Origin of the sequence: Streptomyces sp. NPDC003300, from assembly GCF_040610915.1 — a bacterium.
Lineage (GTDB): Bacteria > Actinomycetota > Actinomycetes > Streptomycetales > Streptomycetaceae > Actinacidiphila.
Window position 1 is genome coordinate 1 of record NZ_JBEXNE010000010.1, and the last position, 54,669, is coordinate 54,669.

At 71.9% G+C, this 54,669-nt stretch carries 54 protein-coding genes (1 of these 54 only partly in view); 27 read left to right on the forward strand and 27 right to left on the reverse strand.

Going from position 1 to position 54,669, the window contains the following annotated elements; translation table 11 throughout:
- Positions 1-209: 209 nt before the first annotated feature.
- The gene (locus ABZX65_RS16705; RefSeq protein WP_355339548.1) at positions 210-1,148 is read right to left on the reverse strand and encodes a zinc-binding dehydrogenase; all 939 of its coding nucleotides are present in this window, start codon (positions 1,146-1,148) and stop codon (positions 210-212) included.
- 110 nt (positions 1,149-1,258) lie between these two features.
- On the opposite strand from ABZX65_RS16705, the gene ABZX65_RS16710 reads away from it, so the two are divergent.
- Complete coding sequence (locus tag ABZX65_RS16710; RefSeq protein ID WP_355339551.1) at positions 1,259-1,900, forward strand: TetR family transcriptional regulator; 642 nt, start codon at positions 1,259-1,261, stop codon at positions 1,898-1,900.
- A gap of 223 nt (positions 1,901-2,123) precedes the next feature.
- Here ABZX65_RS16710 and ABZX65_RS16715 read toward each other — a convergent pair whose 3' ends face one another.
- Positions 2,124-2,762, reverse strand: a complete 639-nt coding sequence (locus ABZX65_RS16715) for a class I SAM-dependent methyltransferase (RefSeq protein ID WP_355339554.1) — start codon at positions 2,760-2,762, stop codon at positions 2,124-2,126.
- 125 nt (positions 2,763-2,887) lie between these two features.
- Between ABZX65_RS16715 and ABZX65_RS16720 the strand changes: the two genes are divergently transcribed.
- Both ABZX65_RS16720 and ABZX65_RS16725 read left to right on the forward strand, forming a co-directional pair.
- A complete protein-coding gene (locus ABZX65_RS16720) occupies positions 2,888-3,568 on the forward strand; it encodes a GntR family transcriptional regulator (protein ID WP_355339557.1) in 681 nt (226 codons plus the stop codon).
- The gene (locus tag ABZX65_RS16725) at positions 3,565-4,899 is read left to right on the forward strand and encodes an MFS transporter (protein ID WP_355339560.1); all 1,335 of its coding nucleotides are present in this window, start codon (positions 3,565-3,567) and stop codon (positions 4,897-4,899) included. Before ABZX65_RS16720 ends, ABZX65_RS16725 begins: the two co-directional genes overlap by 4 nt.
- Before the next feature lie 152 nt (positions 4,900-5,051).
- On the opposite strand, the gene ABZX65_RS16730 is transcribed toward ABZX65_RS16725, so the two are convergent.
- Positions 5,052-5,876 (reverse strand): maleylpyruvate isomerase family mycothiol-dependent enzyme, encoded by an 825-nt coding sequence (locus tag ABZX65_RS16730; RefSeq protein WP_355339563.1) that lies wholly within the window; start codon positions 5,874-5,876, stop codon positions 5,052-5,054.
- Between the two features lie 133 nt (positions 5,877-6,009).
- Here ABZX65_RS16730 and ABZX65_RS16735 point away from each other — a divergent pair, with 133 nt between their 5' ends.
- Positions 6,010-6,813 (forward strand): carbon-nitrogen family hydrolase, encoded by an 804-nt coding sequence (locus ABZX65_RS16735; RefSeq protein ID WP_355339566.1) that lies wholly within the window; start codon positions 6,010-6,012, stop codon positions 6,811-6,813.
- A gap of 121 nt (positions 6,814-6,934) precedes the next feature.
- Here the strand turns inward: ABZX65_RS16735 and ABZX65_RS16740 are convergent, their stop codons facing one another.
- Complete coding sequence (locus tag ABZX65_RS16740; protein ID WP_355339569.1) at positions 6,935-7,429, reverse strand: LURP-one-related family protein; 495 nt, start codon at positions 7,427-7,429, stop codon at positions 6,935-6,937.
- Between the two features lie 39 nt (positions 7,430-7,468).
- On the opposite strand from ABZX65_RS16740, the gene ABZX65_RS16745 reads away from it, so the two are divergent.
- The gene (locus tag ABZX65_RS16745) at positions 7,469-9,376 is read left to right on the forward strand and encodes an NHL domain-containing thioredoxin family protein (RefSeq protein ID WP_355339572.1); all 1,908 of its coding nucleotides are present in this window, start codon (positions 7,469-7,471) and stop codon (positions 9,374-9,376) included.
- Positions 9,377-9,475: 99 nt separating this feature from the next.
- Complete coding sequence (locus ABZX65_RS16750; RefSeq protein WP_355339575.1) at positions 9,476-12,553, forward strand: VCBS repeat-containing protein; 3,078 nt, start codon at positions 9,476-9,478, stop codon at positions 12,551-12,553.
- 48 nt (positions 12,554-12,601) lie between these two features.
- Here ABZX65_RS16750 and ABZX65_RS16755 read toward each other — a convergent pair whose 3' ends face one another.
- The 3 genes from ABZX65_RS16755 to ABZX65_RS16765 all read right to left on the reverse strand — a co-directional run bounded on the left by ABZX65_RS16755 (position 12,602) and on the right by ABZX65_RS16765 (position 16,256).
- On the reverse strand, positions 12,602-12,838 hold the full coding sequence (locus tag ABZX65_RS16755) for a hypothetical protein (protein WP_188282515.1): 237 nt from the start codon (positions 12,836-12,838) through the stop codon (positions 12,602-12,604).
- A gap of 158 nt (positions 12,839-12,996) precedes the next feature.
- Entirely contained in the window at positions 12,997-14,289 is a 1,293-nt protein-coding gene (locus tag ABZX65_RS16760) for a M18 family aminopeptidase (protein WP_355339578.1), read from the reverse strand.
- A 140-nt stretch (positions 14,290-14,429) separates the two neighbouring features.
- Positions 14,430-16,256 (reverse strand): acyl-CoA dehydrogenase, encoded by a 1,827-nt coding sequence (locus ABZX65_RS16765; RefSeq protein WP_355339581.1) that lies wholly within the window; start codon positions 16,254-16,256, stop codon positions 14,430-14,432.
- Positions 16,257-16,452: 196 nt separating this feature from the next.
- Here ABZX65_RS16765 and ABZX65_RS16770 point away from each other — a divergent pair, with 196 nt between their 5' ends.
- Together ABZX65_RS16770 and ABZX65_RS16775 are read left to right on the forward strand one after the other, a co-directional pair.
- A complete protein-coding gene (locus ABZX65_RS16770) occupies positions 16,453-16,836 on the forward strand; it encodes an SseB family protein (RefSeq protein WP_355340130.1) in 384 nt (127 codons plus the stop codon).
- Between the two features lie 246 nt (positions 16,837-17,082).
- Positions 17,083-18,045 (forward strand): pirin family protein, encoded by a 963-nt coding sequence (locus ABZX65_RS16775; RefSeq protein ID WP_355339584.1) that lies wholly within the window; start codon positions 17,083-17,085, stop codon positions 18,043-18,045.
- On the opposite strand, the gene ABZX65_RS16780 is transcribed toward ABZX65_RS16775, so the two are convergent.
- The 4 genes from ABZX65_RS16780 to ABZX65_RS16795 are packed head-to-tail and all read right to left on the reverse strand — an operon-like array spanning position 18,042 to position 20,864.
- The gene (locus ABZX65_RS16780) at positions 18,042-18,362 is read right to left on the reverse strand and encodes a hypothetical protein (RefSeq protein WP_355339587.1); all 321 of its coding nucleotides are present in this window, start codon (positions 18,360-18,362) and stop codon (positions 18,042-18,044) included. The genes ABZX65_RS16775 and ABZX65_RS16780 overlap by 4 nt on opposite strands.
- A gap of 38 nt (positions 18,363-18,400) precedes the next feature.
- Positions 18,401-19,957 (reverse strand): glycosyltransferase, encoded by a 1,557-nt coding sequence (locus ABZX65_RS16785; protein WP_355339590.1) that lies wholly within the window; start codon positions 19,955-19,957, stop codon positions 18,401-18,403.
- On the reverse strand, positions 19,954-20,340 hold the full coding sequence (locus ABZX65_RS16790; RefSeq protein ID WP_355339593.1) for a tail fiber domain-containing protein: 387 nt from the start codon (positions 20,338-20,340) through the stop codon (positions 19,954-19,956). The genes ABZX65_RS16785 and ABZX65_RS16790 overlap by 4 nt, the downstream gene beginning before the upstream one ends.
- A gap of 2 nt (positions 20,341-20,342) precedes the next feature.
- A complete protein-coding gene (locus tag ABZX65_RS16795) occupies positions 20,343-20,864 on the reverse strand; it encodes a hypothetical protein (RefSeq protein ID WP_355339595.1) in 522 nt (173 codons plus the stop codon).
- A 183-nt stretch (positions 20,865-21,047) separates the two neighbouring features.
- Between ABZX65_RS16795 and ABZX65_RS16800 the strand changes: the two genes are divergently transcribed.
- Entirely contained in the window at positions 21,048-21,218 is a 171-nt protein-coding gene (locus ABZX65_RS16800; protein ID WP_355339598.1) for a hypothetical protein, read from the forward strand.
- A gap of 55 nt (positions 21,219-21,273) precedes the next feature.
- On the opposite strand, the gene ABZX65_RS16805 is transcribed toward ABZX65_RS16800, so the two are convergent.
- The 3 genes from ABZX65_RS16805 to ABZX65_RS16815 are packed head-to-tail and all read right to left on the reverse strand — an operon-like array spanning position 21,274 to position 22,581.
- Positions 21,274-21,465 (reverse strand): hypothetical protein, encoded by a 192-nt coding sequence (locus tag ABZX65_RS16805; RefSeq protein WP_355339601.1) that lies wholly within the window; start codon positions 21,463-21,465, stop codon positions 21,274-21,276.
- Between the two features lie 60 nt (positions 21,466-21,525).
- A complete protein-coding gene (locus tag ABZX65_RS16810; RefSeq protein WP_355339604.1) occupies positions 21,526-21,717 on the reverse strand; it encodes a hypothetical protein in 192 nt (63 codons plus the stop codon).
- Between the two features lie 12 nt (positions 21,718-21,729).
- Positions 21,730-22,581, reverse strand: a complete 852-nt coding sequence (locus ABZX65_RS16815; RefSeq protein WP_355339606.1) for a helix-turn-helix transcriptional regulator — start codon at positions 22,579-22,581, stop codon at positions 21,730-21,732.
- 215 nt (positions 22,582-22,796) lie between these two features.
- Here ABZX65_RS16815 and ABZX65_RS16820 point away from each other — a divergent pair, with 215 nt between their 5' ends.
- Positions 22,797-23,249 carry an ATP-binding protein gene (locus tag ABZX65_RS16820; RefSeq protein WP_355339609.1) on the forward strand — a complete coding sequence of 151 codons (453 nt, stop codon included), beginning with the start codon at positions 22,797-22,799 and terminating at the stop codon, positions 23,247-23,249.
- Here ABZX65_RS16820 and ABZX65_RS16825 read toward each other — a convergent pair.
- Together ABZX65_RS16825 and ABZX65_RS16830 are read right to left on the reverse strand one after the other, a co-directional pair.
- Entirely contained in the window at positions 23,197-24,402 is a 1,206-nt protein-coding gene (locus tag ABZX65_RS16825; protein ID WP_355339612.1) for an acyltransferase, read from the reverse strand. The genes ABZX65_RS16820 and ABZX65_RS16825 overlap by 53 nt on opposite strands.
- 220 nt (positions 24,403-24,622) lie before the next feature.
- Positions 24,623-26,740 (reverse strand): SpoIIE family protein phosphatase, encoded by a 2,118-nt coding sequence (locus ABZX65_RS16830; RefSeq protein WP_355339615.1) that lies wholly within the window; start codon positions 26,738-26,740, stop codon positions 24,623-24,625.
- 161 nt (positions 26,741-26,901) lie between these two features.
- Here ABZX65_RS16830 and aspS point away from each other — a divergent pair, with 161 nt between their 5' ends.
- From aspS to ABZX65_RS16850, 4 genes are all read left to right on the forward strand, one after another.
- Positions 26,902-28,680, forward strand: a complete 1,779-nt coding sequence (gene aspS, locus ABZX65_RS16835; protein WP_355339618.1) for an aspartate--tRNA ligase — start codon at positions 26,902-26,904, stop codon at positions 28,678-28,680.
- Between the two features lie 81 nt (positions 28,681-28,761).
- A complete protein-coding gene (locus ABZX65_RS16840; RefSeq protein ID WP_355339621.1) occupies positions 28,762-29,277 on the forward strand; it encodes a SigE family RNA polymerase sigma factor in 516 nt (171 codons plus the stop codon).
- Positions 29,267-30,091 (forward strand): hypothetical protein, encoded by an 825-nt coding sequence (locus ABZX65_RS16845; protein WP_355339624.1) that lies wholly within the window; start codon positions 29,267-29,269, stop codon positions 30,089-30,091. Before ABZX65_RS16840 ends, ABZX65_RS16845 begins: the two co-directional genes overlap by 11 nt.
- A 29-nt stretch (positions 30,092-30,120) precedes the next feature.
- Entirely contained in the window at positions 30,121-30,930 is an 810-nt protein-coding gene (locus ABZX65_RS16850; RefSeq protein WP_355339627.1) for a L,D-transpeptidase family protein, read from the forward strand.
- A gap of 31 nt (positions 30,931-30,961) precedes the next feature.
- Here the strand turns inward: ABZX65_RS16850 and metG are convergent, their stop codons facing one another.
- On the reverse strand, positions 30,962-32,695 hold the full coding sequence (gene metG, locus ABZX65_RS16855) for a methionine--tRNA ligase (RefSeq protein ID WP_355339630.1): 1,734 nt from the start codon (positions 32,693-32,695) through the stop codon (positions 30,962-30,964).
- 256 nt (positions 32,696-32,951) lie between these two features.
- On the opposite strand from metG, the gene ABZX65_RS16860 reads away from it, so the two are divergent.
- Entirely contained in the window at positions 32,952-33,188 is a 237-nt protein-coding gene (locus ABZX65_RS16860) for a DUF397 domain-containing protein (RefSeq protein ID WP_355339633.1), read from the forward strand.
- A 39-nt stretch (positions 33,189-33,227) separates the two neighbouring features.
- On the opposite strand, the gene ABZX65_RS16865 is transcribed toward ABZX65_RS16860, so the two are convergent.
- Positions 33,228-33,704 (reverse strand): ATP-binding protein, encoded by a 477-nt coding sequence (locus ABZX65_RS16865; protein ID WP_355339636.1) that lies wholly within the window; start codon positions 33,702-33,704, stop codon positions 33,228-33,230.
- A gap of 181 nt (positions 33,705-33,885) precedes the next feature.
- On the opposite strand from ABZX65_RS16865, the gene ABZX65_RS16870 reads away from it, so the two are divergent.
- Entirely contained in the window at positions 33,886-34,752 is an 867-nt protein-coding gene (locus ABZX65_RS16870) for a helix-turn-helix transcriptional regulator (protein ID WP_355339639.1), read from the forward strand.
- A 336-nt stretch (positions 34,753-35,088) separates the two neighbouring features.
- Positions 35,089-36,552, forward strand: a complete 1,464-nt coding sequence (locus ABZX65_RS16875; protein WP_355339642.1) for an LCP family protein — start codon at positions 35,089-35,091, stop codon at positions 36,550-36,552.
- A 634-nt stretch (positions 36,553-37,186) separates the two neighbouring features.
- Here ABZX65_RS16875 and ABZX65_RS16880 read toward each other — a convergent pair.
- Together ABZX65_RS16880 and ABZX65_RS16885 are read right to left on the reverse strand one after the other, a co-directional pair.
- Positions 37,187-37,627 carry a PPOX class F420-dependent oxidoreductase gene (locus tag ABZX65_RS16880; RefSeq protein WP_355339645.1) on the reverse strand — a complete coding sequence of 147 codons (441 nt, stop codon included), beginning with the start codon at positions 37,625-37,627 and terminating at the stop codon, positions 37,187-37,189.
- A 32-nt stretch (positions 37,628-37,659) separates the two neighbouring features.
- Positions 37,660-37,896, reverse strand: a complete 237-nt coding sequence (locus ABZX65_RS16885; RefSeq protein ID WP_355339648.1) for a DUF2277 domain-containing protein — start codon at positions 37,894-37,896, stop codon at positions 37,660-37,662.
- A gap of 231 nt (positions 37,897-38,127) precedes the next feature.
- Between ABZX65_RS16885 and ABZX65_RS16890 the strand changes: the two genes are divergently transcribed.
- The 3 genes from ABZX65_RS16890 (at position 38,128) to ABZX65_RS16900 (ending at position 40,008) form a co-directional block, all read left to right on the forward strand.
- Positions 38,128-38,964, forward strand: a complete 837-nt coding sequence (locus tag ABZX65_RS16890) for a chitosanase (protein WP_355340133.1) — start codon at positions 38,128-38,130, stop codon at positions 38,962-38,964.
- A 105-nt stretch (positions 38,965-39,069) separates the two neighbouring features.
- Positions 39,070-39,549, forward strand: a complete 480-nt coding sequence (locus ABZX65_RS16895) for an RbsD/FucU domain-containing protein (RefSeq protein WP_355339651.1) — start codon at positions 39,070-39,072, stop codon at positions 39,547-39,549.
- Between the two features lie 96 nt (positions 39,550-39,645).
- Complete coding sequence (locus ABZX65_RS16900) at positions 39,646-40,008, forward strand: hypothetical protein (RefSeq protein WP_355339653.1); 363 nt, start codon at positions 39,646-39,648, stop codon at positions 40,006-40,008.
- 7 nt (positions 40,009-40,015) lie between these two features.
- On the opposite strand, the gene ABZX65_RS16905 is transcribed toward ABZX65_RS16900, so the two are convergent.
- The 3 genes from ABZX65_RS16905 to ABZX65_RS16915 all read right to left on the reverse strand — a co-directional run bounded on the left by ABZX65_RS16905 (position 40,016) and on the right by ABZX65_RS16915 (position 42,179).
- Entirely contained in the window at positions 40,016-40,651 is a 636-nt protein-coding gene (locus ABZX65_RS16905; RefSeq protein ID WP_355339656.1) for a TetR/AcrR family transcriptional regulator, read from the reverse strand.
- A gap of 45 nt (positions 40,652-40,696) precedes the next feature.
- Positions 40,697-41,182: a GNAT family N-acetyltransferase gene (locus tag ABZX65_RS16910; protein ID WP_355339659.1), complete on the reverse strand. Its 486-nt coding sequence runs from the start codon at positions 41,180-41,182 to the stop codon at positions 40,697-40,699.
- A gap of 148 nt (positions 41,183-41,330) precedes the next feature.
- Entirely contained in the window at positions 41,331-42,179 is an 849-nt protein-coding gene (locus tag ABZX65_RS16915; protein ID WP_355339662.1) for a helix-turn-helix transcriptional regulator, read from the reverse strand.
- Positions 42,180-42,280: 101 nt separating this feature from the next.
- Between ABZX65_RS16915 and ABZX65_RS16920 the strand changes: the two genes are divergently transcribed.
- Positions 42,281-42,994 (forward strand): SDR family NAD(P)-dependent oxidoreductase, encoded by a 714-nt coding sequence (locus ABZX65_RS16920; protein WP_355339665.1) that lies wholly within the window; start codon positions 42,281-42,283, stop codon positions 42,992-42,994.
- A 73-nt stretch (positions 42,995-43,067) separates the two neighbouring features.
- On the opposite strand, the gene ABZX65_RS16925 is transcribed toward ABZX65_RS16920, so the two are convergent.
- The 3 genes from ABZX65_RS16925 to ABZX65_RS16935 all read right to left on the reverse strand — a co-directional run bounded on the left by ABZX65_RS16925 (position 43,068) and on the right by ABZX65_RS16935 (position 46,610).
- Positions 43,068-43,541, reverse strand: a complete 474-nt coding sequence (locus tag ABZX65_RS16925; RefSeq protein ID WP_355339668.1) for a carboxymuconolactone decarboxylase family protein — start codon at positions 43,539-43,541, stop codon at positions 43,068-43,070.
- 167 nt (positions 43,542-43,708) lie between these two features.
- Positions 43,709-45,781 (reverse strand): TerD family protein, encoded by a 2,073-nt coding sequence (locus tag ABZX65_RS16930; RefSeq protein ID WP_355340136.1) that lies wholly within the window; start codon positions 45,779-45,781, stop codon positions 43,709-43,711.
- A 166-nt stretch (positions 45,782-45,947) separates the two neighbouring features.
- Complete coding sequence (locus ABZX65_RS16935; protein WP_355339671.1) at positions 45,948-46,610, reverse strand: hypothetical protein; 663 nt, start codon at positions 46,608-46,610, stop codon at positions 45,948-45,950.
- A gap of 320 nt (positions 46,611-46,930) precedes the next feature.
- Here ABZX65_RS16935 and ABZX65_RS16940 point away from each other — a divergent pair, with 320 nt between their 5' ends.
- The 6 genes from ABZX65_RS16940 to ABZX65_RS16965 all read left to right on the forward strand — a co-directional run bounded on the left by ABZX65_RS16940 (position 46,931) and on the right by ABZX65_RS16965 (position 53,978).
- Complete coding sequence (locus ABZX65_RS16940) at positions 46,931-48,298, forward strand: biotin/lipoyl-binding protein (RefSeq protein ID WP_355339674.1); 1,368 nt, start codon at positions 46,931-46,933, stop codon at positions 48,296-48,298.
- Positions 48,295-49,425: an ABC transporter ATP-binding protein gene (locus ABZX65_RS16945; protein ID WP_355339677.1), complete on the forward strand. Its 1,131-nt coding sequence runs from the start codon at positions 48,295-48,297 to the stop codon at positions 49,423-49,425. The genes ABZX65_RS16940 and ABZX65_RS16945 overlap by 4 nt, the downstream gene beginning before the upstream one ends.
- A complete protein-coding gene (locus tag ABZX65_RS16950; RefSeq protein ID WP_355339680.1) occupies positions 49,422-50,642 on the forward strand; it encodes an ABC transporter permease in 1,221 nt (406 codons plus the stop codon). Before ABZX65_RS16945 ends, ABZX65_RS16950 begins: the two co-directional genes overlap by 4 nt.
- Before the next feature lie 51 nt (positions 50,643-50,693).
- Positions 50,694-51,539 (forward strand): hypothetical protein, encoded by an 846-nt coding sequence (locus tag ABZX65_RS16955; RefSeq protein ID WP_355339683.1) that lies wholly within the window; start codon positions 50,694-50,696, stop codon positions 51,537-51,539.
- Positions 51,540-51,607: 68 nt separating this feature from the next.
- Positions 51,608-52,345, forward strand: coding sequence for a response regulator transcription factor (locus ABZX65_RS16960; RefSeq protein WP_355339686.1), 738 nt, complete (start codon positions 51,608-51,610; stop codon positions 52,343-52,345).
- 4 nt (positions 52,346-52,349) lie between these two features.
- The gene (locus ABZX65_RS16965; protein ID WP_355339689.1) at positions 52,350-53,978 is read left to right on the forward strand and encodes a HAMP domain-containing sensor histidine kinase; all 1,629 of its coding nucleotides are present in this window, start codon (positions 52,350-52,352) and stop codon (positions 53,976-53,978) included.
- A 135-nt stretch (positions 53,979-54,113) separates the two neighbouring features.
- On the opposite strand, the gene ABZX65_RS16970 is transcribed toward ABZX65_RS16965, so the two are convergent.
- Positions 54,114-54,669 carry the 3' portion of an aldo/keto reductase gene (locus ABZX65_RS16970; RefSeq protein ID WP_355339692.1) on the reverse strand. It continues 452 nt past the right edge of the window, so 556 of the gene's 1,008 nt are visible here — the last part of the coding sequence; its start codon lies off the right edge, out of view — the gene reads right to left on this strand; its stop codon occupies positions 54,114-54,116.

The window sequence follows — 54,669 nt, forward strand, 5'->3', positions numbered from 1 at the left end:
GGCCACGAACCGCAGACGCCGCGCGTGCACGCCACCCCGATGACCCCCCTCTGACGCACGGGGCGCCCGCCCCCACAGTACGGCGGGCGGCGGCCGTTGAGCCGCCCGCCGCCCGCCGCCCGCCGCCTCGCGTCCGTCCGTCCGCCGCCCGCCGCCTCGCGCCCGTCTGCCCCTCCGTCCGTCGCGCCCTCTGTCCGTCCGGGACGACATCACCCGAAGACGGCGACCAGCCGTCCGATCACCTCGCCGCGCTCCAGCCGCCCGACACCCTCGCCGATCTCCTCGAATCCGATCTCGGTGACCCGCGACGACAGCTTCCCCTCGGCGACGAGGTCGAGCACCGCCGCGCAGTCCTCCTTCGATCCGGCCTGGGAGCCGACGAGTTCGACCTCGTTCAGGGTGAGCGCCTGAAGGTCGATCTCGCCGCGCGCGCGGCCGAGGCCGACCTGGACGATACGGCCGCCCCGGCGTACGGAGTGGATCGCGCCGTCGGTGGTCGTCCCGAACCCGGCGAAGTCGACGACCACGTCGAGGTTCTCGCCCGCGAAGTCGGTGATGTCGCCCGCGACCTTCTCCGCGCCGAGCGAGCGGGCGAAGTCGTGCACGCGCTCGTTCTTCTCGGCGACGAACACCGTCGCGCCGAGCGCGAGCGCGGTCTGGGCGCCGAGCGAGCCGAGCCCGCCGAGGCCGATGATCCCGACGCGGGAGCCGGCGGTGACCCTCCCCTGCACGGAGACCGCGTGGTACGAGGTGAGCCCGGCGTCGGTGGCGGCTGCCGCCTGGTCGAACGGCACCCCGTCCGGCAGCGCGACGACGAGCCGTTCGAGGACGACGACCTCGTCCGCGAATCCGCCGTTCTTCGATGTGCCGGGACCCTCGATGGCGGCCGGGATGACGACCTTCTGGCCCACGGTGAACCGCGTCACGTCCGAGCCCACGGCGGAGACGACCCCCGCGATCTCGTGGCCCAGTGTGATCGGCCGGAACGGGAGCAGCGGCGTCAGTGTGCCGTCGAGAAACCCGACGTCGCTGTGGCACAGCCCGGCCGCGCGGACGTGCACGACGAGTTCGTCCGCGCCCGGTGCCGGGGCCGGGACCTCACTGAGGGTGAGGGGCTTGCCGATGTCGGTGAACTGCCATGCGCGCATTTTCCGCTCCTTGGACGGTGGGCTCCCGGCGGGGCCGCGCTGATGTCGGCGGTCACCCGGAAGAATATTGGTACCTCATCCCAAAAATACTCCTCCACTACGCTCGGGCGATGACCACCTCCCGAAGGAGCCGCGGGCGACCGCCCGCCTCGACCCGCGAAGCCCTGGAGGAAGTCGCCTTCGACCTGCTGCTTCGCGACGGCTACGAGGCGACGACGCTCCAGGCGATCATGGCCGCGGGCGGTGTCGGGCGCTCGACGCTCTTCCGCTACTTCGGGTCGAAGGCGGGGATCGTGTGGGGCGAGTTCGACCGCGCGGTCGAGCGGCTGCGGGCCGCCCTTCGTGACGCCGACGACGTACCCGTCATGACGGCCGTACGGTCGGCGGTCGTCCGGTCCACGCGGCTTTCGCAGGCGGCGGCGCCGGACTCGTGGCTCGACCGCTTCCGCGTGCTCGACCGGGACCCCGCGCTCGTCGCGGAGGCCGCCGCGCACTGGCGCGTATGGGGCGAGACGGTGAGCGGGTACGCGGCCGGGCGCACCGGCCTCGACGCGGGCGACCCCGTCCCGGCGGCGATCGGCGGCGCCGTACAGGCGGCCTACGTCGCGGTGCTCAGGCGGTGGGCCGGGGCGGCGGAGGCGCGCGGGGACGACGCCGGGGCCGAAGCGGTCGACATCGACGAGCTCGACCGGGACCTGCGCCCGGTCACCGACGCCTTCCAGGCCGTCCTGGACGGCGTGACGCGAGGCTGAACGGAGGCTCCGCCGCCGCTTGGCGACCTCCTTCAGTCCCCTTGTCCCGCGGCGGCGGCCGTATTGCGACGGTGAGCGCGAGCCAGCCGAAGCGCGAGGGACATCAGGACCGCTTGACTACCGCTGATCTACTACTTTCTCCCGGACTGGTAGATCGGTGCTGTGACCTGCTCTTTTACCGCCGGATGCACGGGGACGCGGAGCCGGATGGCCGCCGCGGGAGTCAGGGGTGGGCGAGGAGGAGGGCGGCGGGGGTGGGGGAGTCGGGGGCGATGAGGGTTTCGGTCGCGACCGTGAAACCGGCCTCCTGGAGCCAGGCGGTCATCCGGGCGGGCGGGCGTTTGTGGACGTGGACCTTCATGGGGTGGCCGCCGTAGCCCTCCGTCTTGAGGCGGGAGACGGAGCCGGTGTGGAAGCCGGTCAGCAGCGGGGCGCCGGGGCGCAGGACGCGGTGGAAGCCGGAGAGGACGGCCGGGACCTCGTCGTCGGGGACGTGGATCAGCGACCAGAAGGCGACCAGGCCGGCGAGTGACGCGTCGGCGAGGTCGAGGGCGGTCATCGAGCCGACCTCGAACCGGAGTCCGGGGTGGTCGGAGCGGGCCACGTCGATCATGCCGGGGGAGAGGTCGATGCCGAAGGCGTCGACGCCCAGGCCGCGCAGGTGGGCGGTGACATGGCCGGGACCGCAGCCCACGTCCGCCACGGGACCGCCCCCGGCGCCGGTGACCTCGGCGGCGAACAGAGCGAGCGCCGTACGCAGGGCCGGCGCGCCGTCCAGCGCCTCCCGTACGAAGTCCGCGTAGCTCACCGCGACCGTGTCGTACGAGGTTCGGGTGTCCGCCAGCCAGTCGTCCGCAGTCATGCTCCGAGACGGTAGTCCCGCGGCCCGCCGCCGCCGAAGCGCCCCTGCGCGACGGGCTCCTGGCATGTCCATATCCCGGACGCCCGTACCGTCCCCTCAACTGTTGTATCTATGATGCGTGCATCATGGATGCCAGCACTCTCACCGTCGCCGCGCCCGGCCCCGCCGTCAAGGCGCCGCCCGCCGCCGAGCGGGTCTATCTGCACGTCAAGTCCGGTGTCCTGGACCGGAGTTACGAGGGCGGCACGCTGCTCACCGAGGGGGATCTCGCCGACGCGGTGGGGGTCTCGCGCACGCCGGTGCGCGAAGCGCTGCTGCGGCTGGAGGCGGAAGGGCTGATCAAGCTCTACCCGAAGAAGGGCGCGCTGGTGCTGCCGGTGTCGGCGCAGGAGATCGCCGACGTGGTGGAGACCCGGCTGCTGGTGGAACAGCACGCCGTGGCCAAGGTGGTCGGGGCGGTGCCGCCGCGGCTCATCGCGCGGCTGGAGGAGTCCCTGGCCGAGCAGCGCGGGCACGCGGAGACCGGCGACCTGGCGGCCTTCGCCGTCGCGGACCGCTGCTTCCACGCGGAGATCGTCCGCGCGGCGGGCAACCGTATCCTCGCGCACCTCTACGACCAGCTCAGGGACCGTCAGTTGCGGATGGGGGTGGCCACCATGCACGCCGAGCCGAGCCGGGTGGCGAAGAACATCGCGGAGCACACCGAGATCCTGGACGCGCTCAGGGACGGCGCGGCCGACACGGCCGCCGACGTCGTGGACCGGCACGTCTCGTGGGTGAAGGTGCTCGCCAGGGGCGAGTCGTGAGCCGGAGCCCGGCCGCGGAGAAGGTCCTGCCGGGCGACCCGCCCGGCGGACGCCGTGCCGCCCTCGTCTGGGGCGTCGGCACCTCCGTCTACCTCGTCGCCGTCGTCCACCGCACCAGCCTCGGCGTCGCGGGCATCGACGCCGCCGACCGCTTCCACATCGGCGCCTCCGCGCTCTCCAGCTTCTCGATCCTCCAGGTGCTGGTCTACGCGGGCATGCAGATACCGGTCGGCCTGATGGTGGACCGGCTCGGCACGAAGAAGGTCCTGCTGCTCGGCGCCGTGCTGTTCACCCTCGGCCAGGGGGCGTTCGCGCTGTCCCACTCGTACGGCATGGCCCTCGGCGCCCGCGCCGTGCTGGGCTGCGGCGACGCCATGACCTTCGTGAGCGTGCTGCGGCTCGGCTCGCGCTGGTTCCCCGCCAGACGCGGCCCGATGATCGCCCAGGGCGCCGCCCTGTTCGGCGTCGCGGGCAACCTCGTCTCGACCGTCGTCCTCTCCCGCGTCCTGCACTCGGCGGGCTGGACCCCGACCTTCCTCGGCACCGCCCTGGTCGGCGCGCTCGTCCTCGTCCTGGTCGCCCTCTTCCTCAAGGACCATCCCGAGGGATACGAACCCGCGCCCGCCGAACACGCGGGCCTGACGTACGTACGCCGCCAGATCGCCGCCTCCTGGGCCGAGCCCGGCACGCGCCTGGGCATGTGGACGCACTTCACCACCCAGTTCTCCGGCATGGTGTTCCTGCTGCTGTGGGGGCTGCCGTACCTCGTCGAGGACCAGGGGCTCTCGCGCGGCGCGGCGGGCGGGCTGCTCACGCTCGTCGTCGTCGCCAACATGTTCTTCGGCATGGTCTTCGGGCAGCTCATCTCCCGCCACCACGGCGCCCGCATGCCGCTCACCCTCGGCGTGATCGCGGCCACCGCCGCCGCCTGGGCCACGACGCTCGCCTGGGGCGGCGGCCACGGCCAGGACCCGATGTGGCTGCTGGTCGCCCTGTGCGTCGTCCTCGGCGCCTGCGGGCCCGCCTCGATGATCGGCTTCGACTTCGCCCGCCCAGCCAACCCGCCCGAGCGCTTCGGCACCGCCTCCGGGATCGTCAACATCGGCGGCTTCACTGCCTCCGTCCTCACCCTGCTCGCCGTCGGCCTGCTCCTCGACGCTACCGGCGACGACTACCGGATCGCCTGGAGCAGCGTCTTCGTGCTCCAGGCGGTCGGCACCGCCCAGATCCTCCGGCTCCGCCGCCGTGCGGAACGGCTGGAGCGGGAGCGGATCGCGGTCAGCCGCGTCGAGAGCGTGCACCGCCTGCCGGCGGCGGTCACCTCCGACTGACGCCCGGCGCGGCCGTACGACGCTGTACGGCGGCGGGGTTCATGGCGGGCGCGCCGTGATTCGGGCGCGCGGTGATCCGGGAACGGCGCGATCCGGGAACGCCATGATCCGGGAACGGTGCGATCCGGGAACGGCGCCCGAGGCGCCGGGCGCTACTTCGTGACCGCGATGTGCGACAGGATCGCGTCAGCCAGTTGCCGGTCGCCCTCGATCTTGAGCTGGTCGGCGAGCGCGGCCGGACGCGCCCGGCCGGTGAGCAGCCGCAGGAACGTCTCCCAGTCCACGACGAAGGTGACGGCCGGACCGAGCGAGACGGCCGAGTCGATGCTGCCGTGGCCCTCGGCGTTCACCCGTACGGTCCGCATGAACTCCAGCGGTCCGTGCACGTCGAAGACGACCGCGGAGCCCGGCTTGGCGCCCGCGTCCTCGGCGACCAGCTTCGGCAGCGAGCGCAGGAGGTAGTCACGGGCCAGAACGGCCGCGGGGGAGGCGAGGTTGCCCGGGGCGTCGAGGGCCCGGCGCAGATCCTGCTCGTGCACCCACACGTCGAAGACGCGGCCCCAGAGCTGTTCCTCCAGGGTGACCTCGCCGCCGCCGATCGCGCGGACCTCGGCGTCCGGCTGCCGCGACTCGTTCCTGAGCTGCCGCGAGCGGCGGATGATCGTGTACTCCAGCTCGGACGTCATCTCCGGCGCCGTGTGGTGGCGGCGGATGTCGACCGGGACCTCCGTGTAGCGGGCCGTCTCGCTGGTGATGTGCCGGAGGTCGCTGGGAAGTGTGTGGATGGGGCGCGGGTCGCCCAGCAGCTCGCACTCGAAGCCGATGATGTGGGACACGACATCGCGGACCGACCAGTACGGGCACTCGGTGTGGCGGTTCCACGCGCCGTCGGGCAGCGGCGTCACCAGTTCGTTGACGGATTCTATGGAGTGGGTCCAGGCGTCGATATACGGCTGGAGCTTGCTGTGGACGGTCACGGGACCCCTCGACGGTCGGTGCGCGGTCGTGGCGGTTGGCGCCTAAGTTACGCTGCGCGCGGGCGCCCACGCAGTGCTTTCGAGTGACGATGGTAGGCCCGGCTTGACGACCCAACGTATGGGCGGTGTCCGAGTGCGCGCAACGCTTCTTCAGATCGACGTGGACCAGAGGGAATCGGTCGCCTCGCGGCGCGACCGTGTGGCAGCGATGGTACGTGCCCACGCGGACGCGGATCTTGTCGTGCTGCCCGAACTGTGGCCGGTCGGCGCCTTCGCCGCGGAGGACTTCGCGGCCGAGGCCGAGACGGCGGACGGCGGCCCGACCGCCGAGGTGATGAGCGCGGCGGCGCGCGACGCCGGGGTGTGGTTGCACGCGGGGTCGATCGTCGAACGCGACGTCGTCGGCGGCGAATTGTTCAACACCTCGCTGCTCTTCTCCCCCGACGGCGCTCTCGCGGCCGTCTACCGCAAGATCCACCGCTTCGGCTTCGACCAGGGCGAGGCCGTCCTCATGTCCTCCGGGCACGACATCGTCACCGCCCGCGTCCCCGGCACCGTCCTCGGCCTCGCCACCTGCTACGACCTGCGCTTTCCCGAGCAGTTCCGGCTGCTGCTCGACGCCGGGGCGCAGACGCTGGTCGTTCCGGCGGGCTGGCCCGCGCGGCGGCTCGCCCACTGGCGGCTGCTGGTGCGCGCCCGCGCCGTCGAGTCCCAGGCGTACGTCCTCGCCTGCGGGACGGCCGGCACCCACGCCGGGGTGGAGCAGGCCGGGCACAGCATGATCGTCGATCCCTGGGGTGAGATCGTCGCCGAGGCCGGGCCCGCCGAGCAGGCGCTCTCCGCCGAGGTCGACGTCTTCCGCGTGGACGTCACCCGCGCCGATTTCCCCGTCCTCCGCGACCGCGTCCTCGGAGTCCCCACCCCGAAGCCCCGCTAGGGCCTGTCCGGCCGCGAGAAGGGCCCGCCGATCTTTCAGGGGCGCTGCGGGCACCCACCCGCGCGAGGTTCGGGCACAGGGGCGGCGCCCCGGAAAGACCGGGTCGCCGCCCTGCGCAGGGCTATTCGTCCTCGTGCTCCTTGTCGACCATGCGGTCGACGCACACCGCCACCGCGATCAGCATCGCGGCATCGGCGTCCTCGCGCTCGATGTCGATGGCGTAGGCGTCACGGAGGGTGAACCACTTGCGGGAGATGCGCGCGAGGCGCTCCCCCTCGTACTCGATGTCGAACTCCTTGTCGATGATGTCGCCGCGCACTTCGAGTTCCTCGCCGGAGGCGAGCTCGGCGCGGAAGACGTCGCGGAGCAGGTGGAGGCGCTTCTTGCGGACGGTGACGAGGACGTCGCCGTCGCGCTCGATGGTCATGGCGTCCCGCAGGGACACCAGCTTCTTGCGGATGACGGCGACCTCGTTGCCGTCCGGGTCCTGGAGTTCGAGGGTGTCGCGGATCCGGAGGACCTTCCCGTCGACGTAGAAGGCCCTGCGGCCGTGCTCGTCCTCGATCCAGTAGTCGTCACCGATGGCGAACATCTTCTCTCGCACCACGTATTTCATAGGGAATGCCTACCCCGGCGGATGCTGTTGGATGGGGATATGACTGCACGTGCACGTGTCCGGGCGCCCGAGCTGACCGGCGAGGGCGGCTGGCTGAACACCGGCGACAAGCATCCGACCCTCGCTGACCTGCGGGGCAGCATCGTCATTCTGGATTTCTGGACGTTCTGCTGTGTGAACTGTCTGCATGTCCTGGACGAGCTGCGGGCCCTGGAGGAGCGGCACAGGGACACGGTGGTGATCGTCGGCGTGCACTCGCCGAAATTCGTGCACGAGGCCGAGCACCAGGCGGTCGTGGACGCGGTGGAGCGGTACGAGGTGCACCACCCGGTGCTGGACGACCCGCAGCTCTCGACGTGGAAGCAGTACGCCGTACGGGCGTGGCCGACGCTGGTGGTGATCGACCCCGAGGGGTACGTGGTCGCGCAGCACGCGGGCGAGGGGCACGCGCACGCGCTGGAGCAGCTCGTGACGGCGCTGGAGAAGGAGCACGCGGCCAAGGGCACCCTGCGCAGGGGCGACGGCCCGTACGTACCGCCCGAGCCGGTCGCGACCGACCTCCGCTTCCCCGGCAAGGCGCTCGCGCTGCCCGGCTCCGGGCACTTCCTGGTGTCGGACTCGACCCGGCACGCCCTGGTGGAGCTGGCGGCGGACGCCGAGAGCGTGGTGCGGCGGATCGGCACCGGCACGCGCGGGCTGGCCGACGGCAACGCGGAGACGGCCCGCTTCAGCGAGCCGCAGGGGCTGACGCTGCTGCCCGACGGCAGCGTGATCGTCGCCGACACCGTCAATCACGCGCTGCGCCGCGTCGACCTGGGCACCGGGCACGTGACGACGGTCGCGGGCACCGGAAAGCAGTGGTGGCAGGGCTCCCCGACGTCCGGCCCGGCCCGCGAGGTGGACCTGTCCTCGCCGTGGGACGTGGCCTGGTTCGACGACCGGGTGTGGATCGCGATGGCGGGCGTGCACCAGCTCTGGACGTACGACCCGGCGACGGAGACCGTACGGGTCGCGGCGGGCACGACCAACGAAGGGCTGGTGGACGGGCACGCGGCGCAGGCGTGGTTCGCCCAGCCGTCCGGCCTCGCGGCGGCGCCGGAGCGCGGCGAGGCGGGGGCGCCCCCGGCCGACGGCTGGGGAAGGCTGTGGATCGCCGACTCCGAGACCTCGGCGCTGCGCTGGGTCGAGCGCGCCGACGACGACCCGGACCCGGACGCGGACGCGGCAGGCGGTGACGGCGGTGAGCCGCGCCGCTACATCATCCGTACGGCCGTCGGCACCGGCCTGTTCGACTTCGGCCACCGCGACGGCCCCGCCGGGCAGGCGCTGCTCCAGCACCCGCTGGGCGTCACCGCGCTGCCGGACGGCTCGGTCGCGGTCAGCGACACGTACAACAACGCGCTGCGCCGCTACGACCCGGTGACCGGCGAGGTCACCACGCTCGCGACCGGCCTGCGCGAGCCCTCGGACGCGGTGGTCGTGGACGGCGACATCGTCGTGGTGGAGTCCGCCGGGCACCGGCTGACCCGGATGCACCTGCCGGAGGAGGCCGTCCGCGTGGAGGCCGTCGCCCACCGTACGCAGCGGGACGCGACCGACGTGGCGGCCGGTGCCTTCCGGCTCGACGTGGTGTTCACCGCGCCCGACGGGCAGAAGCTCGACGAGCGGTACGGGCCCTCGACGCGGCTGCTGGTCAGCGCCACCCCGCCGGAACTCCTGGCGGAGGGCGCGGGCAAGGGCACCGACCTCTTCCGCGACCTGGTCCTCGACCCGTCCGTCACCGAGGGCGTCCTGCACGTCTCCGCGATGGCCGCGTCCTGCGACGACGATCCGGCCAACCCCTACCCCGCCTGTCACGTGCACCAGCAGGACTGGGGCGTCCCGGTCCGCGTCGGCGCCGACGGCGACTCCCGGCTGGCGCTGGTCCTGGCGGGCCTGGACGCGTAAGGCGTACAGGCGCCGTACGGGCGTGCCCGGGCGGTGAGTAAGCTCCGGCCATCACTCTTGATCCGCCGGGGGGCGGAGCGTCACCTGGGGAGGGACCGAGTGCCTCGTCGCGCTCTCACACGCGGCTCCGTCGCGGCGGCCACCGTCGTCGTCATGGCCGCCGGGCTCGCCCCGGCCGTCACCGGCGGCACGGCGTACGCGGACGGTCCGCCGTCCGGTACCGCGTCGCAGGAGACCGTCATACCCGCCGGTTCGCGGTGGCTGCCGCAGAGCGAGCCGCTGATCACCGCCGGGAACGACGGATACCTGGTCAGGGGGGCCAACGGCGCCCACTGGGTGAATCCGGCGGACGGCAGCGAGGGCCCGGTACTGCCGGATCCCACGCCGCCCTTGGTCAACACCGGCCTGTCCGCGCACCTCATCCGCAACTTCCCGTCCCAGTCGGTGACGATCACCGACTACGACACCAACACCTTCCGCACGGTCACCGCGCCGGCAGGTCAGCGCTGGGTGCCGTTCGGCTTCAGCCTCGACCGCGTCCTCACCAGCGAGACCGCCGCCGACGGCACGCTCGCCGCGCTGCACGTGATCGGCGACGGCAAGGACGGTTCCGCCGACCTGACCGTCACCGGGCTGCCCCCGGGGACCGCCGTGCCCGACTGGCCCGACCTGCTCGCGCAGAACCGCGACCACGCCGTCCTGCGGCTGACCTCGGGCGCCGCGCCCGGCACCGCGCACAATTACCTGCTGGACTACCGCACCGGCACGCTGCGCGCGATCCTCGCCGACGTGCCCGCCGCCGAGCAGACCACCGTCGTCCTCGGCAGGGACCGGGTGCTGGCGTACGGCGGCGCGGCCACGACGGCGTACACCGTACGGCTCGACGACCCGACGGCCCCCGTCGAGAAGACGCCGCTGCCCACCGACGGCCGGGACGGTACGCCGAAGCTCACCGTCACCGGGGACCGCGTCCTGGTGCTGGAGCGGTCGACGGACAGCCAGTCCGCGGGACTTCCGCTGCGGGCCGTCCCGGTCGGCGGCGGCCCCGCGCGGACCCTGCTGGCCAAGGTCGCCACGGACATGGCGACCGCGCCCGACGGCTCGGTGCTGGTCGAGGGCGGCACAGGACCCGACGACTGGGCGGTCCGCCGGATCACCGCGGCCGACGGCGCCGACGCGACCGTCACCGACCTCAAGACGCTGCCGCCGGTCGCGGCCACGGTCTACGGACTGTCCTACAGCGCCGGGCGGCTGGCGTACTCCGACACCACCCGGCCCTACCCGGCCCTGGTACGGCGCGATGTGGCCGCGGGCCCGGCGCCCGCCGTGTCGGAACCCGAACTGCTGTGGAGCTACGGTCCGAAGCCCGCCGACTGCGGCTCCGGCGTCTCCTGCGTGCACCTCCAGGGCACCGGCACCGGCACCGTGGCCTTCTCCGCCGCCAACATCATCACCGTGCCCCAGCCGCCGTCCCCGACCGATTCGCGCGCCGTCTTCCTCGGCGCGCCCGGCACGGTCACCGACGCCGCGGGACCGTACGTCGTGGTGCACACCGGCACCCCCGCGCGGCAGAAGGTCTTCGACCTCCGCTACGACGGCACCCTGTTCGACGGCCCGGTCACGGCCTCCGCGCTGTGGGGCCGCACTCTGTGGGTGCCCGGCAGCGCCACCGGCACCGTCCGCCCGTACGACCTGGAGCGGCGGACGTACGGCGCCACGGTCCAGACGGGCGCGCCATGCGTGCCCAAGGAGCTTCAGGCGGACGGGCGTTGGCTGTACTGGTCGTGCGGCACCAGCGCCGGGGTGCACGACCGTACGACCGGCAAGAACGTGCCGGTGCCGACCGGGACCGCGCTGCTGGGCGACGGTTACGTCGTCCGGCACGACACGACGGCGGGCCGTCTGATGCTCACCGACGTGCACACGGGCTCGGCCGTCGGCAGCAACCTCGCGGAACTGGCAGCGAGCGACCTGGCCGACGACCGAGGCGTGACGTGGACGGTGGACAAGTACGGCGGCGGTGTCGCGTACGTCGATGCGCAACACCGCTTCCACGTGCAGCCGTTGACCTCGATACCGCGCAGCGCGGTGTCGGTGCTGAGCAGCGACGTCGGCCCGGCCGTCGTCGACGTCCTGGACAACCCCGAGGACTGGTACGGCAGGTGGACGCTGTCCCGGCCCGTCGCGGGCTGGAGCCTGACGGTCACGGACGAGGCGGGCAGGACGGTCGCCACCCGCCGCGGCTCCAAGGGCGCGCAGGTGTCGGCGAGTTGGAATCTCAAGGGCGCCGACGGGGCGTGGGTCAAGAACGGCCGCTACACCTGGACGCTGACCGCGCCCCCGGCCGACGGCGGCCCCGGCGGGCTCTCCCTCACCGGCCTGATCGTCGTCAAGGGCGCCGCGGGCGTGCACGACTTCACCGGTGACGGGACCGGCGACTTCTTCGGCCTCACCCCGTCCGGCCGCCTGGACCTGCGCGCGGGCAACGGCAAGGGCAATGTCAACGCGGCGCGCTCCACGTCCGGTTGGCCGACGTCCTCGCTGTACGTGCCCTACGGCGACCTCGGCGGCGACCGGGTCAACGACCTGCTGGTCAGGGACGCCTCGGGCCAATTGTGGCGCTACGACGGCAAGGCGGGCACGAACTTCACCCCGTCCCAGCCGCGCACGCTCATCGGCCCCGGCTGGAACGCGTACGACGCGCTGGCCTCGGTCGGCGACCTGACCGGTGACGGCCGCGCGGACCTCGTGGCGCGTACGCCGTCCGGCAGCCTGTACCTCTACGCCGCCGACCGGAACGGCAGGTTCGGGCCGCGCACCCTCATCGGCGGCGGCTGGAACACGTACAACCTGCTGATCGGCTCGCAGCACTCCGAATCCGTCGGCTACGGCCGTCAGCTTCTGGCCCGGGACAAGTCCGGGGTGCTGTGGGCCTATGACGGCGACGGCAAGGGGCACTTCGGGCCGCGCGTGAAGATCGGGTCCGGCTGGAACATCTACAACTCGATCGTGGGCGTCGGCGAAATCCGGCCGGTCCGGGGGGCGTACCTCACCGGACTGGTCGCCCGTGACGCGGCGGGCGACCTGTGGCGCTACGACGGCCGCGACAGCGAGCCGGGCTTTGCCGCCCGCGTCAGGCTCGGCGCGGGCTGGCAGATGTACAAGTCGCTGTTCTGAGATCCGGGGCTGACCTCACGTCAGAACGCCGGTGGTACTGGCCTGGTGTCAGTACCGCCGGTCACCCGGGTAGTAGCGCTCCTCGACGGGCGGGATGTCGCCGTCGGCCGTCGGGGGAATCCGGCGGCGCTTGAAGATGCTGACGTAAGCGGCGAGTCCGATGATGCCGACGGCCATCATGATCAGGCCGAGCAGATCCATGTTGACGCCCTTGGCGTGCCAGTCGGTGGCGAACGTGATGATCGCACCGACCGCGATCAGAATGATGCAGCCTCCGATGCCCACAATTACCGCTTCCTTTGGCCTAGTTGTGCTCCGGCGTTCTGAAGCAGCGCCTACCCCGGACCTCGGGGCACAAGCAGGCGCATCGGGTCGCGGGCGGGCCGGGGCGCGGCCCCGGCCCGCAAGCAGGCCCCGGAAGGCCCCGGAAGCAGGCCCCGGAGTCAGGCCGCCAGGAAGGCCGTCAGGGCGCTGGCCAGCAGATGCGGGTCGTCGGCGCCGGACATCTCGCGGGCCGAGTGCATCGAGAGGATCGGCACCCCGACGTCGACCGTGGTGATGCCGTGCCGGGCGGAGGTGATCGGGCCGATCGTCGTCCCGCAGGGCATCGAGTTGTTCGACACGAAGTGCTGGTAGGGGACGCCCGCGGTGTCGCAGGCCGCCGCGAAGACGCCGCGGCCGGTGCCGTCGGTGGCGTACCGCTGGTTGACGTTGGTCTTCAGGATCGGGCCGCCGTTGGCGCGCGGGTGGTGCGTCGGGTCGTGCCGCTCGGCGTAGTTGGGGTGCACGGCGTGGCCGGAGTCCGACGAGACGCAGACGCTCGCGGCCAGCGCGCGCTGCCGCTCCTCGAAGCCGCCGCCGCGCGCGTGCACCGAGCGGCTGAGGACGTTGCCGAGCAGCGGACCCTGGGCGCCGGTGTCGGACTGGCTGCCGTTCTCCTCGTGGTCGAAGGCGGCGAGCACCGGGATGTACGTGAGGTCCTGGCCGCCCGCCGCGGCGGCCAGCGCGGCGGCGCCCGCGTGCACCGACAGCAGATTGTCCAGCCGGGGGCAGGCGAACAGCTCCTCGTCGCGCCCGAGGAAGGCGGGCGGCTGTGTGTCGTGCGTCATCAGGTCCCAGCCGACGACGTCCTCCGGGTCGAGGTCCGCCCGCTCGGCGAGGTAGCCGATCAGGTCGCCGTCCTGCGCGTCGCCCAGGCCCCACACCGGCTGGAGGTGGCGCTGCTTGTCCAGCGTCAGCCCGTCGTTCACGCCACGGTCCAGATGGATCGCGAGCTGCGGCACCCGCAGCAGCGGGCGGTCGGTCGCGACCAGCCGCGTACTGCCGTCGCGCAGCGTCAGCCGGCCCGCCAGGCCCAGGTCCCGGTCCAGCCAGCTGTTCAGCAGCGGGCCGCCGTAGATCTCCACCGCCACCTGGCGCCAGCCCTGCGACCCCATGTCCGGGCGCGGCTTCACCCGCAGATTCGGCGAGTCCGTGTGCGCGCCGACGATCCTGAACGGTGTCTCCGGCCGTGCGCCGTCCGGCACGAACCACGCCACCACCGCGCCCCCGCGCAGCACATACCGCCCGCCCGGCTCGGCCCCCCACTTCTCCGTCTCCGTCACCCGCCGGAACCCGGCCCCCTCCAGCCGCTCCGCCACGGTCGCCACCGCGTGGTACGGCGTCGGACTCGCCTGCACGAAGGCGGCCAGATCTTCGGTGTGCTTACGGCCAAACGCCGGACGCTGAGAGCTCATGCCCTCAGCTTAGTTTTCGGCCACATGGCTCGCCCCGTGAGGGGCGCGGGGAGCTGCGCGAGCAACCCACCACCGGCGGGCAGTCCGGCGACCACCGGACTGCCCGCCGGGGCGGGTTGGAAGGAGTCCCCGGGGGCGGGTCAGAAGGAGTCCTCCGGGAGGTCCATGAGGCCGAGGTCGACGGATTCGGCCAGGGACCGAGCCGTCCCCACGCCGGGAAGGACATTGGCGGCGAAGAACTTCGCGGCGGCGACCTTCCCCGCGTAGAAGGCGGCGTCCTTGGCGGAGGCCCCGGAGAGCTTCTCGGCGGCCACGCCGGCCCCGCGCAGGAGCAGGTACCCGATGACCACGTCACCGGAGGCGAGCAGCAGCCGCGTGGTGTTGAGCCCCACCTTGTAGATCGAACGGACGTCCTGCTCGGTGGCCGAAAGGTCCGTGAGCATGGCGCCGACGATCGCCTCCAGGTCCACCGCCGCCTTGGCGAGCTGGTCGCGGGCGGCGGCCAGGTCCTCCCCGCCCGTGGCCTCGGCGAGGAACTTCTTGATCTCCTCGCTGAGCGCCGTCATGGCCTGCCCCTGGTCGCGGACGATCTTCCGGAAGAAGTAGTCCTGGCCCTGGATGGCGGTGGTGCCCTCGTAGAGCGTGTCGATCTTGGCGTCCCGGATGTACTGCTCGATCGGGTACTCCTGGAGGTACCCGGAGCCGCCGAAGGTCTGGAGGGACTGGGCGAGCTGCTCGTACGACTTCTCGGAGCCGTAGCCCTTGACGATCGGCAGCAGCAGGTCGTTGAGCCCGTGCAGCCTCGTGGCGTCCTCACCGGCCGCCTCGGCGACCTGGATGGCGTCCTGCACGGAGGCGGTGTAGAGCACCAGCGCCCGCATGCCCTCGGCGTACGCCTTCTGCGTCATGAGCGAGCGGCGGACGTCGGGGTGGTGGGTGATGGTGACCTTGGGCGCGGTCTTGTCCATGAACTGCGCGAGGTCCGGGCCCTGCACGCGCTCCTTGGCGTACTCCAGCGCGTTCAGGTAGCCGGTGGAGAGCGTCGCGATGGCCTTCGTGCCGACCATCATGCGGGCGAATTCGATGATCCGGAACATCTGCCGGATGCCGTCGTGCTTCTCGCCGATCAGCCAGCCCTTGGCGGGGAGCCCGTCGCCGAAGGTCATCTCGCAGGTGTTGGACGCCTTCAGGCCCATCTTGTGCTCGACGTTGGTGGCGTAGACGCCGTTGCGCTCGCCCAGCTCGCCGGTCTCGAAGTCGAACTCGTACTTCGGGACCATGAACAGCGACAGGCCCTTGGTGCCGGGTCCCGCGCCCTCGGGGCGGGCCAGCACGTAGTGGATGATGTTCTCGGACATGTCGTGCTCGCCCGAGGTGATGAAGCGCTTGACGCCCTCGATGTGCCAGGTGCCGTCGTCCTGCTTGACCGCCTTCGTGCGGCCCGCGCCGACGTCGGAGCCCGCGTCGGGCTCGGTGAGGACCATGGTGGAGCCCCACTGCTTGTCGACCATGAGCGCGGCGATCTTCTTCTGCTCCTCGGTGCCCTCCTCGTAGAGGATTCCGGCGAAGGCCGGGCCCGAGGAGTACATCCACACGGCGGGGTTGGCGCCCAGCACCAGCTCCGCGTAGGACCAGATCAGGGAGCGCGGCGCGGTGGTGCCGCCGATCTCCTCGGGCAGGCCGAGCCGCCAGTACTCGGCGTCCATGAAGGCCTGGTAGCTCTTCTTGAAGGACTCGGGCACCGGGGCGGTGTTGGTCTTCGGGTCGAAGACCGGCGGGTTGCGGTCGGCGTCGGCGAAGGACTCCGCCAGCTCGTTCTCCGCCATGCGCGCCAGCTCGGCGAGGACGTCCTTCGCGGTCTCCACGTCCATCTCGGCGAACGGACCCGTGCCGTAGAGCTGGTCGCGGCCGAGCACCTCGAAGAGGTTGAACTCGATGTCGCGGAGGTTCGACTTGTAGTGGCCCATGACGTCGGCTCCGTATCGCAAGTGGGGTGGTCGTGGCACTCGTGGAAAATAATGCTACCCGTCGGTAATAAGAAGCAACCCCGGAAGGGTCGGATGTGACCGTTTCCTCGTCCCGGGGGCCGTTACTCTTGAGGCCGTGTACGGCTACGAGCAGAGCGTGAATCCCGGACCCGGCCCGGTCCAGGGCGCCGCACCCATGCCCGGTGGCTATCCGGAGCCCTCCCCGCCGTCCCTGGCCGACGCGGTCCGCGCCTTCACCACGGGTTCGATGGCCGCCGAGGACTTCCAGGCGATCTTCGCCACGTCCAAGGTGTACTGCCCGCGCGGCGACAATCCGGGCTTCCTGGCGCTGCACGACACCCAGCAGCCGGTCATCCCGATGTTCACCTCCCTGAAGGAGCTGCGGCGGTACGCGGGCAAGGAGTCCAAGTTCTTCGTGATCACCGGCGCCGAGGTGCTGGACCTGCTGCCCACCGGCTACGGCTTCGTGCTGGACATCGACGGCCAGCATCGCATGGTCTTCGACGCCAAGGCGGTCGAGCAGATGGTCGACTTCACGATGCGCCGGATGTACGGCTGAGGCTGCCCGGCGGCACGCCTGAGGCCGTACGGCGGTACGCCTGAGGCCGTACGGCGGTACGCCTGAGACCGTACGGCGGTACGCCTGAGACCGACGGCGGTACGCCTGAGACCGTACGGGCGCACGTCCCGGCTCGTACGCCCGCGCTTTCGATCTTCCCCTCCGGTGAGTGCTGGAATAGTCACGCCTTGCGAGATGTTCAGTGTTCAACTACTTTGGAACCGGAGCATCCCGAAGGAGGCAGTCATGCCCGCCGTGACCGTAGAGAACCCGCTGACCCTGCCGCGTGTGAGCGCGCCCGACGACGCCCAGCCCCGCAAGGCGCTACAGGTGTCCACCGCCCCGAGCGGTTTCGAGGGGGAGGGCTTCCCCGTGCGTCGCGCCTTCGCGGGCATCGACTACCGCAACCTCGACCCGTTCATCATGATGGACCAGATGGGTGAGGTGGAGTACGCGCCGGGAGAGCCCAAGGGCACCCCCTGGCACCCGCACCGCGGCTTCGAGACCGTCACGTACATCATGGACGGCACCTTCATCCACCAGGACTCGCACGGCGGTGGCGGCACGATCACCAACGGCGACACCCAGTGGATGACCGCCGGGTCCGGCCTGCTGCACATCGAGACCCCGCCGGAGTCGCTGGTCACCAGCGGCGGCCTCTTCCACGGCCTCCAGCTCTGGGTGAACCTGCCGAAGGCCGACAAGATGATGCCGCCCAAGTACCAGGACATCCGGGCGGGCGGCCTGAAGCTGCTCACCTCCGGTGACGGCGGCGCGCTGATCCGGCTGATCGCCGGTGACCTCGCGGGCCACGAGGGCCCCGGCGCCACCCACACCCCGATCACGATGATCCACGTCTCGGTGAACCCCGGCGCCTCGGTGACCCTGCCCTGGCGCGCCGACTTCAACGCCCTCGCCTACGGCCTCGCCGGCCGCGGCTTCGCGGGCCCCGACGCCCGCCCCTTCCGTATGGGCCAGGCCGTCGTCTTCGGCAAGGGAGACTCCCTCACCATCCGCGCGGACGAGACCCAGGAGTCCCGCTCGCCCAACTTCGAGGTCGTCCTGCTCGGCGGCCTCCCGATCCGCGAGCCGATGATGCAGTACGGCCCCTTCGTCATGAACACCCACGCCGAACTGGCCCAGGCGTTCGACGACTTCCAGGCCGGCCGCCTCGGCACCATCCCCGCCGACACGGTTCTCGGCCGCTAGCCGGGCCGCTCCGGCGGCCCGGGCGGTGCGCTGGGCCGCGCGCCGGGCGGTGTTTCGAGGGGTGTGTCGAGCAGGCCCGCGGCGGTCAGCTCGCCGAGCGCCAGCCGGACGGCCGCGGTGTCGGCCGGGGGCCGGACGCGCGCGACGGCCGCGGTGAGGTCGGTGAGCGTGCGGGTGCCGTCCGCGAGGAGGTAGACCGCGGCGGACTGCGGGCCGAGAAGGTGTCCCTGCTCGGCCCGCTCGTCGTAGACGGCCAGGCGGCCGTCCGCGAGGGACTTGACGCGCAGCCCGTCACGGCGGGCCTGGGGCGAGTTCACCGGGCGGGCGCTCCTTCGGGTGCCTTCGCGGGGACGGTTCAGAGGGCGAACTGGTCGCGCAGGTCCTCCGCCACCAGGTGGATCTGGTCGGTCTGGGCCGCGACGACGGGGACGGTCCGGTAGCAGTCGGGCCGGTCCCAGGCGGCGAGGTACTGGTCGATCGCGGTGTGGCGCCGGATCCAGGCGGTCATGCCGTCGACGGTGTCGGGGAGTTCGTCGAGCAGGTCGGTGAAGACATCGCGGTGGTACGCGATGGCGTGGGCGGTGGTGATCCCGGTGACGGGCTCGATGTGTCCGCAGTTCTCCGCGCGCGGGAAGGTCCGGCCCCAGTCGGCGCCGCCGAGGTAGAGCAACGACCAGGGCCGTGACCCGAGTTCGGCCAGGGCGCGGCGCAGGACCCACGTGGTGCCGTGCAGGAAGACCGCGTCGTCCTCCAGGACCAGCAGGGATTCCAGGCCGTCAATGTGGGCCTGCTGGATGGCCCGGCGGTGGGAGAGGGCGCAGCCGATGTGGTGGTTGACGGGGGTCGCCGTGGCCGACAGGCGGTGGACGCGCGCGGCGGGGATCTCCAGCGCGCCGAGCCGCCGTCGCACGGTCTCCCAGCGGTCGGGCCGGTCGTCGAGGTTGATGCAGGTGATGCCGTCGAAGGCGGTGAAGGGGCTGCGCGTCTCGGTCCGGTAGTCGGCCAGGCCCTGGCGGACGGCTGTTTCGCCCAGGATCGAGGTGAAGTGGCCGACGGCCTCGTCGGCGCTCTGGCCGAGTTCGTCGAAGCCGATCAGGTAGTTGCGCAGGCGCTGGTACCAGTCCTGGGTGATGTGGCCGGGGCGCGGCGCGTCGAAGCGGTGCGTCCAGCGCAGGGCGGGCAGGCACAAGGTGGTGTGGCCGGAGCGGCGGAACTTCTCGTGCAGGTGGCCCTCTTCGCCGCCGTGGCCGGTGAAGGCGGGGTTGAGCCCTGGCCAGGCTTTCGTCCGGCAGGCGAACAGGCCGAGGCCCTGCATCCCGATCTCGAAGGCGGGAGCGTCGGGGTCGGTGCCGCGCGGGTCGGTGGCCCAGACCCCGTACATGAACCGTTCCCAGCGCGGTTCCCAGTGGGTGGACACCGTGTGCCCGTCGGTGGAGACAAGGGGTCCCTGGAGCAGGTCGCCGCTGTCGGGGTGCTCGTCGATATGGTCCAGCAGGGCGGCCAGCGCCCCGGGCAGCAGCTGGACGTGGGAGTCCACGCACAGCACCCAGTCCGAGACGGCCTCGCGGAAGATCCGGTCGCGGGCGGCGGTGCCCACGCGGCGGTCGTAGGGGACGTAACGCAGTTGGGGGATCTGCTGCTCCAGGCGCTTGAGCGCCCAGGCGTGCGGCCCGGAGGGGTGGTTGTCGACGACCAGGACGCTGACCCGGTCCATCGCCTCCGCGTGGTAGAGCAGCAGGCTCATGACGGTGAAGTACACGCCGTCGTAGTCGTCGTAGGTCGCCATGCCCACGGTGAGGGTGCGCGGTTCCTGTTCGGGTCCCGGGGCGGGGCGCTGACGGAAGCGGTCGGCGGGGGCCGCCACCAACTCGCGCAGGGCCGCCAGGCCCGCCTCGTCCGCGGGCTCGCTCATCGGCCCGACCGTGCGTGCTGCGCGGTGATCTCGCGCAGGCCGCGCACTTCGGCGGTCAGTTCGTCGATGCGCCGGTTCAGGGCCTGGATGCAGACCATGGCGACGCCGTTGGCGTCGACGAGCGGGATCACGCTGGTGTTGGCGTGCTGGAAGTCGAAGGCGGCGTGCCAGTCCTGGGACATCGGACCGATGTGGCGTACGTGCTCCGGCTCCCAGAGGTAGCGCCAGGTGCTGACCGGCAGGGCCGCGACGGTCGCCAGCACGTGGTAGCCGTTGACGGCTCCCGTCGAGGTGACCTCGGCGGAAGCGGTCGTTACGGCGGTGTCCGCTGCTGGTGTGGCTGCTACCGGTGTGGCCGCGCCGGAACGGCGGAAAGGCCACACGCTCAGCGGCTCCAGTCGACCGGGACGACGGCGCACTTCAGCCCGCGGTCGCTGCTGGCGGCCATGGTGCAGTCCGTGCCGATGGTGATCGCCGCGTGCGCCGAGGCGGGGGCGTGGATGCCGTCGCCGACCAGCACGGCGGTGTAGCCGTTGAGTAGTTCCTGGACGGTGCCGGGGCCGAAGTTCTCCGAGGCGCTGATGGCGGCGACGCCCTGGTAGTTGGTGTACGCCGAGCCCAGCGCGCGGCCGTTGCTGGTGGAGAACTGGACCAGCGCGCCCGCCAGCGGCCGACCGGTGACCGCGTCGGTCGCCGTGGCCGAGATGTTCTCCAACTGCATCTGCGTGACGTTCAGCGATCCCTGGGTGGCCGACAGGTTGGCCGGCGACAGACTGGGACAGTCGGTGGTGCCGCAGATCGGCGGCTGGGCCACGGCAGGCGCGGCCGACGCGACGATGGCGCCGAGCGACAGCGTGCTCACGGCGACCGCCGCGAGTCCGGCGAACCTGGTTCCTGAGACCTTCATGTCTTCTCCGACGGGTGCTGCGGCGACGGTTGGTCCGGGTCATTCGACCCCAACGGCCCATCCGTCGCTCTCCGCCAATCGGTACATAGGGGACGACGATCGCATTTTTCGCCCCATCGAGTGACCCCTCCGCCCCGACCTACGTTCGCCCCCTGGTCCGCCTGTACGAGAAGGGTGTCGCCGGTGCCGGAGGAGTGGCTGACCAGCAGGGCCTCGCCGTCGAAGGGCTCCGCGAAGACGGCCGACCGGCTCTCGCTCGACCGGGACGCCCTCACGAGCGAGAACACCACGGCCGTCTACGCCCGTTACGGCATCGACCTGGCGGGCAGCCCCGAACTGCGGGTCGTGACCTGACCCGACGGCGACGGCCGACGGCCGTCGGGGGCTCCTTGACCGCGAGGTGGCCGGCCTACAGCAGGTGGTCGGCCTTGCCGGCCTTGATGTCGGTGATCAGGGTGCGGAGGGCTTCGCGGGTGTCGGTGAGGTATTCGTCCTCGCGGCCGTTGACGGCTATGTAGCCGTTGCCGTCGGCGTCGGTGCCGAGGCGGAAGCAGGAGCTGCCTTCGCCGCAGAAGGGGGCTTCCCAGGTGATGTCGGGCATCGGGGTTTGGTCTCCTCGGGGTACGGGCCTGAGCGCGCAGGTCATGGAGATGTGTCGCGACTACAGCAGGTGGTCGGCCTTGCCGGCCTTGATGTCGGTGATCAGGGTGCGGAGGGCTTCGCGGGTGTCGGTGAGGTATTCGTCCTCGCGGCCGTTGACGGCTATGTAGCCGTTGCCGTCGGCGTCGGTGCCGAGGCGGAAGCAGTTACTGCCGTCTTGGCAGAAGGGGGCTTCCCAGGTGATGTCGGGCACGGGGGGACTCTCCTAGAGCTGGGACGCGATGGCGTGTATGAGGTCGAGCGTCTTCTCCGGCGGTAGGGCGATGCGTTGCATCTCGTCCAGTTGCAGCCGGTACTTGCACAACTGCGCCTCTGAGTGGATGAATTCCACGACCGTCGCGCGATCCAGCTCGGCCGTGTCCAAGCGGGCGACCTGGCCGCGGGCGTAGAGGATGGACTGGCCCGAGCCGGGAAAGGCGCCGGCGGAGAACGGGATGGCCTGGACCGTGACGTTGTCGCGTTCGGCGGCGGTCATCAGGTGGTTGAGCTGGTCGCGCAGGACCGCGCGCCCGCCCACCTCGGTACGGAGGACACCCTCGTGGACGACGAGTTCGTACGCCGGGGCGTCCTGCCGGTCGATCGCCTCGTGGCGTTGGACGCGGTGGGCGACCCTGGCCTCGTACTCGGCCGGGGGCAACGCCGGGATGGCGGCGTCGAAGAGGGCGCGGGCGTAAGCCTCGGTCTGGAACTGGCCGGGCATGTGGGTCATCGTGCTGACGCGCAAGCCCTGGGCGTGCCACTCCAGTTCGGCGATGTCGAGGAAGGTCGACGGCAGGACGTCCTCGTACGCCTCCCACCAGCCGCGCACGCGGTCGCCGCACATCGCCACCAGCGCGTCGATCAGCGCTTGGTCGGTGCACTCGTAGACGAAGGCGATCCGGCGCACCCGTTCGGGACTCGTCCCGTGCCGACCGGCCTCGGTGCTGGAGATGACGGTCCGCTTCGTGTCCAGCAGGGCGGCCGCCTGCTCGGTGGACAGTCCCGCGTCCTCCCGTAGCTTGCGGAGCTCCGCACCCAGACGCTGCTGGCGTGCTGTCGGGTTGCTTCTCGGCGGCATGGGCTCCCTCCCCTCCGTGGCCCAGTCTGCCTTGCGGTGAGAAGCCCGGTCCAACGGGTCATCGGCGAATAGGTAGCACACGTACCCCCGATGCCCTACCGTAGTAGCGCGCAGCTACGCACAACTACGTCGGAAGCGCACCGCGAGTGACGGCGGCATGCCACCGGCGAACCCTCAAGACGCCACAAGACCCCTTCGACGCAACGGAGTTCGTCATGCCTGAAATCCCCCGCTTACCAGCACTCTGGCGCTTCCCGGCGCGGCCGGAGTCCGTGCGCCGGGCGCGGCACGCCGTCGCGGAGGCGCTCCCTCGTGGGGTGGAGCCCCAACTGGCCGCGGATCTCGGGTTGGTGACCAGTGAGCTGGTCACGAACGCCGTGCGGCACGGGGACCGGTGCGAGGAGGACGCGGTCATCGAGCTGGTGCTGTGGCCCGCCGACGGGCACTACTGGGTGGCGGTGTCCGACGGCGGGCCGGAGAAGCCGGAGTTGGCCGAGGCCGGGCCGGAGAGCGAGGGCGGAAGGGGGCTGGTGCTCATCGACGCGCTCGCGGAGGTCTGGGGAGTCGTGCCGCGCCCGGTGCGCGGGAAGTCGGTGGTCGCCGGGCTCAGCGACGTCAGCCGGTCGAGGCCGGGCGCGGTTCGGACAGGCGGTTGGCCTGGTGGGTGAGCGCGCGGCGCAGGATCGGCGTCAAGGGGCGTTCGACCAGGCGGTAGATGAGGTAGGCGAGCAGCAGCATCGAGCCGATGGCCAGAGCGAGCACGCCGTAGTTCGGTATGCCGGTGTGGGCCTTCAGCTTCTCGATGACGAGCGTGCCCAGGATCTCGTGGACCAGGTAGAAGGGGTACGTCAGGGCGCCCGCCGTGGTCAGCCAGCGCCAGTCGACGTCGGCGACGCGGCGCACGAGCGTCACCGCGGCGATGGCGGCGAAGCCCGCGGCGACCAGGGCGATGACGACGGTCGGCGAGCGGTGGAAGGTGACGGCCACACCGGGCTTGGGGACGAGGCCCAGGACCGCGTAGTGCTGGCCGAGCAGGAAGCCGGTCGCGACGACGCCCCAGGTCAGCAGGTCGTGGCCGAAGCGGCGCAGCAGGTAGAGGCCGATGCCGCCGATGAAGAAGGGCGCGTACTCGGGCATCAGGGCCAGCTTGAGGAACTCCTGGCCGGAGGAGTCCGCGTACAGGGCGCCGATCGTCCACAGGGCGCAGAAGGCCAGGACGCGCTTGCGGGTGGCGCCGCGCCACAGGACGGTGACGGCGAAGAGCACGTAGAAGCGCATCTCGGCCCACAGCGTCCAGGAGACGCCCAGGACGCGCTCGGAGCCCGCCGGGGTCTGGAGCATCGTGAAGTTGGTGAGCAGGTCGGTGCGCGAGACGGTCTTGTAGCCGAGGACGAACAGGACGACGGTCACCAGGATCAGCGCCGCCCAGTAGGCCGGGTACAGGCGGCTGATCCGGGAGATCGCGAACGCCTTGACGCTGCGGCCCCAGCCGCTCATGCAGATCACGAAGCCGCTGATGATGAAGAAGAACTGCACGCCCAGCGGCCCGTACGCGGCGGCGTGCGACAGGTGCGGGAAGATCTCCAGCGGCTGTCCGCGCCAGGCTCCGCTGCCCCGGAAGGCCAGGTGGTAGATCGCCACCATGAGCGCGGCCACCAGCCGCAGCCCGTCAAGCGCCCGCAACCGGCCCTTCCCGCCGCCACGCGGTGCCGGTGCGGCGGACGCCGCCGGTACGTGGCCGGGCGACGTCGGGTCGCCGGGCGCGGTCGGGTCGCCGGGCGATGTCGGATCGTCCGTGGGTGCGGGGAGTTTCAGGCTCATCCCAGTGCTGCCTTTTCGCCGGCGTGAGTGTCAGGGCGCGCGGTCGGCCGTACGATCGCCCGTCACGTAGGCGTTCAGGCTAGGTGGAGGCACCGGCCCCACGGGGCGTTGGAGCGGGCCCAACCGCTCTGTGCGACCAGTGTTTTCCTCCGTTTCACGGCCGGTTCACACGACCGTGACGGATTCGCGTCCGCGGCCGACCCCGCCCCCCGCCGGGCGGTCACCCGATCGACGGGCTCGTCGCCTCGTACAGCTCGAACCAGATGGACTTGCCGTCGCCGCGCGGGTCGACGCCCCAGGCGTCGGCGAGCTCCTCGATGAGCATCAGGCCGCGGCCGGAGGAGGCCATCTCGCCGGGGGAGCGGCGGTGCGGCATGTCGTCGGAGCGGTCGCCGACCTCGACGTGGAGGCGGCGGGTGCCGGGCATGCCGGTGACCATGGCGGTCAGTACGGCGTCCTCGTCGGTGTGCACCAGCACGTTGGTGACCAGTTCGGAGACGAGCAGGACGGCGGACTCGACCTGGTCGGCCGAGGTCCAGTCGTGCAGCAGGGCACGGATGTCGTCGCGCGTGGCGCGGATGCGGCCCGGGTCGGTCTGCGAGACGGTCAGCACCGCGCGGCGGACCGGGACCGCGCAGGTCGGGCCGTCGGGGTCGCGGCGCAGCAGGACCAGCGCGATGTCGTCCTCGCGGCGGTCGGCCAGCGGCCCGGTGGTGTGGTGGGAGGCGGGCCCGTGCACCGCGCGGATCAGGGAGTCGGCCAGCTCCTCCAGATCGCCCGCGGGCCCGGCCTCCAGCACATCGCGCAGCCGCTGCCAGCCGGTCTCCAGGTCGTGGCCGCCGGTCTCGATCAGGCCGTCGGTGCACAGCAGCAGCACCTCGCCGGGCTCCAGGACCAGCCGGGTCGTCGGGTAGTCGGTGTCCGGCTCGATGCCCAGCGGCAGGCCGCCCGCCGTACGCCGGACGATCGTCGTACCGTCGCCGAGCCGGATCGCGGGCTCCGGGTGCCCGGCGCGCACCACGTCGAGCGTGCCGGTCAGCGGGTCGGCCTCCAGATAGAGGCAGGTCGCGAAGCGTACGTCGGCGGACTCGTCGGCGCTCAGCCCCTCGTGCAGGCCGTCGCGCAGCCCGTCCGCCGGCCCGTCGGGGAGCCCGTCGTGCAGCCCGGCCAGAAAGCGGGAGGTGCGCGAGAGCACCGCGTCCGGGTGGTGGCCCTCGGCCGCGTAGGCGCGCAGCGCGATCCGCAGCTGGCCCATGATCCCCGCGGCCCGTACGTCGTGGCCCTGGACGTCGCCGATGACGATCGCGGTACGGCCCGACGGCAGCCCGATCACGTCGTACCAGTCGCCGCCGACCTGGAGGCCGCCGCCGGTCGGCACGTACCGGGCGGCCACCGCCATGCCCTCGATGCCGGGCCTGCGCGCGGGCAGCATCGTGCGCTGGAGGCCGTCGGTCAGGGCGCGCTCCGACTCGTGCAGATGCGCGCGGGACAGCGCCTGCGCGAGCATCCGGGCCACGGTGGTGAGCACCGAGCGCTCGTCGGGCGTGAAGGCCACCGGGTCGCGGAAGGCCGCCATCCAGGCGCCGATCGTGGACCCGGCCACGACCAGCGGGAGATACGCCCAGGAGGAGCGGCCGAACGGTTTCACCAGCGGCCAGGTGACCGGGAAGCGGTCCTCGTACGCGGCCGGCGACGGCAGATAGACCGCCTGGCCGGTACGGACCACCAGCGCGGCCGGGTAGTCGGTGTCCAGCGGCATGTCGAGGAAGGGGTCCTCGGTGCCCGCCGCCTGCCCGTGGTGCCCGATCACCGACAGCCGGTCGCCGTCCGTGCCGAAGACGGCGAGGCCGTCGGGCGAGAAACCCGGCATCGACAAGGTGGCCGCCACCCGCAGCACCTCGGCGGTGGAGTCGGCCTCGGCCAGCGCGCGCCCCGCGTCCAGCAGGAACGCCTCCCTGGCCCGCCGCCAGCCGCCGCCCGCCTGCGCAGCCGCCCGTGAGGGCCCGCCGCGCACCTCGTGCAGCGTGCCCGCCATCACCGTGCCCTGCGGGCGCACCCTGGCCCGTACCGTCCGCAGGGTCGCGCCGTCGTCGCCCACCACCCGCACCAGCGCCTCGGCGACCGTGCCCTCCGAGTAGGCCAGCGAGACCGCGCCGGCCAGCGACACGTAATCGGCGGCGTGCAGGCACGCCCGAACGGCGGACGTCCGGTGCTCGGCCGGGCCGCCGGACAGCCCGAGCAGGCGCGCGGCGCGGGCGTCGACCGTCACGGTGCCGGTGGCCTCGTGCCACTGCCACAGCCCGGTACCGACTGCGGCCAGGACGTCCTCGGTGCGCATTGTGACAGTTTATGAGAATTGGGGCGTTATGGCCCAGTAGGGCGGCCTTCGTGGCCTTACGCCCCACCGAATCCGGAGTGAGGCCGGTGTGCGGGCGCCGGTAAGCTGTGCTGGGCCGCTGGCCCGGCCACCCACCCAACATCCAGCGTCGAGGACGAATGATGCACCGGTACCGGTCCCACACCTGCGGCGAGCTGCGCGCCACCGACGTCGACACCGACGTCCGCCTGTCCGGCTGGCTGCACAATCGCCGCGACCTGGGCGGCATCCTCTTCGTCGACCTGCGTGACCACTACGGCTTCACCCAGCTCGTCGTCCGCCCCGGCTCCCCGGTGTACGACCAGCTCAGCGGCCAGTCCAAGGAGTCCGTCGTCCGCGTCGACGGCCGCGTCCTGGCCCGCTCCGCGGAGAACGTCAACCCGGAGCTGCCGACCGGCGAGGTCGAGGTCGACGTGACCGCCCTGGAGGTGCTGGGCGCGGCCGACCCGCTGCCCTTCCCGGTCTTCCCCGAGGACAACGCGAACGAGGAGATGCGGCTCACCAACCGCTTCCTCGACCTGCGCCGCCAGCGCATGCACCGCAACATCATGCTGCGCACCCAGGTCATCTCCTTCCTGCGCCGCGAGATGACCGCGCTCGGCTTCAACGAGATGGCCACCCCGATCCTGTCGGCCACCTCCCCCGAGGGCGCCCGCGACTTCCTGGTGCCCTCTCGCGTGCACGCCGGGAAGTTCTACGCGCTGCCGCAGGCCCCGCAGCAGTTCAAGCAGCTCCTGATGATCTCCGGCTTCGACCGCTACTTCCAGATCGCGCCCTGCTTCCGCGACGAGGACTCGCGCGCCGACCGCTCGCCCGGCGAGTTCTACCAGCTCGACGTCGAGATGAGCTTCGTCGAGCAGGAGGACGTCTTCGGCGTCATCGAGAAGGTCATGACCGACCTCTTCACCGAGCTGGGCGGCGGACGCACGGTCACCTCGCCGTTCCCCCGCATCCCCTTCCGCGAGTCGATGCTCAAGTACGGCAACGACAAGCCGGACCTGCGCACCACGCTCGAACTGGTCGACGTCTCCGACGTGTTCGCCGGGAGCGGCTTCAAGGCGTTCGCCGGCAAGCACGTACGCGCGCTCGCCGTGCCCGACACCGCCGAGCAGCCGCGCAAGTTCTTCGACCAGCTCGGCGAGTACGCGGTCTCGCTCGGCGCCAAGGGTCTGGCCTGGGTCCGGGTCGGCGACGGCAACGCGTTGACCGGCCCGATCGCCAAATTCCTCACCCCCGAGGACGTCACCGCGCTGCTCGCCGCCGTCGGCGCGAAGCCCGGCACCGCGATCTTCTTCGGCGCCGGTGAGTTCGACGAGGTCTCCAAGATCATGGGCCCGGTCCGGGTCGAGGCCGCCAAGCGCACCGGCCAGTTCGAGGAGAACGTCTTCCGCTTCTGCTGGATCGTCGACTTCCCGATGTTCGAGCGCAACGAGGACACCGGGGCCGTGGAGTTCTCGCACAACCCCTTCTCCATGCCGCAGGGCGGCCTCGAAGCCCTCAACACCAAGGACCCGCTGGACATCCTGGCCTGGCAGTACGACATCGTCTGCAACGGCATCGAGCTGTCCTCCGGAGCCATCCGTAACCACGAACCCGCCGTCATGTACCGCGCGTTCGAGATCGCGGGCTACACCCGCGAGACGGTGGAGGCCGAGTTCGGCGGCATGCTCCGCGCCTTCCACTTCGGCGCGCCGCCGCACGGTGGCATCGCGCCGGGCGTCGACCGTATGGTCATGCTCCTCGCCGATGAGCCCAACATCCGCGAGACGATCGCGTTTCCGCTCAACCAGAACGCCCAGGACCTGCTCATGGGCGCGCCCTCCGAGGTCGAGGAGGCGCGGCTGCGCGAGCTCCACATCCAGCTCCGCCCTTCGGCAGGGCGCCCTTCCGCGGGGCGCTAGGACGGCGTCTCGGGAGGGGCGAGCCGGGGGGCAACCCCGGAGGCGGGTCACCGCGTTGAAGGGGTGTGGAGAGGAACAACGGTGTCGCACCCCGGTTTCGAGGAGTTCGTGGCGGCCCGCGGCCCCAGACTGCTGCGGGTCGCGTGGCTGCTGACCGGCGACCCGCACCTCGCAGAGGACCTGCTCCAGACGGTGCTGGCCAGGGTGTGGCCGAAGTGGCACCGGATCGCGGGCGACAGCCCGGAGGCGTACGTACGCAAGGCGCTGGTGCACACCCACGCCTCGTGGTGGCGGCGGCGCTGGCGCGGCGAGGTGCCGCACGGCGAGCTGCCCGACCGCCCGCAGCCGGCGGACCCGTACGGGGACGTGGACCTGGAGCAGGCGCTGGCCGCGGCGATACGGGAACTGCCGGTACGCCAGCGCGCGGTGGTCGTGCTGCGCTACTTCGAGGACCTGAGCGTGGCCGACACCGCGGACGTCCTCGGCTGCACGGAGGGCACCGTCAAGAGCCAGGCGTCCAAGGCGCTGCGGGCGCTGCGCGGACGGCTGCCCGAAGCGGTCGACACGGGCGTCGGAGGTGAACACCATGCCGGATGAGCGTTTCGCGGAGGACGAGCTGCGCGACCTGCTGGAGCGCGCGGTGCCCCAACTGCCCGCCCCCGTACAGCGGTTGGAGCGGGTCAAGGAGCGTGCGCTGCGCCGTCGCAGGCGCCGCGCGGTCGGGATGTCCGCCGCCGTCGTGGTGGCGGTCGCGGCGGCCGGGACGGTGCTGCCCGGTCTCGGCGGCGCGGCGAGCGCCCCGGCGCCGCCCGCCGTCGTCACCTCGCTCGCGCCGCCCGCGTCCGGCAGCGGCGGCCCGACGGCGAGCGCTCCGACGGCGACCGGCCCGGTGGACAGCGGCCCGAGCCCGACCCCGAGCCCCGGACAGACGACCCGCGCGACCGAGTCGGCGTCCGCTGCGTCGGCGGCGGTCACGTACCACTTCCCCGAACTGGCCGGTCTCGACCTGCGGTTGCCGCCCGGCTGGACGACGGTCGTCGCGCCCAAGACGGGTGACGTCTTCGCCTCCTCGCAGGCGCTCGGCCTGCCCACCGACGGCTGCGTCAAGCCGCTGGACGGCTTCTGCACCCCGCTGGTCCGCACCCTGACCCGCGGCGGGGCGCTGATGATGCTGACGCTCCGGCACAGCAAGACGACGGTGGACAAGCTCAACGCCGACGGCCGCCCGGTGACCTCGTCCGTCGTCGTCAGCGCCTGCCGGGCGGTCGGCGGCACCGCGCAGACCAAGGCCCTGCTCACCGACGCGTCCGGCTCCGACGTCCTGATCGAGGTCTCGGTGTGCCTGGCCGACGCCACCGACGCGCAGCAGTCCCAGATCAACGACGCGCTGAAGAACGCCGTCTTCTCGTGAAGGCTCCCGTGAAAGGCCCCCGCCACGTCATGCGCACCACCCGCCGCCCCCGCCGTCTCCTGGCCGCCGCCGTCCTGACCGCGCTGGCCGCCGCCCCGCTGATGTCCGGCTGCGTGGCCGGTGGCACGGGCGTGCGGGCGTCGAAGGTCGGCGACGAGGGGCCGCTGAGCACGGTGGTGAGCGGTCCCGCGGGCCGGGCGGGCAGGTCCGCGCCCGAGCCGGTGCGCACGACACCCGCGCCGCCCGCCCAACTGCCGGGCCTGGGGCCGAAGACGCGCTCGCAGATCCCCGCCGACGCGCGGCAGGCCGTCCTGGTCACCGGCGCGGGCCCCGACTCGCCGGACGCGAAGGTCACCTTCTACACCCGCGAGAACACGGCCGGTTGGCGGCCGTCGGGTCCGGTGTGGGCCGCGCACAACGCGCTGCGCGGCTGGACCGACACGCACCGCACCGGCGATCTGCGCTCACCGATCGGCGTCTTCGGCCTCACCGACGCGGGCGGCCACCTCCCCGACCCCGGCACCGAACTCCCCTACGACCACGCGCCGATCGGCTTCAGCGTCTCCGGCACCGGCTTCAGGGGCGAGCCGCTGGCGGGCTCCTTCGACTACGTCATCGCCATCAACTACAACCACCTGCCCGGCACGTCACCGCGCGACTGGACGCGTCCGCTGGGCGCCTCGCGCGGCGGCGGCATCTGGCTGCACGTGGACCACGGCGGCCCGACCCAGGGCTGTGTCTCGCTGCCGCAGCAGGCCATGCGGACGCTGCTGCGCACCCTGGACCCGAAGCTGCACCCGGTGGTGGTGATGGGCGACGGGGCCGCGCTGGCGCGCTGAACGGCCGTACGCACGGCCCCGATCGCGTTCCTCAGGCGGCCGGTGCGTCCGGGTCGCCGCCGAACCGCTCGATGTACGACGCCAGGTCCTCGTCGGAGATCTTCGCGAAGAGCACCGGCGGCACCGTGAAGGGGGTGCCCGCGGGCACCGAGTCCAGCGCGCGGGCCTCGTCGGCGGTGACCCAGCGGGCGTCGTCGGCGGGCAGCGCGAAGGCGGCCCGCATGGCGGCGGCCGAGGCCGGGATGAACGGCTCGGACACCACCGCGTAGAGGTGGATGAGATTCATCGCGGTACGCAGCGTGAGCGCGGCGCCGTCCTGGTCGGTCTTGATCTCCATCCAGGGGGCCTTCTCCTCCAGGTAGGAGTTGCCCGCACTCCACAGCGCCCGCAACGACTGCGCGGCCTTGCGGAATTGCAGCGTCTCCATGTGGCCCTCGTATTCGGCGAGCAGCGCGGCGATCTGCTCGCCGAGCTTCGCCTCGGCGGCGCCGGCCGCCGAACCCGCGGGCACTTCGTCGCCGAATCGCTTGCGCGAGAAGGACAGGACGCGGTTGACGAAATTGCCGAGGGTGTCGGCGAGGTCCTTGTTGACGCCCGCCGCGAACAGCTCCCAGGTGAAGGAGGTGTCGTCGGACTCCGGCGCGTTCGCGATGAGGAAGTAGCGCCAGTAGTCGGCGGGCAGCAACTCGAGGGCGGCGTCGGTGAAGACACCGCGGCGCTGCGAGGTGGAGAACTTGCCGCCGTAGTAGTTCAGCCAGTTGAAAGCCTTGACGTAGTCGACCTTCTTCCACGGTTCACGGGTGCCCAGTTGGGTCGCCGGGAACATCACGGTGTGGAAGGGCACATTGTCCTTGGCCATGAACTCGGTGTAACGGACCGTGTCGTCGGCCTCGTACCACCACGACTTCCAGTCCCGTACTTCACCCTCGGACGCGGCGTCGGCCCACTCCTTGGTGGAACCGATGTACTCGATGGGCGCGTCGAACCAGACGTAGAACACCTTTCCGTCCGCGGCCAGCTCCGGCCAGGTGTCGGCCGGTACGGGAACGCCCCAATCCAGGTCACGGGTGATCGCCCGGTCCTGGAGTCCCTCGGTGAGCCATTTCCGCGCGATGGACGAGGCCAGGGTGGGCCAGTCGGCGCCGTTCGCGTCGATCCACGCCTCGACCTCGCCGGCGAGCTTGGACTGGAGGAGGAACAGGTGCTTGGTCTCGCGGACCTCCAGCGCGCTGCTGCCGCTGATCGCGGAGCGCGCGTCGATGAGGTCGGTCGGGTCGAGCACCCGCGTGCAGTTCTCGCACTGGTCGCCGCGGGCCTTGTCGTACCCGCAGTACGGGCACGTGCCGACGATGTAGCGGTCGGGCAGGAAGCGTTCGTCGGCGAGCGAGTAGACCTGCCGGACGGCCCGCTCCTCGATGAAGCCGTTCTCGTTGAGCCTGCGCGCGAAGTGCTGGGTGATGTCGCGGTTCTCCGCCGAGGAGCTGCGGCCGAAGTGGTCGAAGGACAGCTCGAAGCCGTCGTAGATCGCCTTCTGCGCGAGGTGTGCCTGGCCGCAGAAGACGTCGACCGGCAGGCCCGCCTCCTTGGCGGCCAGCTCGGCGGGGGTGCCGTGCTCGTCGGTGGCGCAGATGTAGAGGACGTCGTGGCCGCGCTGCCGCAGATACCGCGAGTAGACGTCGGCCGGGAGCATGGACCCCACCATGTTGCCCAGATGCTTGATCCCGTTGATATAGGGGAGGGCTGAGGTGATGAGGTGACGCGCCATTGCGGGCTGCTCCCAATTCGTTGCGGGGAGTGAGTAATTCCTCTACGGACGGTCAATATCGTATCGGACGACCGGGGGGCATCCGCCGCCCCTTTTCCGGGTAGCCGGGCTGTGAAGGGCTGTGAACAGCCCTGGGGGGCCGAGCCCTGAAGATCACAGCGAGTGACTGCACGTGCACATGCACGTGCACATGCACGTGCCTGCCCAACGAGTTATGATCTGCCGTACCAGACATGGCACTTATGGGGAGTGGCTGATGCGCCGGACGCACAACGGAATGGCTGCAGAAGACCTACGTGGAGTGGTCTGGCAGAAGAGCCGTCACAGTAATGCCAATGGAACGTGCGTCGAGTTCGCCGCCCTGCCCGACGGCGAGGTCGCCGTACGGAATTCGCGCTTCCCCGAGGGTCCGGCGCTGATATACACACGTGCGGAGATCGAATCGATGATCATCGGCGTGAAAGCCGGTGAATTCGACCACCTGGTCCCGTAATGCGCCGGTTGCGCCGCGACCCGCGTGGAACCGGCGGAACTAACAGGGTCCGCCCGGTGTGAGAAAAAGCGCCCAGACGACCTTTCCCGTGCCGCTCAGCGGGTGCCATCCCCAGTTCTCGCTGAACGAGTCCACCAGATGAAGTCCGCGGCCGGTCTCGGCCACGAAATCAGGGTCCTTGGCGACGGGCGCCACCCCGCTGGGGTCACGCACCGCACACACCACGCGCGAGGTCCAGCGCACCAGGCTCAGCCGTACCGGGGCGCCGGGCGCGCCGATCGGCACCGCGTACCGCAGCGCGTTGGTCACCAGCTCGGACGCGACCAGTTCGACCGAGTCGCGGAGCGTGGACAGATCCCATCGTTGGAGCGTCGCGCGCGTGAAGTGACGTGCCTCACCCACTGACTCCAGGGCGGCGGGCAGCTCACAGGTGGCTCCGTTACCCGAGGCCACGCGCTCAGGCGCGAGCACTCCCTGCCATAACGGCTCCAGCACGGCGACTGCCTCTGCCTTCATACGTGCCCCCGGGGTATCTGCACGTCCACCATGCTCATGGATCAGCACCCTCCGATGCAAGAGCGTCTGCACGTGCATCTGCAAGGAATTGATGCACGTGTCGGTGGAGAGTGACCGAACGGGTACACCGCGCAGTCCGTTAGTGGCAGACTGCTGATGAACCAAGGGCGGAGCGTGACCTATGAGCGCAGGGCAGCCGGGAGGCGGGTCCATCGTGCGACGAATGCTGCTCGGAGCGCAGCTGCGGCGGCTGCGTGAGTCCAAGGGCATCACCCGCGAGCTGGCGGGCTACTCGATCCGGGCCTCCGAATCGAAGATCAGCCGCATGGAGCTGGGAAGAGTCAGTTTCAAGGAGCGTGACGTCGCCGATCTGCTGACCCTCTACGAGGTCACGGACGAAGCCGAGCGGGCGGCCATGCTGGGCCTGGTCCGCGAGGCCAACGCGGCCGGCTGGTGGCACGGATACGGCGAGGTCATGCCGACGTGGTTCCAGACGTACGTGGGCCTGGAGGAGTCGGCCGCGCTGATCCGCACCTTCGAAGTGCAGTTCGTGCACGGCCTGTTGCAGACCGAGGACTACATAAGATCGGTGATCCGGCTTGGTCACCCCGAGGCAGCCGTGCCCTGGGTGGAAAGACGAGTCGGTCTACGCCTGGAGCGGCAAAAGCTTCTCGTCTCCGAGCAGGCGCCCCACTTCGTCGCCGTCATGGACGAGGGCGCGCTGCGCCGTCCGTTCGGCGGCCGGCAGGTGATGATCGACCAGGTGCGGCACATCCTGGAAGCCGCCGAGCGGCCCAACGTCGACGTCCGCATCCTGCCGTTCGCCACGGGCGGGCACGCGGCGGGCGGCGGCGCCTTCACGCTGCTGAGCTTCCCGGAGTCCGATCTGCCGGACCTGGTCTACCTGGAGCAGCTCACCGGGGCGCTCTACATCGACAAGCCCGACGAAGTGGTCGAGTACCAGAAGGCGATGAACGCGCTGAGTGATGTCGCGCTGACGCCCACTGCTTCCCTGGACTGGCTGAACTCCTTCCAGCGCGAACTGTGAGCCGTGCGCCCGGGGCCGACTTCCGCCGATGACGGCGGGAGCCGGCCCTTCGCGTGCGCCCCGGGCCCTTCGCGTGCGCCCGAGCCCTTCGCGTGCGCCCGAGCCCTTCGCGTGCGCGCCGCGCCACGGACAGCCGCGGATGCGGAGCTTCCGCTCCCGATTCCGTCACCCTCCCCGCATTGACGATTACCGAAATGCGCACCACGTACAGTGTCTCGCCGGGCAATTCCCCCGAGGCGAGCCGGTGTGACGCGCGTCATACGAGCGGGATGGTTCAAGTGGTAAACGTTGGGGCTTCGTCGTGTGCGTGCGAGCCACCGGACTGAAGGTGTGGGAATGGGCGTTCGTGGGCGCAAGCGAGAACCCAAGCGCAGTCGCAAGCGCTGGATCATCGCGATATCCGTCGCCTTCGTGGTGCTGCTGGCCGGCGGCGCCGGCGCGATCTACCTGAAGCTCAACGCCAATATCTCGACGTTCGACTCGGCGGGGCTGAGCAAGAACCGGCCCAAGGCCGGGCCCGCGGACGCCAACGGCCACACCGCCGTCAACGTCCTGCTGATCGGCTCCGACACCCGCTCCGGCGCGAACGGCAAGCTCGGCGGCTCCGCCTCCGGCGACATCGGCCGCTCGGACACCACGATCCTGCTGCACGTCTACCCCGACCACAAACACGCGGTGGGCATCTCCGTACCGCGTGACTCGATGGTCGACATACCCCCGTGCCTGCTGCCCGACGGCAAGTGGTCGCCGGACCAGCCCAGGGCGCAGTTCAACTCGGCGTTCTCGATGGGCGACACGGCCAAGGGCAATCCGGCGTGTACGCAGAACACCATCGAGAAGCTGTCCGGGCTGCGCGTGGACCACACCATGGTGGTCGACTTCGAGGGCTTCGCGTCCATGACCTCCGCCGTGCACGGCGTCGAGGTCTGCGTGCCGAACAAGATCTACCAGGGGGACATGAACCCCAACCGCGGCAGCAAGGGCAAGGTCGTCCTCGACGCGGGCATGCAGAACCTCCAGGGCCAGCAGGCGCTGGACTACGTCCGCGTACGGCACGGGGTCGGCGACAACTCCGACGTCGGCCGCATGCTGCGGCAGCAGGCGTTCCTGTCCGCCCTGATCGCCAAGATCAAGGGGCAGGGCATGAACCCGACGACGCTGCTGCCGCTGGCCGACGCCGCCACCAAGTCGCTCACCGTGGACCCGGGGCTCGGCAGCGCCACCAAGCTCATGTCCTTCGGGCTGTCGCTGAAGAACATCGACCTCAAGAACATCCAGTTCATCACCGCGCCGTGGAAGTACGACGGGCCGCGCATCGACCTCGTCCACCCCGACGTGGACGACCTCTTCGCGGAGCTGCGGGCCAACCGGACCCTGGAAGGCGTCGACGCCTCGGGCAAGCCGAAGTCGACGGCCTCCCCGACGCCCGCCGCCACGGTCGACGGCACCGGCGTCTCGGTCGGCGTCTTCAACGGCACCACCGTGGACGGGCTCGGCGGCAAGGCCGCCGACAAGCTCAAGGGCTCCGGCTACACCGTCACCGGGACCTCCACCGCCAAGTCCCAGGACCACGCCACCACCCGTATCGAGTACGGGCCCGCCGACAAGGCGCACGCCACCGAGCTCGCCAAGCTCTTTCCCGGCGCGGAGCTCGCTCCGCTCGACATCTCGGGCATCAATCTCGTCGTCGGCCAGGATTTCGCCTCGGCGGCGAGCAAGCCGAAGCCGTTGCCGACCAATCTCACGCAGCAGGCTCGCGCCGCGGACACCGACCCCTGCAAAAAACTCTCCTACGGCTAGCCCCCCGCCGGGCCCCTCCCGGCCAGGGGCGCTCTTCCAGGGGCCCGGCCCCAGGGCGGTTCCTTTGCGCTGGGTGGCACGCCGATTTTTTGGGGCGCGGCCCCGGGCGGTTCTTCTGCTGGGGCGGCAGCCACGCGTTTTTTGGGGGCGCGGTCCCTGGGCGGTTTCCTTGCGCTGGTCGGCACGCCGATTTTTTAGGGGCGCGGCCCTGGGCGGTTCTTCTGCCGGGGCGGCAGCCACGTGTTTTTTGGGGCGCGGCCCTGGTGCGGTTCTTTTGCCGGGGGGCCAGCCACGTGTTTTTAGGGGCGCGGGGAACTGCGCGCTCAGCCACGGCGGTGGTGCGCCGTGAGAACCGGCCCCAGCGGGGCAGATGCGGTTGTTTTCGGGCTGAAAGCCCGGTGGGGGCTGGTCGCGCAGTTCCCCGCGCCCCTAAAAAGATCGGCCCACCGTCCGGGCCAGGTGCGGGCACGGGGGCCGGGCCCCGGGAAAGATCCGGCCCACTGCCCCGGGCAGGTGCGGGTGCGGGGGCGGCGCCCGGGAAAGATCGGCCCACCGTCCGGGCCACGTGCGGGTGCGGGGGCGGGGCCCGGGAAAGATCGGCTTACCGTCCTGGGTGGGGGCGGGGCCCGGAGGGCTAGTCGGCTACGGCGGCTTGGGCCGTGACACGGTTGATGCGGCCACGGACGAGATATTCACCGGGAACGGCGTTGCGGGCACCGAATTCGGCCCCCCGGGCGGAGCCCATGTAGCGGGAACCGATCTTGGTGGACCAGTGAAGCAGGGCGGCGGGGTCCTCGACGAGCTCGGCGGTGCACTCGAAGAGGACGTAGGAGTAGGGCGGCTCCTGATCGTCCACGCAGAGCGCGAAGCGGGCGTCGCGGCGCAGGGCCTTGCCCTTGAGGGAGTCGCTGCCGGTGTTGAAGACGACGCGGATGTCGGAGGGGTCGGTGTCGTCGAGCAGGAACCAGACGGGCGTGACGTGGGGACCGCCGTCCTTGCGCTGGACGGCGAGCTTCCCCGTGCGGGTACCGGTGGAGGCGAAGGCGCGCCATTCGGCCTCGGTCATGTGCTGCATGGGGTCAGGTTAGGGCCGGGCGGGTCCGGGGGTCAGGCCGCCCCGCCGTGGGCGCGGGCGGCGGCGCCGCGTACCTCCAGGCCGTCGAGGAGGTCGGCGGTGGCCGCGGCGACGGCGGCCACGGCGGCGTCGAAGACCTCCCGGTTGTGCGCGGCGGGCGCACGGAAACCGGAGATCTTGCGGACGTACTGGAGCGCCGCCGCTTCGATGTCGTCCTCGTCCGGATCGGGCGTCATCGGCGGTCGCAGGGTCTTGATGCTTCTGCACATGCCTCCAGTGTCGCGCGGGGGTACGACATCGCGACCCGAACTCGGTCGCGGCGGCCCCTTGGCGTGCGGCCGTCGCAGTGCTTCAATGCTCTCCATTGGTTAGGAACCTTTCCTAACTGCACAGCAGGCCCCCGCAGTTGGCCGTTCCTCCGACGGCCGGAAACGGAGACGCACGTGCACCGATCCCCCCACTCGCACCGCTCGAACCGGCGCCCCAGCCGCCGGATAGCCATGATCGCCGCCGTCGGCGTACTGGCGGGCGGCGGCGCCTCGCTGGCCCTGGCCACGGCGGGCAACGCGGCCACCGCGCCCGGCGCGCACGCCGCCGCCGTCGCGCCCAAGGCGGCGGCAGCCGGTCTCGCCGACCCGCACAAGAAGGAAATCGCGATGGAGCTGGTCTCCAGCGCGGAGAACTCCTCGCTGGACTGGAAGGCCCAGTACAAGTACATCGAGGACATCGGCGACGGCCGCGGCTACACCGCGGGCATCATCGGCTTCTGTTCCGGCACCGGCGACATGCTGGACCTGGTCAAGCACTACAACGACCTCAAGCCCGGCAACGTCCTGGCCAAGTACCTCCCCGCGCTGGAGAGCGTCAACGGCTCCGACTCGCACTCCGGCCTCGGCTCGGCCTTCGTGAGCGCGTGGAAGACCGCCGCCAAGGACACCGTCTTCCAGACCGCGCAGAACGACGAGCGCGACCGCGTCTACTTCAACCCGTCGGTCAACCAGGCCAAGACGGACGGCCTCGGCACCCTCGGCCAGTTCATCTACTACGACGCCATCGTGATGCACGGCCCCGGCGACGACTCCGTCAGCTTCGGCGGCATCCGCAAGACCGCCATGAAGAAGGCCAAGACCCCGGCGCAGGGCGGCAACGAGACCACGTACCTCAACGCCTTCCTCGACGCCCGCAAGGCCGCGATGAAGACCGAGGACGCCCACGACGACACCAGCCGCGTCGACACCGAGCAGCGCGTCTTCCTCAACGCGGGCAACCTCAACCTGGACCCGCCGCTGAAGTGGAAGACGTACGGGGACTCGTACCAGATCCTGACGCTTCCGTAGCGCCCGACGCTTCCCGCCCCCGGCCCGCCGACCCTTGTGTCGGCGGGCCGGGTACGCTCCCGGGGTCGGATGCAGAGATCGGATGTATCGAAGGAGCCGCCGCCCATGCTGCGCTACGGACTGACCCACCCCGCGATCCTCGCCGCGCTCGCCGCCGCGGGCCACGGCTCCCGCGTCCTGATCAGCGACGGCCACTATCCGCACACCACGGGCGCCAACCCGGCCGCCGAGCGCGTCTACCTCAACCTCAGCCCCGACCGGCTGCTGGTCACCGAGGTACTGGACGCCCTGGTCGACGCGGTCCCGATCGAGGCGGCGGCCGTCATGACCCCGCTGCCTGACCGTGACGACACTTCCGAGACGTCCGACACTTCCGAGACGTCCGACACTTCCGACCTTTCCGAGCCGGAGATCTTCGCGGAGTTCCGTGCCGCCCTCCCCGGCCTCACCCTCGACGGCCTCGACCGCTTCGCCTTCTACGACGCGGCCCGCGGCCCCGACACCGCCCTCGTGGTGGCCACCGGCGACCGGCGTACGTACGCCAATCTGCTGCTCACGATCGGAGTGCGGTCGGAGGACCGCTGAGCGGCGGACGGCCTTCGCCCCCTGCCGTCCCGGCCGGGTGGCGGCTTACGCTGGGGCCCACACGCTGTGCACGCTCGACACGGGGGTTCCTTCCGTATGAACTGGCTCTGGTGGGTGATCGCCCTCTTCGCGGTCGGCGGTTTCACCTCGATCGCCGACACCGTCCGCACCGCGCTGCGCACCCGGCACGAGCGCACGATGGAGCGCCTTGAGGCGGACCGCAAGGAGCGCCGCGAGCTGGAGGCGGCGGGGCGCGGCCCCGAGCCGGTCTGCGGCTGCACCCACCACCTGGCCAAGCACGACAAGTCCGGCCGCTGCCACGAGACCGTCGAGGTCCCCACGGCCTGGGACGCGGACAAGAAGCCCACGCACTACGAGCCGGGCACGTGCAACTGCCAGCAGTACGTGGGCCCGCAGCCGCTCACCACGCTCTACGCCCAGGAGATCACCGACCTCTGACGACGCGTCAGCGCGGCTCACGCGTGACGGTCGGCAGCGCGCGGGCCAGGGCGCGGGCGGTGCGCGCGGCGCGGGACTCCGCGCGGGCGACGGCGTCCGGCGCCGGGCCGAGCAGACCCTCCGCGAGGAAGAGGACCAGGCCGTGCGCGGCCGAGGAGACGTCCAGTATCAACTCCACCGCGCGGTCGCCCGAGGTGAGGCGGCGGGCCGTCGGGAGCACGGCGGTCAGCACCTGGTCGCCCGCCGAAGCCAGGCTCGGATAGCGGGACTTGTCGAGTCCCGCGCTGAACGTGATGTCGAACAGGGCCCGTTCCTCCACCGCGAACCGGACGTAGGCGGCGGCGAAGTCCGCCAACTGCTCGACCGGGTCCGCGGATTGACGGACGGCGGCCGAGAACCGGCGGTGCTGCTCGCGGTACCCGCGCTCGGCCAGCGCCGCCAGCAGCGCGTCCCGGTCGGCGAAGTGCTTGTACGGCGCCGCCGCGCTGACCCCCGCCCGCCGGCTGGCCTCCGCGAGCGTGAAGCCGTGCGGCCCGCGCTCGGCGACGAGGCCGAGGGCGGCCCGCTCCAGGGCGTTGCGGAGGTCGCCGTGGTGCTGTCCACTGCGGCGGGCCGGTGCGGTGCGCTCGGCGGGAGGCGTCATATCCGCAGGTTAACACCCGTCACCACAAGGTGAATCACCGTAACCTCAGGCGTTCGCGACCGGCGAGGGGCGCACCATGAACACGTCGACCGCGTCCTCCGTCTCCAGGACGAAGCCCCACCGTTCGTAGAGCCGCCGGGCGGCGCTGCCCTGGAGGACGTTCAGCCGTACGTCCTCGCCGCGCGCGTCGGCGCGGCCCAGCAGCTCCCGCAGCACGGCCGAGCCCAACCCGCGCCCCTGGTAACGGGGTTCCAGATAGAAGTGTTCGAGCAGAGCGCCGCCGGTCTCGGCGGGCCGCAGCGTCACGCACCCGGCGAAGTCCCCCTCGACGGTGACGACCGAGGTGTACCGCGTCGAGAACGAGTCCCGCAGCCGCTGCCGTACCCGGTGCCCGTCGTACCGCCCGAGCCGTTCCAGATCCGCCCGCATCACGACGGCCCGCAGCTCGGCTATGGGCTCCACGTCCCCCGCGACGGCCGCGCGCAGCGCCCACCGCAGGTCAGCGCTCTGTACCGCCCCATTCGTCCGCATCCCCCAAGTATCCGCGAGCGCCCGCGCCGCCTCGCCCCGGCCCCCCTCGCGCCACCGCCCCGGCGGCAGACCGCGGGGCCACCGCCCCGGCAGCAGGGCTCGGGAGAGTCGTCCGCGCCGTCTTCCGCGAGGCGTACGGAGGCGCGGGTCAGGTGCCGGGGGTCCCGACGGGGCTGAGCGCCTGGGTGCCGACGACGCCGAGCAGGGTGAGGCGTTCGGCGTCCTCGGTGCCGGGCTCGGCGGTGTAGACCATGATCCGCAGATCGCTTCCGGCGACGCTGAGGATGTCGCAGTCCAGGGTCAGCGGGCCGACCACCGGGTGGTCGATCGTCTTGCGGGAGGCGTCGTGCCGGGTGACCTCGCCGGATTCCCACAGCTCGGCGAAGCGCGGGCTGCGGGCGCGCAGCTCGGCGACCAGGCGGCGCAGGCGCTGGTCGGCGGGGTAGCGGTTGGCGGTGGCGCGCAACTGGGCGACCTGGGAGATCTCCAGCAGCCGCAGCGACTCGGGGGTGTGGCGGACCCGGGAGCCGGAGCCGAGGAAATTGCGCCAGATCGCGTTGCGCTCGTTGCCCTGCTGCTGCCCCATCAGGGCCACGTACAGGGGGTTGGCCAGCAGCAGCGTCCACGCGGCGTCGCTGACGGCGACCGGCGTCCCGGTCAGCCGGTCGAGCATGCGCTGCACGCTCGGCGTGATGTACGCGGGGACGGTGCCCTGCCCCGGCGGGACGAGTCCGGCGACGTGGAAGAGGTGCTCGCGCTCGGCGGTGGTCAGCCGCAGCGCGCGGCCGAGCGCTTCGACGACCTGCTCGGAGGGGTTGGCCGCGCGGCCCTGTTCGAGCCGGGTGACGTAGTCGACGGAGATCCCGGCGAGCAGGGCCAGCTCCTCGCGGCGCAGCCCGGCCGCCCGCCGGTGGCCCCCGGCGGGCAGCCCGGCCGCCTCGGGGGAGACCCGGTCGCGCCAGCGCCGTACCGTGTGCCCGAACTCCGTGGTCGCCATGGTTCCACTGTGCACCGTGCGGCCCGCGCCGTCCTGGTACCGGCAGTCCCAGGAAGACCGGGCCACTGGCTGCCCCGGCGGGCCTGCCGCACCGTGGACGTATGACAACGACACTGATCACCGGAGCGAACAAGGGCCTCGGCTTCGAGACCGCCCGCCGCCTGCTGGCCGCGGGGCACACCGTCTACGTGGGCAGCCGGGACGCCGACCGCGGGCGGGAGGCCGTCGAGCGGCTGGGCGCGGGCGCGCGGGCGGTCCGGCTCGACGTCACCGACGACGCGTCCGTCGGGGCCGCGGCCGAGGCGATCGCGGCGGACGGCGGCCTCGACGTCCTGGTCAACAACGCGGGCATCGAGAGCAGGACCGCCGACAACGGCGTCGTCGGCGCCGCCGACCTGACCGCCGACGTCATGCGGGAGACGTTCGAGACGAACGTCTTCGGCCTGGTGCGCGTCACCCACGCGTTCCTGCCGCTGCTGCGCCGCTCGGCCGCGCCGGTCGTGGTCAACCTCAGCAGCGGCCTGGCCTCGCTGTCCCGGCTCAGCGCCCCCGGCACCCCCGCCTACGCGTATCCGGGCGTCGCGTACCCGGCGTCGAAGACCACCGTGAACATGATCACCGTGCAGTACGCGAAGGCGTTCCCCGAGATGCGGATCAACGCCGTCGAGCCCGGTTTCACCAAGACCGATCTGAACGGGAACACCGGGGTCCAGACGGTCGAGCAGGGCGCCGAGATCATCGTCCGGATGGCGCAGGTGCCGGCCGACGGCCCGACCGGCGGGTACTTCGACGCCGAGGGGCCGCTGCCCTGGTAGCCGCGGCCCCTGACGGGGCGGCCCCGACGGCCCCTGTACGCCGGGGCCGCGGGTGCCGCCCGCCCCTTGGCTCTCAGCCGAACATGCCCGGCTCGTAGTCCCCCGCGGGCTGCTGAATGATCACGTTCAGCCGGTTGAAGGCGTTGATCAGGGCGATGCCCGTGACGAGGGCGGCCAGCTCCTCCTCGTTGTAGTGCTTGGCGGCGTTCGCCCACACCTCGTCCGCGACGCCCCCGGCCGCGTCGGCGATACGGGTGCCCTGCTCGGCCAGCTCCAGGGCCGCGCGCTCGGCGTCGGTGAAGACCTTGGCCTCGCGCCACGCGGCCACCAGATTGAGCCGCTGCTGCGTCTCCCCGGCCGCCGCCGCGTCCTTGGTGTGCATGTCGGTGCAGAATCCGCAGCCGTTGATCTGGCTGGCGCGCAGCCGTACCAGTTCCTGGGTGGCGAGCGGCACCGTCGAGTCCGCCAGCACTTTGCCGGCCGCGGTGAGGTGCCGCAGCGACTTCGCGGCGAGCGGGCTCTCGAAAAGGTTCAGACGGGCTTCCATGGCGTTACTACTCCTCGGGCTCGTGCGTTTCCGCGCCGCCGCCGCCCTTCCACGACGTCCCCGGCGCACGCACCTCCCTGACGCCCCGCCCCACCCCGATGTGACCGCCCCCCGAAGTGACCCCCGTCTCCCCTCCGGGGGGGCGGGGGCGGGAGGGACGGCGGGGTCTAGCCGCGCGGGCCGCGTTGGAGGGGTGTCACGACCGTGTCGTGGAAGCGGTCGACGGCTTCGTCCACACTGCGGATGAAGCCGGTCTCGGCCGTACCGCGGGTGCTGCCCATGCCCTTGAAGAGGGAGAGGCGGAAGCCGGTGATCGTGGCGCCGTCCCGGGGGAGCAGGTCGGCGGGCTCGGGGCGCAGCCGCTCCAGCGTTCCCCGGGGGCCGGAGCCGCGCCCGTCGACCAGCGTCTCCACGTGCAAGTCGGCGGGAGCGTCGGGAAGTTGGCGTACCAGTCGCTTCGCCCAGGTCAGCGGTGAGCCGGCGGCGGGCGCGGGAACGTCCAGGGACGTACGCAACTTGCTGGTCCGCAGATCGGCGGTGAGACCGAGGACGCCGGGGCTGTCCTCGATCCGCAACTCGGCCTGGAGGCGCCCTTCGCGACACAGTCGGTCGGCGAGCGCGGCTCGGCGCTCCCCGGGGTCGGTGCCGCGCTTGACCCGCTGCACCGGCAGCACCTTCTGGCCCAGTTCACCGCCCAGCCGCAGACAGACCTGACGGATCAGCCGCTCCCAGTTGGCGACCACGTCGACGGCGCGCGGATCGCCCTCGCACAGCGTCTCCTCGTCGATGCCCCGGCGCACCGGCACCCAGGCCGGGCCCATGTTCTGGAAGCCGTGGCAGCCGGAGTTCTCGTGCTGGAGGTAGTACAGCAACTCCTGCAACAGCCAGGCGTGCGCCGCGTTCCCGACGCCCTCGTGCCGGATCAGCATCTGCGCCTGGTGGGTGACCTCCGCCCAGGACAGGTGCCACAGGGCCACCTTGTGCTTGCGGCGGCCGTCGATCTTGACGTCCACGAGCGGACTGCCGTCCAGGGCGACGTCGTTGGAGAGCGTGATCACCGCTTCGTACGCGCGGCGGCCCGCGATGTCCACGTAGTCCTGGACCTGCGCGGTCCGCAGCGGATTTCCGTTGGTCTTCGTCTCGACCAGCGCGGTCCACAGCTTGCCCGCGCGCTCCACCCGGATCAGCCCGTCGGGCCGCTTGGGGCTCTCGCCGCCGTGCGGCAGCGAGACCTCGGTGTACGTCTCCATCCGCCCGGCGGGCGCACCGAACGCCGCCGTCAACCGCCGTCCGAACTCGGGCACTTGGGCCATCACCGAGAGCAGTACGGACGTGGCCCTGGTCTCCCGCTCGCGGTCGCTCTTGAGCGTGCCCGCGGGGAAGAGCCGTGCCATGCGCCAGGAGTCGTTCTCCGCGAGGGACTTGCGGGTGACGGCGGGCAGCGTGACCTTCTTGCGGGCGGTGCGGGGGCGCTTGGGCGGCGGTGCCTGCTCGACCGACGAGGCGGCCGTCGGGACGGCGGCCTGCGGCGCGACCTGCCGGGGGATCGACGCCGAGGTGCCCACCGGGTCCTGAGCGGCCACCGGGTCCTGGGCGGCCACCGGGTCCGGAACGGCCACCCGCGCCGTCTCGTCCGTAGGAGCCGGGGGCTCCGGCGCCGCTTCCAGCGCGCCGCCCGGCTCCTCGTCGGCCGCCGTCTCGTCCGCGTCGTCCACGTCGATGCCGAAGTCCGTTGCCAGGCCCGCGAGTCCCGAGTCGTACCCCTGACCGACGGCCCGGAACTTCCAGCCGCCGTCCCGCCGGTACAGCTCCCCGAAGATCACCGCCCCGATCGGGCCCGCGTCCTCGATCGTGAACCGCAGCAGCCCCTCGCCGTTGCCGTCGGCGAGCGTCAGCCGAAGGTCGTCCAGGTCCCCGAACCGCGCGCCCCCGTACCGGCTCGCCGCCAGCACGATCCGCTGCACATCCCCGGCGGCGGCCGTCAGATCCAGGCTGATCCGGTCCTCGCTGCCGTTCTCCGTCGGGGTCTTGCCGAGCAACTGCACGCTTCCGTCCGCCGCCGCGGGGTTGTTGTAGAAGTAGAAGTCGTCGTCGCTGCGGACCTTGCCGTCGCCGTCCAGCAGCAACACGGACACATCGGCGTCCCCGTCCCCGCTCGCGCTGCTCCACCCCAGGCTGACGATCACCGCCCCGGCGTGCTCGCTCAATGCCGAAAGCCCGACATTGCCGCCCTTGACCATCTCGCGCATACGGCCCCCCACAGGCTGTGACCCAGCGCACAACCGCCGTGCGCTGCCTGCACCTTAGCGCCGCAATGTGCCCGCGCGATCCCATTCGCCCGGCCCTTTGCGCATGTGCCCGGATAAGGGGGCACCTGTGCCCCGGACGGCTGGGCCGGGAGGGCGGTTATGTCGGTGAGGGGGAGGCGGGCGGGCGGGTGGGGAGGAGGGGTTTGCAGGTGGTGTAGGCCCTGGCCGTCTTCGGGTCGGAGGTGTTGAGGTCGCCGAAGCCGAAGCCGCCGCGGCGGGTGGTGGGGGAGCCGGAGGCGTTGGGGGAGGAGGTGGGGAGGGTGACGCCGTGGTCCTTGAGGCAGCTCGTGAACGCCTGGAAGGCGGAGCTGTCGCCGCCGGGGCCGCCGCCGCGCTGGCCGTTGAACTGGGGGCGCAGCGAGGCGCATGCCTCCATGGCCTTCTGGGTGGCCGGGTCGGCGGACTCGCCGCCGAAACCGCCGAAGCCGCCTGAGCCCCCGCCGAATCCGCCGCTCGGGCGGCCCGAGGGGCGGCCGGACGCGCGGTCGGAGGGGCGGCCGGAGAAGGACGGCAGCTTCACGCCGTGCTGGGAGAGGCAGTCGCGGTAGGCCGCCATGTCCTGCGCGCCGCCGGAGGCGCCCTTGGCGGAGGACGACGGCGAGGACGAGGACGACGCCTTCGCGTCGGCGGACGCCGAGCCAGAGGAGCCCGACGACGAGCAGGCGGTGAGCAGCAGCGCGCCCGAGGCGAGGACGGCGACGCACGCGCCCGCCCGCAGCGCGGAGCGGCGCGCGGACTGCCGGGTGATGGTCAGGGTCATGACCGTGGTCTCCTCGGATGCGGGGGCGGGGGGGCGCCGCTCACCCACGCGCACGCGCGGGACACGAGCACCCATGAGTGGCGGCGCATGAGTGAACCGCCGCGAGTTAGGCACAGCCAGGGCGCGAGCTGTGAGTTCCCGGGGAGCCGGGGCGCGCGAATCGGCCGTCGCGACCCGTACGGGCCCGCCGTACGGTCCGGTTGAGACGTAAAGCGACCGCTTCGTGCCGTGGCGGGGCGGCCTCGCGCACGGCGCCGTTCCCAGGAAACTCCCAGCCTTCTCCCAGGCCATCAAAGGCGTCGGCGGCCAGGATGCGCGCCATGAAGGTGCTCCCACGGCGGCGCAGGGCCGTCCTGATCAACTCGGTGCTCGGCGTGGTGGTCCTCGCGGGCGCAGGCGGCGCCTACGCGGCGGTCAACAACGGTGACAGCGGCAACACCCGTGGTACGGGCGCGCGCGTGGTGACGGTGTCCAAGGGCACGGTGCTGGCGACCGTGTCCGGCTCCGGCACGCTCGCCTCGCCCAGTGACGCCGGTGTGGACTTCACCACGGGCGGCACGCTCACCGAGGTCGACGTGAAGCCGGGCGACAAGGTCACCAAGGGCCAGGTGCTGGCGAAGGTCGATCCGACCGACGCCAAGGAGACGTTGCAGCAGGACCAGGCGACGCTGACGGCGGCGCGGGCCAACCTCACCAAGGTCGAGGCGGGCGAGCTGGTCACCTCCGCCACGGGCTCCGGCAGCGGCTCCGGCACGGGCTCCAACACCGGCTCCGGCGGCTCGCGGGACGCCGCCCCGACGCCCACGCCGTCCCCCACCTACACCGTCGACCCGGCCCAACTCGCCCAGGCGCAGGCTCAGTTGACCCAGGCCCAGAACGCCGTGGACGCCGACCAGCGCGCGGTGGACGGCACCACGCTCAAGGCCCCGGTGTCCGGCACGGTCGCCTCGGTCTCGGCCGCCAAGGGCCAGACGGTGTCGGGCACCGGCGGCACCGGCAGCGGCTCGGGCGGCCAGGGCTCGAACTCCAGCAGCTCCAACTCCACGTCGAGCAGCAGCGGTTCCAGCACCCCGTCCGGCTTCGTCGTCCTGACCAATTCCACCGGCATGCAGGTGACGGCGAACTTCTCCGAGGCCGACTCGCTGAAGGTCAAGGCGGGCCAGCCCGCCACCGTCACCCTCAACGCGCAGTCGAGCACGGTGCTCAACGCCAAGGTGCTGTCGGTCAGTTCGCTCCCGGTGAGCAGCGGAAGCGGAAGCGGCGGCGGGAGCGGCAGCGCCGTGCAGTACGCGGCCACGCTCGCCATCACCAGCCCCACCGCGGATCTGCGGACCGGCCTGAGCGCCAGTATCCAGGTGATCACCGGCTCGGCGTCCGGCGCGCTGAACGTGCCGACCGCCGCGGTCTCCGGTACCGGCGCCAACCGTACGGTCACGGTGGTCAACTCCGACGGCAGCACGACCCGTACGTCCGTGACCGTCGGCGTCGAGGGCGACACCGCCGACCAGATCACCAGCGGTCTGAAGGAGGGCCAGCAGGTGCAGATCGCCACGGTCGCGTCCTCCGGCAACGGCGGTTTCCCGAGCGGCGCGTTCCCCGGCGGCCTCGGCGGCGGCGCGAACCGGATCGGCGGCGGCGGTGGCTTCCGTACCGGCGGTGGCGGCGGTGCCGGCGGTGGCCGCGGATGAGGCCCGCCCTGCGGCAGCGCCTCGGCGGCCTGCGGCCCGGCGCCCGTACCGGTGACGCCGAAGAGAGTCCGGGCGCGGAAGAGACCTCGGGCGTCGAGCAGACCTCGGGCGTCGAGCAGATCTCGGGCCGCGAGGAAACCGCGGGTGTCGAGGGGGACGACGACAGCCCCTGGGGCCGCCCGCCGGTCATCGAGGTGCGGTCGCTGCTGAAGACGTACGGGCACGGCGACGCCGCCGTGCGCGCGCTCGGCGGCGACCCCGACCCCGTCACCGGCGTCTCGCCCGGCGTGAATCTGCTGGTCGAACAGGGCGACATGGTGGCCGTGATGGGCAGTTCCGGGTCCGGCAAGTCGACCCTGATGAACATCCTCGGCTGCCTCGACATCCCCACCGAGGGCCGCTATCTGCTCGACGGCATCGACGTCGGCGGCCTGGACGAGCACCAGCTCTCGCTCGTCCGCAACCGTAAGATCGGCTTCGTCTTCCAGTCGTTCAACCTCGTGCCGCGCACCCCCGCGCTCGCGCAGGTCGAACTCCCCCTGGCCTACGCGGGTGTGCGGTCCGCCGAGCGCAGGAGGCGCGCGCTGGCGGCGCTCGCGCTGGTCGGCCTCGCCGACCGCGTCGACCACCGGCCGAACGAACTCTCCGGCGGCCAGCAGCAACGCGTCGCCGTGGCAAGGGCGTTGGTCACCGCACCGGCCATGCTGCTCGCCGACGAGCCGACCGGAAACCTGGACAGCCACAGCACCGAGGAAGTACTCGCCATCGTCGACCGGCTCAACGCCTCCGGGCGCACCGTCGTACTGATCACGCACGAGGACGAGGTCGCCCGGCACGCCAAGCGGGTGATCACGCTGGTCGACGGCCAGGTGGTCGAGGACCGGCGCCAGGCACCGGCCGACGGCCCGCCGCCCGCGCTGCGCGACCCGGCGTCCTTCGCCGCGCACCACCCGCAGGACCCGGTAACCGCCGGCCGGCGTCAGGCCCTCACCGGAAGCCGCCACGGCAACGGCGATACAGGCAACGGCAGTACGGGCATTGGCGGTACGGGCAGCGGCGGTACGGGCAACGGCGGTACGGGCGTAGGCAATACGGGCAACGGCTTCGGAAGGGGGGGCACGGCGTGAACCCCTTCGAGACCCTCCGCTTCGCCTTCGGCGGCCTCGCCGCCAACAAGGTCCGCTCCGGACTGACCATGCTCGGCGTCCTGATCGGCGTCGCCGCCGTCATCATCCTGCTCGCGGTCGGCAACGGCTCCTCGCAGTCCGTCAAGGACTCCATCGAGAAGCTGGGCACCAACTCGCTGACCATCTCCTCCGGCGCCGGATTCGGCGGCGGTTCGTCCTCGTCGGCGACCACCGTCAAGCCGCTGACCGTGGACGACGCGCGGGCGCTCGCCGACCCGACGGCCGCGCCCAGCATCGAGTCCGTCGCCCCCGAGGTGACCACGTCTTCGCAGACCGCGCTGTACGAGGGCACCTCGCACGACGTCGCGCAGGTCGTCGGCACCTACCCCGCGTACTTCAAGGCGTCCAACAGCAAGGTCGCCAAGGGCGACTACTTCAGCGCCGACGACGTCCTCAACTCCCGCAAGGTGGCGGTGATCGGCTCGACCACGGCCACCGACCTGTTCGGCACGGCCGACCCGGTCGGCAAGAAGGTGGTGCTCGGCGGGACGCCGTTCACGGTCGTCGGCGTGCTGGAGACCAAGGGCGGCACCGGCTTCCAGGACCCGGACGACATCCTGGTCGCGCCGCTGCCGACCGTGCAGAACGCCTTCACCGGCTTCGGCTCGGTCAACCAGATCCTGGTGGAGGCCACGTCGGCCGACGCGACGACCCCGGCGCAGAACGAGATCACCACGATCCTGATGGGCACGCACGGCATCAAGGACGCCAACGCGCTGGACTTCCGGGTCAGCAGCCAGCAGTCGCTGCTCAGCACCCAGTCCGACACCAACAGGACGTTCACGGTGCTGCTCGGCGCGGTCGCGGCGATCTCGCTGCTGGTCGGCGGGATCGGCATCACCAACATCATGCTGGTGACGGTCACCGAGCGGACCCGCGAGATCGGCATCCGCAAGGCGATCGGCGCGCCCAAGGGCGTCATCCTCGGGCAGTTCCTCGCCGAGTCGACCCTGCTGTCGCTGGTCGGCGGCGGGCTCGGGGTGGTGGCGGGACTGATCGGCTCGCGCTTCACGATCGTCGGCATCAAACCGGTGATCATCCCGGAGTCCGTGTGGGGCGCCTTCGCCATCGCGGTCGCCATCGGCCTGTTCTTCGGCAGCTACCCCGCCAATCGGGCCGCCGCCCTGCGCCCGATCGAGGCCCTGCGCCATGAGTAGGCCGTCCACCACCACACCGCACGACGTACGAGGGACGAGGGAGAACCGGACATGGCGCGACGCCGCACCGAACTCGTGAAGGCCGACGCCGACACGGAGCTGCTGCCGCTCACCGACACGTTCGGCGAGGTGGAGATCGTCGAGCGGCCCGGCGAGGCGGTGCTCACCGAACGGCCGGAGGACGTCCTGTCCGAGCCGCCGGACGCCCGTGACATCTCGGCCGAGCTGGCCGCCCCGCCGCGCCGCAAACTGCCCTGGCTGACGCTGCTGCTGTCCGCGGGCGTCGTCGCCGCGGCGGCCTTCGCGGGCGGCGCGCTGGTGGAGAAGAACCACCTCAACGGCCGCTCGTCCGGCGGCGGTTCGGCTGCGGCCCGCGACTTCGCCTCGGCCTTCGCGGGCGCCAACGGCCGTACGGGCACGGGCACGGGCTCGGGTACGGGTACGGGCACGGGCTCCGGTACGGCGCCGGGCGCGGCTCCCGGCGCGGGCGGCGGCACAGGCACCGGCGGCACAGGCACCGGCGGCACAGGCACCGGCGTCACCGTCGGCACCGTCAAGCTGGTGGACGGCGACACCATCTACGTCACCGACGCCCAGGGCGGCATCGTCAAGGTCACCACCGGCGGCTCCACGAAGGTCACCGTCACCAAGGACGGCAAGACCTCGGACCTCCAGCCCGGCCAGAGCGTGACCGTACGCGGCAGCGCGAACTCCTCAGGCGACATCGCCGCCACCACCGTCACCGAGGGCGCGGCCACCGCGGGCGGCTTCGGCGGCGGCTTCGGAGGCTTCGGCGGCCGTGGCGGCGCCGGAGGTGCCGGAGGTGCCGGAGGCGCGGGCGGCGGTACGGGTACGGCGGGCGGCTCGGGCGGCTCGGGCGGCGGTACGGGCAACTGACCCCGCCTTCACAGGACGGGAGCGTACGGTGCGAAACCGCACCGTACGACGGGGGCCAGGAGGACTCCATGGACACGACGCCCGAGGCCAGCCTGCTGGTCGTCGACGACGAGCCCAACATCAGGGAACTGCTCTCCGCGTCCCTGCGCTTCGTCGGCTTCAAGGTGGTCTCCGCCGCCTCGGGCGCCGACGCGCTGGCCGCCGTCGCCCGTGAGCGCCCCGACCTGGTCGTCCTCGACGTGATGCTGCCCGACATGACCGGTTTCGCGGTCGTCCGGCACCTGCGCGAGGAGTCGGGGCCGCACGCGCGCCCCGGCAGCGGCGCCGCCGACCGGCTCCCCGTGCTGTTCCTGACCGCCAAGGACGGCGTGGACGACAAGATCAGCGGCCTGACGGCGGGCGGCGACGACTACGTCACCAAGCCGTTCAGCCTGGAGGAGCTGATCGCCCGCATCCGCGCGATCCTGCGCCGCACCGGCGGCCCCACCGACGAGGGGCGGCTGGTCGCGGGCGACCTGGAGCTGGACCCGGTCGGCCACCAGGTGCTGCGCGCCGGCCGCCCGGTCTCCCTCTCACCCACCGAGTTCAAGCTGCTCGCCTACCTCATGGCCAACGCCGACCGCGTCGTGTCCAAGCTCCAGATCCTCGACCACGTGTGGGCGTACGACTTCGGCGGCGACCTGAGCATCGTCGAGTCGTACATCTCGTACGTGCGCCGCAAGGTCGACTCCGGCGCCGACGGCACGGTCAAGCTGATCCATACGGTGCGCGGCGTCGGGTACGTGCTGCGCCGACCGCAGGGCTGACGCCGTGCGCACCGTGCGCTCCCTCAGCTCCCTCAGGTCCCTCAGCTTCCTCAGGTCCCTCCGCTCGTTGCGGCTCTCCGCGCTCTCGCTGCGCTCCCGGCTGGTGCTGCTCTGCCTGGTCCTCGTCCTGCTCGGCCTCGCCGTCAGCGACACCGTCGTCCTCGGCACGGTCCGCGGCCAGCAGGTGCGGCGCGTCGACCAGCAGCTCCAGCGGTACGGCGAACCGCTCGCGCGCCGGCTCGGCACGGACGGGGTGCCCGCGCCGCGCTACGTACGGCCGGGGCCCGGCGCGCCGCGGCCGTGGCTGCCCAGCCAGTTCGTGGTGGCCTTCGCCGCGGCGGACGGGCGGGTCTCCGACCAGTTCCGGCTGCCGGTCTCGGCCGGGGACCCGCGCCCGCTGTGGCCGACGATGGACGCGGGGTCGCTGCGCGAGCGGCTGGGCAAGCCGTTCGACGTCGCCAGCGACCACGGCGGCGGGCGGTGGCGGGTGCTGATCGAACCGGTCGCCGCGGGCACGGCCGCCCCCTCCGCCGACCTGCCCGCGGGCGTCGTGGTCGCCGCGTCCCTGGACGAGGTGTCCTCCACGGCCTCCCACCTGCGCACCGCGTTCCTGCTGATCGGCGCGGTGGTCGCGGCGCTGCTCGGGGTGGCGGGCTGGTTCGCGGTACGGGCCGGGCTGCGGCCGCTGCGGCAGATCGAGGCCACCGCCGCCGAGATAGCCGCCGGGCGCCCGCTGTCGCACCGTATGCCCGCCGCGTCCCCGCGCACCGAGGCCGGGCGGCTGTCCGCCGCGCTCAACGGGATGCTCGCGCAGATCGAGTCGGCCTTCGCGGCGCGCGCGGAGTCCGAGAAGCAGATGCGCCGGTTCGTCGCCGACGCCAGCCACGAACTGCGCACTCCGCTGGCCGGTATCCGGGGCTTCGCGGAGCTGTACCGGATGGGCGCGCTGCCCGACGAGGCCGACGTGAAGCGGACGATGACGCGGATCGAGAGCGAGGCCGTACGGCTCGGCGGCCTGGTCGAGGATCTGCTGACGCTGGTGCGGATGGACGAGCAGCGGCCCGTGCAGCTCGCCCCGATGGACCTGCGCACCCTGGCCGTGGACGCTCTGCACGACACGACCGCCCTCGATCCGTCCCGGCCGGTCTCCCTCACCGGGCCGGGCGGGTCCGGCTCCGGCCCCGGCCCCGGTCCCGGTCCCGGCCCCGGTCCCGGTCCCGCACCCGTGCTCGGTGACGAGGCCCGGCTGCGGCAGGTCGTCGCCAATCTCGTCGGCAACGCCGTCGCCCATACGCCTCCCGGCACGCCCGTCCGGATCGGCGTCGGCACCGTCGGCGGACACGGGGTCCTCGAAGTCGCCGACGCCGGGCCCGGGCTCGGGCCCGACCAGGCCGCGCGGGTCTTCGAACGCTTCTACCGCGTGGACGCCTCCCGCAGCCGGGGCGCCGGGGGCGGCGCCGGTCTCGGGCTCTCCATCTGTGCCGCGTTCGCTGCCGCTCACGGTGGGTACATCGAGCTCGACACGGCTCCCGGCCAAGGCGCCCTCTTCCGCCTCCGCCTCCCCTCCGCTTCCCCGCCCCCACCGGCCGGTGGCCCGGACACCACCGAACTGCCCCTCCGGGGCGGGCGGTGACCTGCGCGGCCAGCCCCCACCGGCGGGTGGTCCGGCGGCAACCGGTCTGCCCCGCTGGGGCGGGTGGTGAGGTGCGGGAGCGTCGTGGCTGAGCGCGCCCGGGCGGCGGCGGCTGGCGTCGGGCGGCGGTCGGGGCTACCAGGCGAAGGCTTCGGGGGAAGGGCCGGGGCCCGGGAAGATGGCGTCGAGGGCGGCGAGAAGGTCGACGGAGAGGTGGAGATCGAGGGCGCGGAGGGCGCCGTCGAGGTGGGCGGGGGTGCGGGGCCCGATGATGGGCCCGGTCACGGCGGGCCGGGTGAGGAGCCAGGCGAGGGCCACCTCCCCGGGGTCGAGCTCGTGCTCGGCGAGCAGATCCTCGTAGCGCTGAACCTGGTCGCGGACCACCGGATCGGCCAGCCCCCGCGCCGAGCGCCCGGCGTGGGTGCGGGAGCCGCCCCCCTCACGGGACTTGCGGATGGCGCCGCCCAACAGCCCCTGGTGCAGCGGGGACCAGGGCACGACACCGAGCCCGTACGCCTCGGCGGCCGGGAGGACGTCCATCTCGGCGGTGCGCTCGAAGAGGTTGTACAGGCACTGCTCGCTGACGAGCCCGAGCGAACCGCGCCGCGCCGCCGCCTCGTTGGCCTGCGCGATGTGCCAGCCGGCGAAGTTGCTGGAGGCGGCGTAGAGCACCTTGCCCTGCTGGATCAGG

Excerpts from the sequence above, each read along its gene's own strand:
- ABZX65_RS16705 (WP_355339548.1), bottom strand. The coding sequence starts at position 1,148 with ATGCGCGCATGGCAGTTCACCGACATCGGCAAGCCCCTCACCCTCAGT.
- ABZX65_RS16710 (WP_355339551.1), top strand. The coding sequence starts at position 1,259 with ATGACCACCTCCCGAAGGAGCCGCGGGCGACCGCCCGCCTCGACCCGC.
- ABZX65_RS16715 (WP_355339554.1), bottom strand. The coding sequence starts at position 2,762 with ATGACTGCGGACGACTGGCTGGCGGACACCCGAACCTCGTACGACACG.
- ABZX65_RS16720 (WP_355339557.1), top strand. The coding sequence starts at position 2,888 with ATGGATGCCAGCACTCTCACCGTCGCCGCGCCCGGCCCCGCCGTCAAG.
- ABZX65_RS16740 (WP_355339569.1), bottom strand. The coding sequence starts at position 7,429 with ATGAAATACGTGGTGCGAGAGAAGATGTTCGCCATCGGTGACGACTAC.
- ABZX65_RS16745 (WP_355339572.1), top strand. The coding sequence starts at position 7,469 with ATGACTGCACGTGCACGTGTCCGGGCGCCCGAGCTGACCGGCGAGGGC.
- ABZX65_RS16760 (WP_355339578.1), bottom strand. The coding sequence starts at position 14,289 with ATGAGCTCTCAGCGTCCGGCGTTTGGCCGTAAGCACACCGAAGATCTG.
- ABZX65_RS16765 (WP_355339581.1), bottom strand. The coding sequence starts at position 16,256 with ATGGGCCACTACAAGTCGAACCTCCGCGACATCGAGTTCAACCTCTTC.
- ABZX65_RS16770 (WP_355340130.1), top strand. The coding sequence starts at position 16,453 with ATGCCCGGTGGCTATCCGGAGCCCTCCCCGCCGTCCCTGGCCGACGCG.
- ABZX65_RS16775 (WP_355339584.1), top strand. The coding sequence starts at position 17,083 with ATGCCCGCCGTGACCGTAGAGAACCCGCTGACCCTGCCGCGTGTGAGC.
- ABZX65_RS16785 (WP_355339590.1), bottom strand. The coding sequence starts at position 19,957 with ATGAGCGAGCCCGCGGACGAGGCGGGCCTGGCGGCCCTGCGCGAGTTG.
- ABZX65_RS16795 (WP_355339595.1), bottom strand. The coding sequence starts at position 20,864 with ATGAAGGTCTCAGGAACCAGGTTCGCCGGACTCGCGGCGGTCGCCGTG.
- ABZX65_RS16805 (WP_355339601.1), bottom strand. The coding sequence starts at position 21,465 with ATGCCCGACATCACCTGGGAAGCCCCCTTCTGCGGCGAAGGCAGCTCC.
- ABZX65_RS16815 (WP_355339606.1), bottom strand. The coding sequence starts at position 22,581 with ATGCCGCCGAGAAGCAACCCGACAGCACGCCAGCAGCGTCTGGGTGCG.
- ABZX65_RS16820 (WP_355339609.1), top strand. The coding sequence starts at position 22,797 with ATGCCTGAAATCCCCCGCTTACCAGCACTCTGGCGCTTCCCGGCGCGG.
- ABZX65_RS16825 (WP_355339612.1), bottom strand. The coding sequence starts at position 24,402 with ATGAGCCTGAAACTCCCCGCACCCACGGACGATCCGACATCGCCCGGC.
- ABZX65_RS16830 (WP_355339615.1), bottom strand. The coding sequence starts at position 26,740 with ATGCGCACCGAGGACGTCCTGGCCGCAGTCGGTACCGGGCTGTGGCAG.
- aspS (WP_355339618.1), top strand. The coding sequence starts at position 26,902 with ATGCACCGGTACCGGTCCCACACCTGCGGCGAGCTGCGCGCCACCGAC.
- ABZX65_RS16845 (WP_355339624.1), top strand. The coding sequence starts at position 29,267 with ATGCCGGATGAGCGTTTCGCGGAGGACGAGCTGCGCGACCTGCTGGAG.
- ABZX65_RS16850 (WP_355339627.1), top strand. The coding sequence starts at position 30,121 with ATGCGCACCACCCGCCGCCCCCGCCGTCTCCTGGCCGCCGCCGTCCTG.
- metG (WP_355339630.1), bottom strand. The coding sequence starts at position 32,695 with ATGGCGCGTCACCTCATCACCTCAGCCCTCCCCTATATCAACGGGATC.
- ABZX65_RS16860 (WP_355339633.1), top strand. The coding sequence starts at position 32,952 with ATGCGCCGGACGCACAACGGAATGGCTGCAGAAGACCTACGTGGAGTG.
- ABZX65_RS16865 (WP_355339636.1), bottom strand. The coding sequence starts at position 33,704 with ATGAAGGCAGAGGCAGTCGCCGTGCTGGAGCCGTTATGGCAGGGAGTG.
- ABZX65_RS16870 (WP_355339639.1), top strand. The coding sequence starts at position 33,886 with ATGAGCGCAGGGCAGCCGGGAGGCGGGTCCATCGTGCGACGAATGCTG.
- ABZX65_RS16875 (WP_355339642.1), top strand. The coding sequence starts at position 35,089 with ATGGGCGTTCGTGGGCGCAAGCGAGAACCCAAGCGCAGTCGCAAGCGC.
- ABZX65_RS16880 (WP_355339645.1), bottom strand. The coding sequence starts at position 37,627 with ATGCAGCACATGACCGAGGCCGAATGGCGCGCCTTCGCCTCCACCGGT.
- ABZX65_RS16885 (WP_355339648.1), bottom strand. The coding sequence starts at position 37,896 with ATGTGCAGAAGCATCAAGACCCTGCGACCGCCGATGACGCCCGATCCG.
- ABZX65_RS16890 (WP_355340133.1), top strand. The coding sequence starts at position 38,128 with ATGATCGCCGCCGTCGGCGTACTGGCGGGCGGCGGCGCCTCGCTGGCC.
- ABZX65_RS16895 (WP_355339651.1), top strand. The coding sequence starts at position 39,070 with ATGCTGCGCTACGGACTGACCCACCCCGCGATCCTCGCCGCGCTCGCC.
- ABZX65_RS16900 (WP_355339653.1), top strand. The coding sequence starts at position 39,646 with ATGAACTGGCTCTGGTGGGTGATCGCCCTCTTCGCGGTCGGCGGTTTC.
- ABZX65_RS16905 (WP_355339656.1), bottom strand. The coding sequence starts at position 40,651 with ATGACGCCTCCCGCCGAGCGCACCGCACCGGCCCGCCGCAGTGGACAG.
- ABZX65_RS16910 (WP_355339659.1), bottom strand. The coding sequence starts at position 41,182 with ATGCGGACGAATGGGGCGGTACAGAGCGCTGACCTGCGGTGGGCGCTG.
- ABZX65_RS16915 (WP_355339662.1), bottom strand. The coding sequence starts at position 42,179 with ATGGCGACCACGGAGTTCGGGCACACGGTACGGCGCTGGCGCGACCGG.
- ABZX65_RS16920 (WP_355339665.1), top strand. The coding sequence starts at position 42,281 with ATGACAACGACACTGATCACCGGAGCGAACAAGGGCCTCGGCTTCGAG.
- ABZX65_RS16925 (WP_355339668.1), bottom strand. The coding sequence starts at position 43,541 with ATGGAAGCCCGTCTGAACCTTTTCGAGAGCCCGCTCGCCGCGAAGTCG.
- ABZX65_RS16930 (WP_355340136.1), bottom strand. The coding sequence starts at position 45,781 with ATGGTCAAGGGCGGCAATGTCGGGCTTTCGGCATTGAGCGAGCACGCC.
- ABZX65_RS16935 (WP_355339671.1), bottom strand. The coding sequence starts at position 46,610 with ATGACCCTGACCATCACCCGGCAGTCCGCGCGCCGCTCCGCGCTGCGG.
- ABZX65_RS16940 (WP_355339674.1), top strand. The coding sequence starts at position 46,931 with ATGAAGGTGCTCCCACGGCGGCGCAGGGCCGTCCTGATCAACTCGGTG.
- ABZX65_RS16945 (WP_355339677.1), top strand. The coding sequence starts at position 48,295 with ATGAGGCCCGCCCTGCGGCAGCGCCTCGGCGGCCTGCGGCCCGGCGCC.
- ABZX65_RS16955 (WP_355339683.1), top strand. The coding sequence starts at position 50,694 with ATGGCGCGACGCCGCACCGAACTCGTGAAGGCCGACGCCGACACGGAG.
- ABZX65_RS16960 (WP_355339686.1), top strand. The coding sequence starts at position 51,608 with ATGGACACGACGCCCGAGGCCAGCCTGCTGGTCGTCGACGACGAGCCC.